The sequence below is a fragment of the Rickettsia senegalensis genome (assembly GCF_056135685.1).
On the sequence record NZ_JBVYTQ010000001.1, the window covers coordinates 57,672 to 115,342 of the forward strand.

Below are 57,671 nucleotides of genomic sequence, written 5' to 3' on the forward strand. Positions count from 1 at the left end.
AAACGATTCAACCCTTGACCTTTGATGATAGCCGCTATTAATTTTCCATGCTTTTAAACCTTCATCAAAATTTTTATATTCTCTAATTCCTTTTATTACTTTATCTCTGTAAGCTAAATGTTCTTTCTCTACCTTGCTTTTATTCTTTAATTCATCTTGTGACTTAGATGTTCGTGCTGGGGGCATTAAATCTTGTACTCCCCAATCATATATTATCTTTCTAAACTCCTGCGTATCATAAGCTCCATCTGCTATAACGGTTTTAGCTTTGCCTGTTATCTCTTTGCTCATATCACCAACAACTTCACAGTCGTTTGTGTTACTATCCGTATAGGCTACAGATAGTACTTCCATACTATCTAAATCGACTGCTACATGTATCTTCTTCCACTGTTCTCTCTTACGATATAATCCATCCTTACCGTTATAATCCATCCTTACCGTATTTCCTTTGATGCCACCCACTGGTGCTATATACATTTACTCCGGTACTATCAAATACTATCTCTTTCCCTGAACCTTTCTCTTGTACTCCAATATTTTTTACTCGTAACTTTAGCTTACTAGCGATTCTTGATGCATGGGCATAATCCGGTATTCTTAAATCCTTACCCGCAAATATTTTGCTAAACATTCCTTCTGCAAATCCGCTTGTTGCTCGCCATGGCAATCTTAATAACAGCTTAATTGTTAGCAAATATTCATACATCTTGCTATTATATCTTCTCGCTCCTCCTTGCCTCTGTTCCCCTCCATAATATAACTCTTTTAAATATTCTTCACAAAATGTGAAAATTATTGTTCCTCTTTTCTTTAAACTTCTGTTATATTCTTTCCAGTTGCAAACTTTTTGTAGCTTTGACATACACACCTGTGGTTAAGTTTTTTGTCAGTTTACTACTTTTCTTAGTTCGCAGCTACTTTTTTTATATCTACGCAACAAGGTCTTGCGAGGAGCCATAGGCTGCGTGGCAATCTCATGAGATAATAACAAACTCCTGAGATTGCTTCGTCGAATTACTACGTAATTCTTCTCGCAATGACGATTTTTTAATACACCCTCTTAGCCGGTGGAATTGCACTTATCTCATCGGTTAAAGTGGTTAGCGTTACAGGTTTATAATCAAGAACTACTTTACCTGCTTCATCGATAGAGCTAAGAGTATGTTTCATCCAATCTCCATCATTACGATCAGGATAATCTTCCCTAGCATGAGCTCCTCTACTTTCTTTTCTTGCAGCTGCCGAATATACCGTTACCAAAGCCTGATCAAGTAGATTATCTAGCTCTAGGCCTTCCACTAAATCACTATTCCAAATTAAAGATTTATCGTTAATTTTTATATCTTTATAGCCGTTTCTTATTTCGCTAATCATTCCTGCTCCTTCATCTAGTACTTCTTGAGTTCTAAATACCGAAGCGTGGCTTTGCATAGTTCTTTGCATTTTAAGCCTTAAATCTGCAACTAAAATATTACCGTTAGCGTGACGGACTTTATCAAATCTATTTATAATTTTTTCAAGACTTGCCTCTTTTATAGGCTTATGAGGACTCGCTGGACTAATAAGTTCAGCTGCTTTTAAAGCACTACTTCTACCGAATACTACTAAATCAAGCAAAGAATTTGACCCCAACCTGTTAGCTCCGTGTACCGATACGCAAGCAGCTTCACCGATTGCCATAAGTCCCTTTACTACGCTATTATGATTCGTACCGTCTTTGATTATGACTTGACCGTGGTAATTAGTCGGTATCCCGCCCATATTATAATGAACTGTAGGAAGTACCGGTATCGGCTCTTTAGTGACATCAACACCGGCAAAAATTTTAGCCGTCTCAGAGATACCGGGCAAACGACTATGTAAAATTTCAGGCAATAAATGATTTAAATGCAGGAATACATGATCTTTATACTCGCCGACTCCTCGCCCCTCTCTGATTTCTATGGTCATTGCTCTTGAAACTACGTCTCTTGACGCTAAATCCTTTGCAGCAGGAGCATAACGCTCCATAAAACGCTCACCGTTTGCGTTGACGAGATATCCACCTTCACCTCTTGCTCCCTCGGTAATAAGACAACCTGCCGAATATATGCCTGTCGGATGGAACTGTACGAACTCCATATCTTGCAGCGGCAAACCGGCTCTAATCGCCATACCACCTCCATCACCTGTACAAGTATGAGCGGAAGTTGCTGAAAAATAAGCACGCCCGTATCCACCCGTTGCAAGCACTACATTATGAGCTCTAAAACAATGCAGACTACCATCATCTAAGTTCCACGCAACTACGCCCCTACATTCGCCGTCTTCCATTAATAAATCAATAGCAAAATACTCCACAAAAAACTGCACTTTATGCTTTAGCGACTGCTGATATAACGTATGAAGTATAGCATGCCCCGTACGATCTGCCGCAGCACAGGTACGCTGAGCTGCTTTTCCTTTGCCGTACTCCGTCGTCATACCGCCGAAAGGACGCTGATAAATCTTCCCCTCTTCGGTTCTTGAAAAAGGTACACCGTAATGCTCAAGTTCTAAAATCGCATCGGGAGCGTTCTTACACATATACTCGATGGCATCCTGATCACCTAACCAATCAGAACCTTTTACCGTATCATACATATGCCAACGCCAATCATCTGTACCCATATTTCCAAGTGCTGCACTGATTCCTCCCTGAGCAGCTACAGTATGACTACGGGTTGGAAACAGCTTAGTTATACATGCGGTATTTAGCCCTTCTTTAGCCATACCGAATGCAGAACGAAGACCGGCCCCGCCCGCACCTACAACTACTACGTCAAATTTATGATGAATGATATTATACGCTTTGGTCATTAAATTAATTTTTTACTATTTATTTCATTCGATATTAGTTGCTACAAACGTTGCTTATGTCATTCCTACGAAGGTAGGAATCCATAATAAAGCGAGATAAATCGAGCTTTTTAAAAAAGCTTTACAGTACTGGATTCCCGCTTATGCGGGAATGACATCGAAAACACACAGGATCATCCCCTATAAAACATCGCTACTACAAAAGCTACAATAGTCGCAATGCAAAATAATTGCACTATTATAATCAATATATTACGTAATTTGTGACAACTTACATAATCCTCAATCACTACACGCATACCAAGCATTGCATGATACAACGAAATAGCCACCGTAATTAACAATGCTACTACGTTAAATGGCTTTTTAAGCTCCCACATAATAATATTTATGTCATTATTTTTGTTAGTTAGCGTGAGATATATTAACCATATAGAACATAAAGCTAATATAATCCCCGTTACTCTTTGCAATAACCAATGATGAGAACCGCTTTTAGCAGAACCGCTATTTTTTGCTTTTACAATTTTTGCTTTAAAATCATATACCATGAATTTTCTCTAAACATATTAAGCTGTCATACGTCTTTTTCGTCATTGCGAGGAGCGAAGCGACGTGACAATCTCGTCAAATATCCTGAGATTGCTTCGTCAATTACTTACGTAATTTCCTCGCAATGACGTTTTTAATTACTACACCCACAACAACATAGTTAATAATATAGAACATACAACCACACACCAACCAGTGATATTAACTGCTTTTATAGAAAAGCCGTAACCAATATCCCAAAATAAATGCCTGATGCCGTTACATAAATGATAAAACCAAGCGTAGCTAGCGGCTACTAAGCATATTTTTATAATGCAGCAATTAGCAAGTTGTAAATAATTATTGTCATATTTGCTAAGAATCAACCACCACGCCAAAATCGATACTGCAAAAAATAGAGCTACGCCGGTCATACGATGCAAAATCGACAATGTAGAACTTATTTGCGGCTTATATATGCTTAAATGCGGCGAAGTCGGGCGCTTATTATAAATTTCTTGTTTGGTTTTAGTCATAATATTAATAATAAAAAACTTATATCACGTCATTGCGAGAAAAAATTGAAAATTTTGACGAAGCAATCTCAGGAGTTTGTTATTATTTCATGAGATTGCCACGTCGCTTCGCTCCTCGCAATGACGACTGGGAGTCTACGCAAGCAAGCCTTTCTCGCAAGGCGTTGTTGCGTGGAGATTAAAAAAAGTCAATATAGCGCTTAGAGTATAAAAATAATTAAATTTTATATAATTCTAAAAGCTATATTGAGCTTTCCCAAGGGCAATCATTTCATTTAATATATTTATCTTAGTAATTACTTCGTTTTTTCTTCCTTTCTCTGTTTTTTGTTGTTGTAGAAGTCAAGATTTAATCTTACAGACATTATAAAAATTATATCTGAATGTCTGATAAGTTATGACTGTCAGATGAGTATTCAAGATATAAGATTTCGTTATTCTTTTCAACAGCTAACTTTTTACTATCCATAAAAGTCTGCATAGGTGTTTTTCCATAGCAATATTTACCGGAATGCGGTCTTTCATTATTATAATATTCTAGCCAAATATCAAGATCTAGTTGTAGATCATCAAGATCAGTATAGATCTTTTTACGCATAGCAGTATCAAAGAATTCTTGTTTCATAGTTTTATTAAAACGTTCACACATACCATTTGTTTGAGGAGAATATGCTTTAGTAGTAGTATGCTCAATACCCTCAATGCTTAAGAACAATTCAAAAGCATGATGTTCTATATTACCTTTATACTCACCACCTCTATCAGTTAAAATACGAAGTACTGGTATTTGCTGACTCTCATACCATGGTAACACTCTATCATTAAGCATGTCAGCAGCGGTAAGTGCTGTTTTATCAGTATATAGTTTAGCCTCTGCAACCCGAGTGTAACTATCAATAAACACTTGAGAATATACCTTGCCTATGCCTTTAAAATTACCTACATAATATGTGTCTTGGCATCCTAGATAACCTGGATGCTGTGTATCAATCTCACCATGAGCTTCTTTCTCGCTACGCCGTTTCTCTAATACTTGTAACTGAGCTTCGGTAAGAACAATACCATCCTGAGCCATTTTGGCTTCTAATGCTTTAAGTCTTTTATTGATATTATTTAAATCATTACGTAGCCAAATAGATCTAACTCCTCCAGGTGATACAAGAATACCAGTCTTTTTAAGCTCATTTGATACTCGCAGCTGACCATAAGCGGGGTATTCTATTGCCATATCTAATACTGCTCTCTCTACGGCAGGATCAACTCTATTCGCTATAATTGGCTTCTTCCGACTAATCTCATATAATGCTTCTTCTCCTCCTGTTTCATATAACTCTTTAAACCTATAATAACTGTCTCTACTGTAACCCATAGCTTTATATGCTGACGATATACTACCAAGACTCCTAGCTAATTCTAGTAATCCTATTTTTGGCTTTATTATTTTTTGATTTAGATTCATCTCTAATCCTCCATTTAATATTATCTTAATTTTACTAAATGTAAGATTAAATCTCAACTATTACAATTAATTTTCCATGCTTTTAAACCTTCATCAAAATTTTTATATTCTCTAATTCCTTTTATTACTTTATCTCTGTAAGCTAAATGTTCTTTCTCTACCTTGCTTTTATTCTTTAATTCATCTTGTGACTTAGATGTTCGTGCTGGGGGCATTAAATCTTGTACTCCCCAATCATATATTATCTTTCTAAACTCCTGCGTATCATAAGCTCCATCTGCTATAACGGTTTTAGCTTTGCCTGTTATCTCTTTGCTCATATCACCAACAACTTCACAGTCGTTTGTGTTACTATCCGTATAGGCTACAGATAGTACTTCCATACTATCTAAATCGACTGCTACATGTATCTTCTTCCACTGTTCTCTCTTACGATATAATCCATCCTTACCGTTATAATCCATCCTTACCGTATTTCCTTTGATGCCACCCACTGGTGCTATATACATTTACTCCGGTACTATCAAATACTATCTCTTTCCCTGAACCTTTCTCTTGTACTCCAATATTTTTTACTCGTAACTTTAGCTTACTAGCGATTCTTGATGCATGGGCATAATCCGGTATTCTTAAATCCTTACCCGCAAATATTTTGCTAAACATTCCTTCTGCAAATCCGCTTGTTGCTCGCCATGGCAATCTTAATAACAGCTTAATTGTTAGCAAATATTCATACATCTTGCTATTATATCTTCTCGCTCCTCCTTGCCTCTGTTCCCCTCCATAATATAACTCTTTTAAATATTCTTCACAAAATGTGAAAATTATTGTTCCTCTTTTCTTTAAACTTCTGTTATATTCTTTCCAGTTGCAAACTTTTTGTAGCTTTGACATACACACTTGTGGTTAAGTTTTTTGTCAATTTACTACTTTTCTTAGTTCGCAGCTACTTTTTTTATATCTACGCAACAAGGTCTTGCGGGAATGACGGTTTTGGTATCTATGCAACAAGGTCTTGCGGGAATGACGATTAGGTATCCACAACCTCTATCTCTGTAACCAATGCCCTTCTGCGGGTGATAAGTCATCCGCAACTGCTCTCCTATCATCAAAGACAAAACACTCACCTTGCCATAAATTATTTTTATTTTGTGTATCTTCTAAATATTGCAGTATCCCGCCTTTTAGATGATATACCTCTTCATAGCCTATACTTTTAAGTAAGCTGGTGGATTTTTCACACCTAATACCGCCTGTACAAACCATAGCAATTTTTTTACCTTTGAGCAATTCTTGATTCTGCTGAACCCAAGCGGGAAACTGCTTAAATGTTTTGGTATTAGGATTAATTGCCGATTTAAATGTACCGACCTCTACTTCATAATCATTTCGAGTATCTATTACTATAACATTTTGTTTGGTGATAAATTCATCCCAATCTTTCGGCTCTATATATTCGCCTTTAAATAGATCAACATTCAAATCAGGGGCATTCATCGCTACAATCTCTTTCTTAAATCTAACTTTCAGCTTATGAAAAGGATGAACATCGCTATAATTTATTTTAACGTTAACATCTTTGGGATAGGTTAGTTTTATTAGTTCTTCAAGTACAAGATTTACATTTTCATATGAGCCCGAAAAAGAACCGTTAAAACCTTCGTTAGCTAATAAAATAGTGCCTCTGACATATTTTTTTTTACCGATAAGCAAAAGTTTCGGTATCAAATTAGCCGGTTCTTCTATATTAACAAAACTGTATGCACTTAAAATTGCTATTTTTTCATTCATAATTATTTAGGTATTATTATTGTATGGCTTGACTTTTTAACGTCATTGCGAAGCCACAACGTGGCTGAAGCAATCTCAAGACTTTTTTACTAGATTGCTTCGTCAATGCTTCGTATTTCCTCGCAATGACGATAATCACTCTATATAACTTGCAACGGCACAAATACACTTGTATCGCCCCTATCAATCAAAAGCAAAATATTTTGCTTATCTGATTTTTTAGCATTTTCATATAATTCTTCTAGCTTATTTATATCATCTATGCTTTCCTGATTAATATTGGTTATCAGATCACCAATTTTGAAGCTACTTTCTTCTTCATCAATATTGGTTATAACTATTCCAGCTTTATCGCTCGGAATATTATATTGTTGTCTTAATTCTTCAGTCAAATTACTAAAAGTAATATTATTTTTAGTAATAGATAAATCACTTTCTTCTTTGTTTGTTATTTCTTCTTTATTGGTCTCTTCTGTAGAATCTTTGGTAACTTCTTCATTATCTGAAGTAATTTTAATAGGTAATTCAAGCTCTTTTTTATCGCGAAGTATTTTTACTTTTACTTCCTGATCCATAGGAGCATCTGCAATAATTACACGCAATTTTTTAGTATTTTTAACCGGTATATCTGCAAACTCTATTATTATATCACCTGTTTTAATTCCTGCTTTATCACCTGGGCCATCTTCTTGTACTTTAGCTACTAACACCCCCCTAGTATCTTTAAGCCCTAACCCTTCAGAAATTTCCTCGGTTAAATCTTGTATTGTTACTCCAAGGCGTCCTCTACTTACTTTTCCATCTTTCTTAAGACGTTCGATTATGGGCTTTGCAGTATTTGACGGTATTGCAAAACCAATACCTATATTAGTACCGAGCGGTGAAAAAATTGCCGTATTTACGCCTATTACTTTCTGATCCAAATTAAACATAGGACCGCCGGAATTACCGTTATTAATTGCAGCATCCGTTTGAATAAAATTATCGACTATATTATCCGTATCTATATCAATATCCCGCCCTTTAGAGGAAATAATACCGCTTGTCACCGTACCGCCTAGATTACCGAATGGATTACCGATTGCAATAACCCAGTCTCCTACTCTTGCATCATTTGAATCTCCAAACTCAACAAACGGCAATGGTTCCTCACTGTCTATTTTTAAGAGCGCTAAATCAGTTTTAGTATCGCTACCTATTAATTTAGCCGATAATTCGGTATTGTCTGCAAGTTTTATATTAATTTTATCAACATTTGCAATTACATGATAGTTTGTCACTATTAAACCGTTAGGCTCAATAATAAACCCTGAGCCAAGCGGAATGCTTTTAGGAGTTTGATCGATTTCTTCCAAATGCAGCGGTATATTTAGCTTTTCTAAAAAATCATTAATGAAGTCTAAAGGCTTTTTTTCTTGCAGCGGATCTTTCTCAGCATTTTCCGACTTACTATTAACATATTCTATTGTTGAAATATTAACGACTGCAGGAATTAACGGCTCAACTATATCAGCAAAGCTATAACGGGCAGCTTCACTTACTTTTAAAGGAGCAGAATTTATTGCCATAAATTCATTCTCATCTTGCTTCGCTACTTTTAAAGACTTACTATTTTCTTTTGCCAAAACAACGTTACTTGATATTAAAACTATTAAAATAAGAACTATTTTCAGATTAACCATATGCTCCAAGTAAATAATAAAGTAGATAAACGAGTTATTTAGTATAGTACCGGATAATTTTTAAGAAGCCCTCGATGTCATCCCCCGCGTAGGAGGGGACCCAGGCTAAAAAATCTTTAATTTTAAAGATTTTTTATTATATAATTTTGTTAAGTAAAGTTTACTTAACTGGGTTCCCGCCTACGCGGGAATGACATAGAATGAAAAATGTCCGGTACTATGGTTATTTATTTAAATTAAGGTATTTTAAAACTTCCGCATCCGGTGAAATCACAAAATTAGTATCTTCTTTCTTTAAAGAATTTTTATATACTAAAAGTGATCTATAAAATTTATAAAATTCCGGATCGACGGAATAAGCGGAATTATATATTTTTGCCGCTTTTTCATCGCCGTCACCTTTGATAATTTGTGCATCTCGATAAGCTTTAGCAAGTATTATTTTACTTTCTTTATCTGCTTTTGAACGAATACGCACACTTTCTTCTTGCCCTTCTGCCCTAATTTGGGTCGCTTCTTTTTCACGTGCCGTTTGCATACGGCGATAAATAGCTGCACTATTTTCTTTCGGTAAGTCTGCTCTTAAAATTCTAACATCTACAACGTCAATACCAAAACTTTTGGCTTCGCCGTCCACTTGATTTAAAATATTTAACATTACGTTACTACGCTCCTGACTTAAAAGGCTACTTAGCGAAATTTTACCTATCACCTTACGCATAGATGATTCAAGGTTACGGGTCAGCCTAATTTTCACGCCTTGATAATCATGTACCGTTTTATAAAACATTACCGGATTATTAATTTGGAATTTGGCATAAGCATCAACAATAACTCGCTTACCGTCAGCAGCCGTTAATTCTTTTGCCTCAACCTCAACATCTAAAAGACGTTTATCAAAAAATTCAACGTTTTGAATAAACGGGATTTTAATATTTAGTCCTGGATTTTCTATAGTTCTAACTGCTTCACCAAACTGAAATACCACGGCAGATTGGCGTTGATCAACTGAAAATAAGGAGCTAGAAATCAGTATCAGCCCGAAAATAATTGTAAAAATTATATAATAAATCTTTTGTTGCATTTAATTTAATATTCCTTGTTGTTTAGATGACATTCGATAAAATAAAAAGTAGGACTCTTGGTAGACGAAGATCAACTTCAAAAAGAGCAATGGGTTCACAAGGCGAGGATCGCAGCTCTTGTAGAACGACGTAGCTAATTTTTGAAGTTCATCGAGTATACCTACTTAATAGCCATGTGCGGCAGTAGCGCACTATTAATAATAGTTTTATTTGAACCGCCTAATATCTCTTCGACTACTTCTAAATATAACCTATCTCTAGTTACTTGCCTACCTATAGTATATTGTTTATAAATAGCATTAAATCTTTGGCTATCACCTTCTGCTTTTGATATAACTTCTTCTCTATAACCTTCTGCTTCTTGTATAATCTTTGCGGCCGCTCCTCTAGCTTCCGGCAAAACCTTATTATTATAGGCTTGAGCTTGATTTATTTCTTTCTCTTTATCTGCTTTTGAAGTTTGCACGTCTCTATAAGCGTCTATTACTTCGGCAGGCGGTTCGGCTTTTAATAATTGTACTTTCTCAATCATAACACCGGCATTATAACTATCCAGTATCTTTTGTGCTAATTTTTCTATTTTGTAAGTAATTTCTTGCTTTTGATCAGATAATACCCAAGAAATAGGAGTATTGCCTATTACTTCTCTAACAGCACTTTCTACTGTTGCTTTTACTGTTTCTTCAGGTCTTTGTACGTTAAAAATAAAATTTTCAAGGTTATTAATATGCCACATTACGTCACAATTTAAAGCAACGATATTTTCATCACCGGTAAGCATTATACTTTCACCGGCGATATTTTTAGTATTATCGCCACCGCTACGTGCCGAGCTATTTGTACGATAACCAATCTCAATTCGCCGTGATTGTTTAACTTTCTCAACTATTATCTTTTCAAAAGGGGCAGGCAAATGATAATTAAGCCCGGGGTAGCCCTTACGCACAAAACGCCCAAATCTTATTACCGCTGCTTCTTCACCTTCTTTTATTTCATAAATACCCGAAGCAAGCCATAAAGCAATCACTGCGACAACAGCTAAAATTATTGTTTTGCTATTAAAATTAAACTGGAATTGAAATTTATCAAAATTAAATTGATTTTTACGCGGTCTTGTGAATATGTTATCTTCTTTATCAGAATCAAAATCTTTCCATGGGGATTTTTTTAAAATCGAGCTATATTTTTTACTAAGCATTTGCTTTTTTATATTATTTTAAAGATTATGTGATTATATATATTATAGCATATAACGTCAAGTTACGAACTTAAACAGCCTTAAAAAGGAAATTTAATTATGGCGCATTTACACCAAAAGCAAATTATCGATAAACTTCAGCATATTATATTTAAAGACGGTACTTTTTTAAATAAAGTTATATCGGATATTATAATTAAGGGGAATAATGTAGGTTTTTCTATAGATATATCAGGTAAAGACAAGTTAGAAGCCGAAGAAATCAGACTTAAGGCAATTAACAAACTTAACGAAATTTCGGAAATAAATAAAATAACAATTGTTTTTACCGAAAGTAAACCTATGGAGAAAAAAACTCAAAAGCCAAAGCATTTTGTAGAAAACGTAAAAAAAATTATCTTAGTAGCGTCAGGTAAAGGCGGAGTCGGAAAATCTACAATATCGACTCTTATTGCTCAGCAATTGAGTCTAGAAAATTACCGAGTTGGGATAGTAGATGCCGATATTTACGGTCCGTCAATTCCGCATATATTCGGCATTAACGAAGTGCCGAAAACAATAGAAGGACGAATAATACCTATAATAGACAAAAATATCCAAGTTATTTCTATAGGCTTTTTTGTTAAAGATCATTCGGCAATTATTTGGCGTGGTCCTATGGCGAGTAAGACCATTTATCAATTATTATCAGTAACAAAATGGGATAATTTAGATTATCTAATTATTGATATGCCGCCGGGAACTGGTGATATTCATTTAAGTATGCTAGAGAATTATCATTTAGACGGCGTGATAATAGTAACTATACCGCAAAAAATATCGGAGATAGATGTAGTGCGTTCCATAGATTTATATCAAAAACTAAATTTACCTATTTTGGGAATAATTGAGAATATGAGCTATATGTTTGAAAGTAATAGCGGCGGATATTTATCGCAAAAATATAATATACCCTTAATCGCTCAAATTCCGATTATGCCAGAGATAGCCAATGCTTGCGATAAATCACTACCTCTAACAGATTTATTAACATTACCTTTAAAAGAATATTTATAATGAAAATATACGTATTGGCTGATAATAGAACAGGTAACACAAATCAGGCTATTGCACTTGCTGAAAAATTAACGCAAGAATACATTATAATTAAACTGCAGTATAATTGCTTAGCTAAGCTACCGAATTTTTTACTAAAATATTATCCTATTCATATAAAAAGTGAGCTATTGCAAGATATTATGGCAAAACCTTTACCTGATATGATAATTACCGCCGGCAGAAGAACAGCAGTTTTAGCATTTTATTTAAAAAATAAATTTGAAAGTATAAAGTTAATACAAATAATGCAGCCCTCTTTACCTTATGATGCGTTTGATGCCGTTATTCTGCCTTATCATGATTGCCGTCGCTTGTCATCCCGTGGCTTGTCCACGGGATCCAGTAATAAAAAATGCAAAAAGCTCGGTTTATCTTGCTTTACACTGGATCCTGTGGACAAGCCACGGGATGACACCGAGCAGAAAAACATCATTCCCGTCAACGGAGCTATCAACAACGTAACCGAAAAGTTCGCTGCAGCGAACTTAGAGCTACAAAAGCATTATCCTGACCTTAAACAATTTATTGCCGTGATAATCGGTGGGAATAATAAAAAATTTAATTTCAACGAAAATGAAGCAAATTTATTTTCTTCATTATTAAATAAAATATATACTAATCAACAAATATCGTTTTTCATTAGTTTCAGTAGACGTACACCGCAAGCCGTAAAATCAATTATTAAAAATAATATGCCGGCTTCTACAATTACTTATGACCCGAATGAAGGCACAGACTATACCGTAGAAACTTCAAAAGTTGAAAGTCAAATAAGCGGCGAGCCTGCGAAGCGTATAATAATACGTGAGCACAGGCGAGTCCCGAAATTTGACGTACCAAATCTTGAAGTATCAAAGGTATATAATCCATATATAGCTATGCTTGCCAATGCAGAATATATAATCTCTACAGCCGACTCGATTTCAATGTGCAGCGAAGCAGCTTCAAGCGGTAAACCTCTTTATATATTCTGCCCACCAAACTTTAATTCTTCAAAGCATAAGATTTTTATCAAGCAATTAGTAGAACAAAAAATAGCAAGAATTTTTGATGAGTCAGTAACGATGCTGGAGGAATATAGCTACAAACCCTTAAATGAAGCAGAAAGAGTAGCTAAAATTATTAAATCTTTATTAAAAAATATATGTCAAAATAAACCTTAAACTTGAAAAATTTCGTAAAGCTTTTATGACGCTTGAAGATATCTATTTAAAACCGACAACAGAAGATAGAGCTTATATTGATGCAACGATTAGAAGATTTGAGTTTACTTTTGAGCTTGCTTGGAAATTTCTAAAAGAATATTTTGCTCAAAGGGGCATAACTCTCAACTATCCTAAAGAAGTCTTTAAAGAAGCTTACGCAGCAGGTATTATAAACGATGAAGAGTTATGGATTCAGATGCTTCTTGACCGTAATATGACCTCACATACCTATGATGAAAAACTTGCTAATGAGATTCATAGCCGAATTAAAAATTATGTTCCTGAACTTAAGAAGTTACTAAATATACATAAAGTAAATAAAGAGTTGGTAGACGAAGATCAACTTCAAAAAGAGCAAGGAGTTCACAAGGCGAGGAACGATAGCTGTTACTTAATACGTGAGTACCGCAGCTCTTGTAGAACGACGACGCCAATTTTTGAAGTTCTATCTACGTATACAAAGACTTTATAATGCCTTGCAGTGTGTGAACTTCAGGGGAAGAGAGGCTATTGATACGTGTAAATATATTAGTGATATTTTGCTGCATAGCAGGTTTTTTGTCGGGAGCTTTAAAGAATCCGGTTTTATCAAGTTTACTGAATAAATTTGTTAAAAAATGTTCCATTTCTTCTTTAGTAGCTAATTTTTGAATGTTATGAATATCTTCTCTAGGCGTAGAATTACGAAACAATTCATAGCATATTACAATAACAGCTTGAGCAATATTTAATGAGCTAAATTCGGTTGTATTAATAGTGATAATCTTATTGGCAAGTGAGATTTCTTCATTACTCAGCCCGTTATTTTCCCTCCCGAACATTATTCCGACTTTTGCAGAATTTGGATAATCTAAAGGCAAATTTTGTGAAAATACATAATCTTTATTCATAGCCCTTTTAATGCAGGTAGTAGCATATAAATATTCGAGGTCTTTAATACAATCTTCAAGACTATCATAAATTTTTGCATTATCTATAATATTAACCGCTCCGACTGCATTACTACGCGCCACCTCATTTGGCCAGCCGTCTCTTGGAGCTACAATTCTAAGCTCAATTAAGCCGAAATTCTTCATTGCTCTTGCAGTAGCACCGATATTCTCGCCCATTTGAGGAGCAACTAATATTATAACAGGATTCATTTAACCCTCATAACATGACAAGTATAGGCAATCGCTACGGCATCGGCTTCATCGGAATTAGTAATTAAGGAAGTACCGGGCAGTAACAGCTTGATCATATGCAAAATTTGGTCTTTTTCTGCATGACCATAGCCGGTTACAGTTTTTTTTACCGTATTTGGTTTAAATTCCCGCATGTCCAAATTATACCTACCGAACAGCGACATTGTCGCACCTCTAGCATAGCCGAGCTTTAACGAAGTCACGCTATTAGTATTAACAAATGTTTCTTCAATCGCTGCCATATTCGGTTGATATTCTAATATTACTTTTTCTAACGTGCTATTGATGTAGGCAAGTCTATTATGTATTTCATCTTTGCTATTGGTTTTAATAATACCGCTAGCTAAATATTTCAATTTTGTTGACTGTCGTGCAACTATTGCCCATCCAAGACTCCCAAGTGCCGGATCAATCCCAAGTACTATCATGATTATTATTTTATTTTTCTAAAATCGTCATTGCGAGAAGAATTACAAAGTAATTCGACGAAGCAATCTCAGGAATTTTATACTACTTCATAAGATTGCCGCGTCGATGCTACGCATCTCCTCGCAATGACGTTTAAATTGATTATATCTTCATATACTGGTAAAATTCCTGATTATTCTCCCACAGTTCACGCACCTTAATAAATAAAAATAAATGAACAGGGAAGCCAAAAAACCGCTCCATTTGCATTCGGGATTTTGCCCCTATCTCTTTGATTTTAGAGCCGTTTTTACCGAGTATTATAGTTTTATAGCTCTCTCTTGAAACTACTACAACTTGATTAATCTTTACGGATTTGTCTTTAAGCTCTTCCCATTTTTCGGTTTGTACAGTTAGTTTATATGGGAGTTCTTGCTGCAAATTAAAAAATAACTGCTCTCTTGTGATTTCTGCCGCAATAAAACGCATCGGTAAATCCGTTATGTCGTCTTCCGCATAAAGCCACGGAGAAATTTTTGCCTTACTTGTTATATATTCAAGTACTCCATCAATATTTTTGCCCGATAACGCAGAGATAGGAAAAACTAAACCATCAGGATGATTTCCTGTTAAAAAAGCTTTAATGTCATTTAGATATTTTGATTCGACGTCTATTTTGTTCAATAAAAATACCGGAACAATATTAAGTGAGCGAAGCTTATCTAAAATATTATGCGTTACATCATCAAACGGTTTTAGACTATCGATAATCAACAGCACTAAATCCGCACTATACAAACTAGACCACGCACATCTTACCATCGCTTTTTCGAGCGTCCCTTTCGGCTCAAATATACCGGGCGTGTCGTATAAAATTACTTGCGTGTCCTTTAAAGTAATAATACCGGTAATAATCGATCTGGTTGTTTGAACTTTTGGGGTAACTATTGAAAGCTTCTCCCCGATTATTCTATTTAATAAAGTCGACTTCCCACTATTTGGTCGTCCTATTATACAAACTGAAATTGTTTTTTGAACTTGCTTAATCATTTTTAAGTCTATGCAATAAGCTTCGTGCTGCGTTTTTCTCTGCTTCTTTTATAGAATGCCCCGTGCCTGTTTGTTCATAATCTTTTACTTTCACAAGCACCGTAAAAGTTGATGAATGGGCTGCCCCTTCTCTTTTTATCAGACGGTATATAGGTAGGTGATGGCTACTCGCTTGAGCCCATTCTTGTAAAGCAGTTTTTGGATCATAATCCGTTAAATTCTGAATTTTTATAAATTCTGCCCATAATTTCCTGATAATATTGCGAGTTGTTTCAATATTACTATCAAGATATATAGCTGCAATTAAAGCTTCTGTAGCATTTTCTATATTATTAGGATTATCCCGCCCCCCTGCTACTTCTTCCCCATGAGTCATAATTATATAATCTTTTAAAGTGAGCTTGGTCCCAACCACACATATTGTTTCTTTACAAACTAAATATGATCTAATTTTAGCTAAATTTCCCTCATTATAATTTGCAAAATTCTTAAATAAAATTTCCGTGATTACTAAATTTAATACAGCATCACCTAGAAACTCTAAACGTTCATAATCTTTATCATCCTTATATTCGTAATGCTGCCTTAAAGACGGATGACTCAACGCCTCTATTAAAAGCTCTTTATTTTTGAAACTATAGCCTAGTAATTTTTCTAACTCCTCAAATGCTACCATTACTCATCCGTGTTATAAAGATTTTTAAAAATTCTATTAACCCTGACAGATTCAATCCATGGCTTTAACTTTAGTACTAGATTAATAACTCCTATATCATTATCCCACCAAGTTATTTTTGTTGAGAACCAAATAAATTGTGCTTTAGCAATAAAATTTTCAAACGGTACAAATCCAAGATTTACTCTACTATCATTTGACTGATCTCTATTATCCCCTAAAAAGAAATATTTTCCTTCAGGTACATAAAAAACATCCGTATTACCGTATCTATCATTATATATAACGTCGAAAATAGGAGCAAGCTTATAAGAAAAATACGTTCTACCGTTTGGCAGCGTTTCTTTAAACTTCAAATATTTTATTCCTTCTTCGCTAATATAAGTTCCAACTTCCGTGCGTTCTATTTTTTTATCATTGATATATATCACATCATCAATTAATTGTACCTTATCACCCGGTAGCCCTATCAAACGTTTTATATATCTAAGGCTCATATTATTAGGCGGACGAAAAACTATAATATCACCACGTTCCGGTTCGCGTGCAAATATTCGTCCTTTAAAAAGATTTATGAAATCAAAGAAAGATAAAGAATAATTACTATAACCGTAACTATATTTCGTAGAAAATATATAGTCATTCTCAAGTATGGTTGCTTTCATAGAACCGGTCGGAACGGTAAATGGCTCCATAATAAGTATTCTAATAAGTAAAGCTATACATATTACAAAAGCAAAAGACCCCCACTCTTGCTTAGCTGTTTTATTAGTGTTTGATTTTGTATTATCTGTTTGCATAATTTATTTCTTTTTTATGAGTGGATGTCATTCCTGCGGAAGCAGAAATCTAGTAAAATATATAATTATTGTACTAACATTAAAATTGGTTATTTTGTGGATTCCTGCTTCCGCAGGAATGACATCTTGAACGTTCATATAGCACTGGACCACCCCTTTATCCTTTCCTCAATCTCGCTTCTAAAATGGCGTATCAGCCCTTGGATCGGCCAAGCTGCCGCATCACCTAAGGCACAAATAGTATGCCCCTCTATTTCTTTTGTAACGTTAAGGAGTTCGTCTATCTCGGATTTTTGGGCATTACCTTTAACTAGCCGCATCATAACTCGCCACATCCAGCCCGTACCTTCACGGCAAGGAGTGCATTGCCCACATGATTCGTGCATATAAAATTTACTAAGCCTTGCTATTGCATAAATAATGTCAGTAGATTTATCCATAACTATAATACCACCTGTACCAAGTCCGGAACCTGCGGTTCTTAAACTATCAAAATCCATATCCACTTCACATAGTGACTTAGGAAGTAAAGGCACCGAAGAACCACCCGGAATTATAGCTTTAAGATTATCCCAACCATCTCGAACACCGCCGGCATATTTCTCAATCAATTCTTTTAACGAAATTCCCATTGCCTCTTCAACATTGCAAGGCTTATTAACATGCCCCGATATGCAAAAAATCTTAGTACCGGTATTGTTAGGCTTACCGATAGAAGCAAACCAATTAGCCCCTCGTCTTAAAATGGTCGGCACTACTGCAATAGACTCAACATTATTTATAGTAGTCGGGCAGCCATATAGCCCAAATCCGGCAGGAAAAGGCGGCTTTAAGCGAGGCATGCCTTTTTTACCCTCTAAGCTTTCAAGTAATGCAGTTTCCTCACCGCAAATATAAGCCCCTGCCCCACGATGTAAATAAATATTACAATCGAAGCTAGACCCACAAGCATTCTTTCCTATTAACCCGTCTTTATAAGCTTCATCTAAGGCACGCTGAATATTAGAAGCTTCATTATAAAACTCACCTCTAATATAGATGTAGCAATCATTCGCTCCTATAGCAAAGCTTGCAAGCAAGCAACCTTCTATTAATTTGTGCGGCTCAGACCTTAATATATCACGGTCCTTACAAGTACCAGGCTCAGACTCGTCGGCATTTACTACTAAATAGCAAGGCTTCTCTGAATTTTTGGGCATAAACGACCATTTCATACCGGTAGAAAATCCCGCTCCTCCTCGCCCTCTAAGCCCTGATTGCTTGACCTCTTCAATAATGAAGTCTCTACCTTTATCAAGCAACGCTTTAGTATTATCCCAATCTCCTCGCTTCTTGCTAGATTTCAAATCATGGCTTTGCTGCCCATGTAGGTTAGTAAAAATTTTGTCTTCTTCTTTTAGCATAAACTATTCTCGTTATGGCTTAAAAACGTCATTGCGAGGAAAGGCGAAGCCTTGACGTGGCAATCTCGTCAAATATTCCTGAGATTGCTTCGTCGAAATTTTCAATTTTTCCTCGCAATAACGATTCATTACCTTTCTATTACTTTCTTATTAAACTTCCTATTAGCAAACATTGTAAGTATTGGGGCGGAGATAAAAATTGATGAATAAGTACCGGCTATTATCCCAAAAAATACAAGAACGCTAAAACTACGGATTGCCTCACCACCAAAAAGAATAAGGACTAAGTTGGCAAGTAGCGTAGTAATTACTGTTAAAATAGTTCTTGATAAAGTCTCATTGATACTTAAATTTATAATTTCCGTGATATTTTTTTTATGATATTTACGTAAATTTTCTCTAATCCTATCATATATTACTACCGAATCATTAACGGAATAACCTATAATAGTTAACACTGCGGCAATAGTGCTTAAGTTAAAATCAAGCTTAGTCATACTCATAAAACCAAGGGCGAGTATTACGTCATGCACTAAGGCGATAAGTATACCAAGACCAAAATACCACTCAAAACGCACCCAAATATAAACCATAATAGCTAAGAAAGAGAATAGCATCGCCATAGCCCCCGCTTCTATTAGCTGCCTACCGACTTGCGGACCGACAAGATCTACCTTACGATATTCAAACTTATACGGAAAATTACTTTGCAAAGATGCTTTAATTAACTCAATATTTTTCATGAGGTTTTCTTCGCTACTACTACCGAATCTAATCGATAGATCACGTTCACTACCAAAATTTTGTAGCACCACCTCACCTATTCCAAGCTCGCCTAGAACCTCCCGCATTTTTGGCAAATCAGGAGCTTGATCAAGCCTTACTTCAATAACTATACCGCCGGCAAAATCAATACCGAAATTAAATTTATATATACCGATCCAAATAAAGCTAATGAGTGATAAAATAATTGAGAAACTGTAACTGACTTTTTTAAAATTCATAAAATCAAAATCGATTTTATTAGGTAAAAGTCTTAAAGGATAAATTTGCATTATTAATATTTCGTTGAATAAAAGTTATATACTGCTTGTATCTCAAGAACCCTCATTTTATTTTGAGAGGTGAACACCCGCGGCCTATACTTAATAGGCGAGAATGCGAATCCTTGATAAAATGAAAGAACAATTCTTGAAAGATAAGCAGTATATTTGTATTATATAGTAAATTCAAAAAGGTTAAACGATTTTTTATGTCAGAAGTAGTAGTAAAAGAACAATTAGAGCAATATATAAGCAAAATAGAAAGATTAGAACAAGAAAAAGCTGATTTATCTCAAGAAGTAAAAGATATTTTCCAAGATGCTTCTTCACATGGATTTGATGTTAAAGCTATGAAATCTATATTGAAACTAAAGAAATTGGATAAAGATAAACTTGCCGAGCAGGATGCTATGCTTGAGCTTTATAGAGATACTTTAGGAATTTAGTAGGTTTGCTTGCGTGGCTCGACTTTTTCGTCATTGAGAGGAAATTATAAAATAATTGACGAAGCAATCTCAGGAGTTTTATACTACTTCATGAGATTGCCACGCTCCTTTTAGTCGCTTAGCTCATGACGTATTGAGTAAGTGAAAAATCGGTAGACGAAGGTCAATTTCAAAAAGAGCAAGGAGTTCACAAGACGAGGAACGGAGCGTATACTTAATACGTGAGTACCACAGAACTTGTAGAACTACGTAGCCAATTTTTGAAATTGACCTGTAGAAGTCAAGATTTAATCTTACAGACATTATAAAAATTATATCTGAATGTCTGATAAGTTATGACTGTCAGATGAGTATTCAAGATATAAGATTTCGTTATTCTTTTCAACAGCTAACTTTTTACTATCCATAAAAGTCTGCATAGGTGTTTTTCCATAGCAATATTTACCGGAATGCGGTCTTTCATTATTATAATATTCTAGCCAAATATCAAGATCTAGTTGTAGATCATCAAGATCAGTATAGATCTTTTTACGCATAGCAGTATCAAAGAATTCTTGTTTCATAGTTTTATTAAAACGTTCACACATACCATTTGTTTGAGGAGAATATGCTTTAGTAGTAGTATGCTCAATACCCTCAATGCTTAAGAACAATTCAAAAGCATGATGTTCTATATTACCTTTATACTCACCACCTCTATCAGTTAAAATACGAAGTACTGGTATTTGCTGACTCTCATACCATGGTAACACTCTATCATTAAGCATGTCAGCAGCGGTAAGTGCTGTTTTATCAGTATATAGTTTAGCCTCTGCAACCCGAGTGTAACTATCAATAAACACTTGAGAATATACCTTGCCTATGCCTTTAAAATTACCTACATAATATGTGTCTTGGCATCCTAGATAACCTGGATGCTGTGTATCAATCTCACCATGAGCTTCTTTCTCGCTACGCCGTTTCTCTAATACTTGTAACTGAGCTTCGGTAAGAACAATACCATCCTGAGCCATTTTGGCTTCTAATGCTTTAAGTCTTTTATTGATATTATTTAAATCATTACGTAGCCAAATAGATCTAACTCCTCCAGGTGATACAAGAATACCAGTCTTTTTAAGCTCATTTGATACTCGCAGCTGACCATAAGCGGGGTATTCTATTGCCATATCTAATACTGCTCTCTCTACGGCAGGATCAACTCTATTCGCTATAATTGGCTTCTTCCGACTAATCTCATATAATGCTTCTTCTCCTCCTGTTTCATATAACTCTTTAAACCTATAATAACTGTCTCTACTGTAACCCATAGCTTTATATGCTGACGATATACTACCAAGACTCCTAGCTAATTCTAGTAATCCTATTTTTGGCTTTATTATTTTTTGATTTAGATTCATCTCTAATCCTCCATTTAATATTATCTTAATTTTACTAAATGTAAGATTAAATCTCAACTATTACAATTGACCGAGTATACTTAAGCTTTTGCTGTTTTGGTTTTAGCAATAGGAATATGTCTCTCTTTAATTCTAGCCGACTTACCGCTTCTTTGTCTTAAATAGTAGAGTTTAGCACGACGAACTGCCCCGTATTTTACTACATCAATAGAGTGTACTATCGGCGAGTAAGTCATAAAGCGTCTTTCGACACCTTCACCATGGCTAATTTTACGTACTAAGAAAGATGAAGTAATACCGCGATTTCTTTTTGCGATAACTACACCTTCATAAGCTTGAAATCTTTCCGTTAATTTTTCCTTACCGTCTTTCTCAATCGATCTATCAATAATTTTAACAGTTACCTTAACTGTATCACCGGCTTCAAAATCAGGAATTTTTTTATTTGCAGTAAGCTTTGAAATATTTTCCTGTTCAAAGTGGTCAATAATATTCATTTTTTAACTCCTTAACTCTATAAATCTTTAAGTAACTCCGGACGGCGTAATTTAGTAATCATACGTGATTGCTCTTTTTTCCACTCATTAATTAGCCTGTGGTTACCGGATAATAAAACACTCGGTACAGCACGATCACGCCAAATTTCAGGTCTTGTATATAGACCGCATTCAAGCCCGCCCTTAAATTCCCCGTCTTCTTCAAAAGACTCGGAAGATAAGGTATTTTGGTTCATTAAAACACCTGGCAGTAGTCTAATTAAGCAATCGAGAATGGTAAGGGTAGGTATCTCTCCGCCGGATAAAATGTAGTCGCCTACACTAGTTTCTTTAACATTATACTCTTCAATTACACGTTCGTCAATCCCTTCGTAACGTCCACATAAGAATATAAGGTTTTTATTTTTTAACATCTCCTTAGCAAAGCTTTGAGTAAAGATTCTACCGCGAGGTGAAGGATAGTAAATTTCAGCATTAGGATTTAAAGCAAGGGCATGATCTATACTACTGCCTAAAACATCAGGACGCATTATAAGCCCGTCACCACCGCCGTAAGCTTCATCATCGACATTTTTATGCTTAGTTAGACCGAAATCCCGAATATTAATAACATAATATGACCAAATATTTTTTTTCAGAGCCTGCCCTGCTAAAGAATGTCCTAGAGTCCCAGGGAACATTTCAGGAAAAACGGTTAAGATTGTAGCGTGAAGTATAGACATACGTTTATGCAGAAGTCAAGATTTAATCTTACAGACATTATAAAAATTATATCTGAATGTCTGATAAGTTATGACTGTCAGATGAGTATTCAAGATATAAGATTTCGTTATTCTTTTCAACAGCTAACTTTTTACTATCCATAAAAGTCTGCATAGGTGTTTTTCCATAGCAATATTTACCGGAATGCGGTCTTTCATTATTATAATATTCTAGCCAAATATCAAGATCTAGTTGTAGATCATCAAGATCAGTATAGATCTTTTTACGCATAGCAGTATCAAAGAATTCTTGTTTCATAGTTTTATTAAAACGTTCACACATACCATTTGTTTGAGGAGAATATGCTTTAGTAGTAGTATGCTCAATACCCTCAATGCTTAAGAACAATTCAAAAGCATGATGTTCTATATTACCTTTATACTCACCACCTCTATCAGTTAAAATACGAAGTACTGGTATTTGCTGACTCTCATACCATGGTAACACTCTATCATTAAGCATGTCAGCAGCGGTAAGTGCTGTTTTATCAGTATATAGTTTAGCCTCTGCAACCCGAGTGTAACTATCAATAAACACTTGAGAATATACCTTGCCTATGCCTTTAAAATTACCTACATAATATGTGTCTTGGCATCCTAGATAACCTGGATGCTGTGTATCAATCTCACCATGAGCTTCTTTCTCGCTACGCCGTTTCTCTAATACTTGTAACTGAGCTTCGGTAAGAACAATACCATCCTGAGCCATTTTGGCTTCTAATGCTTTAAGTCTTTTATTGATATTATTTAAATCATTACGTAGCCAAATAGATCTAACTCCTCCAGGTGATACAAGAATACCAGTCTTTTTAAGCTCATTTGATACTCGCAGCTGACCATAAGCGGGGTATTCTATTGCCATATCTAATACTGCTCTCTCTACGGCAGGATCAACTCTATTCGCTATAATTGGCTTCTTCCGACTAATCTCATATAATGCTTCTTCTCCTCCTGTTTCATATAACTCTTTAAACCTATAATAACTGTCTCTACTGTAACCCATAGCTTTATATGCTGACGATATACTACCAAGACTCCTAGCTAATTCTAGTAATCCTATTTTTGGCTTTATTATTTTTTGATTTAGATTCATCTCTAATCCTCCATTTAATATTATCTTAATTTTACTAAATGTAAGATTAAATCTCAACTATTACAAAATACCCCACCCACCTGTTCTATAATCTTCTTTTCTTTGTTTTTTAGCAGCAGCTGTTGCACCACTCCTAAATGCTTCAGCTTTTTGTTTATTCGTTTTATGAGCTTGATCACTTTGAAATTTTTGAAATTCTGCTTTCTTAGCAGCTTCTATATAGCGATTTTTGATTTTCTCTAAGCGTCTCATAGCATCTTTATCTAAACTAATACCTGCTTCTTTTGCTTGCTGCTCTATTTTTAATGCTGTCTTATAACTTACTTCTGCATAAAATTCACTCTAGAATCTTTCTTCATTGCATCATTATATGGATTTATCTTATTATTTTTGGTCATGCCTCCATATTGCAGTTATGCCTATTAAAAAGCTATACGTTCAATAAGAGTACCAATAACCTTATCATGAATATCCAATGACTTGGAAAAGCAGATTGTCTTACGTGCAAGCCTCTTGGGTCATGCCTCCATATTGCAGTTATGCCTATTAAAAAGCTATACGTTCAATAAGAGTACCAATAACCTTATCATGAATATCCAATGACTTGGAAAAGCAGATTGTCTTACGTGCAAGCCTCTTGGGTCATGCCTCCATATTGCAGTTATGCCTATTAAAAAGCTATACGTTCAATAAGAGTACCAATAACCTTATCATGAATATCCAATGACTTGGAAAAGCAGATTGTCTTACGTGCAAGCCTCTTGCATCTCGTTCTAAGGTTCAAGTTACTTCGTTCTATCCGTTGAGTGTATTTTTTACTGATAATATGCTTTTTAGGGTCTAATAACCTAGCATAACTCCCCCATCCATCTGTATAGTAAAAAGTCACCTTGAAATTCTCTAGTTTTTTCAGTAATGATTCTAATGTGCTATCACATCTTGTACCAAACGTATAAGCAACTACTTTTAACGAAATCTTATCCAAGGCATACCAAAGCCATCGTTGTATGGATTTATTCTGTACATAAGACCATTGTTCATCTATCTCAGGAGCAATAATTACTTCTGTTGTACTGATAGAATGATTTATTGTTTTTTAATACTAGATTTTTTTAAAACACGGATAACTGTATTGATACCCACTTTTAATACTCTTACTGTATCTCTAACTCCAGAGCCGTTGATTGACATTTCTACTATTTGCTCCTTAACTCCAGGCTTAGATGCATTATTAATATACTCCAATTGAAAATATCGATTACACCGCTTGCATTGATATCTCTGTTGTTTTGAAATTGAATATCCTGACTTTATTACTTCTTCTGTGTTGTTACAATATCTACACTTAACATCTATTTTTGCCATAACTCCTTAACTATAATTCTCTCTTATTACTGTTTGAGGATTATAGACTATTTACTCTAAACTGCAATACGGAGGCACGACCTTATTTTTAATATCCTTTATTTGTTTTTCTGCTTTCTTTTTATCAAAATCTTCCGGCATAACTTCCCTCAAAATTTAAGTTAAAAATATATCTATAGTTGCATATATTTTATTTCAAAAAAAGTTAATAAAGAAAAATAGAGATAGAAGTAATTAAAAATTAACCAATTTGTGTTATAAAAACTTCATTACTTCTTCAGCGATGATTAGCTCTTCGTTTGTCGGCACAGCAAAAACTTTAACCTTACTATCAGATGTACTTATTAGATGTTCTTTTTCTTGGTTTTTTGCATCATCTATTTTAATGCCTAGCCATATAAGTTTTTTGGTAATCATTTTACGTATTACAGCGGAATTCTGTCCAACACCGGCAGTAAAAATTAGACAATCAAGCCCCTCAAGGGCAGCAGTTAACTTACCTATTTCAAGTACAATGCGATACACGAATAAATCTATAGCAAATTTAGCATCAGGTGAGTTACTGGCAAGCAAGGTACGCATATCAGAGCTTTCACCGGACATACCGAGTAATCCTGATTTCTTATATAGTAACTCAGTTACTTCTTTCGTAGTCATTTTCTCATGGTCGATAAGATATAACACTACTCCAGGATCAAGGTTGCCTGTCCTTGTACTCATCATAACACCATCGAGTACGCTAAAGCCCATGGAACTTGTTAGACTAAGACCATTTTTAATAGCACATAGACTACTACCGCTTCCTAAGTGAGCTATAATAGTCTTTGTAGGTAAATCTTCCTTCGTCATTTCTTTAAAATGGCTGCTAACATATTTATATGATAACCCATGAAAACCGTAACGAATTATCCCTTTATCATAATATTTTTTCGGTAAACCGAAAGCTTTTGTAATAGGCGGATTAGTAAAATGAAACGACGTATCAAAACATGCTATATGTAAGATTTCTTTATATTTTTGAAGAAATAAATCCAGTACCTGCAAATTATATGGTTGATGTAAAGGGCTTAGGGGTATTAATACTGTCAAATCTTCGCTAACTTTTTCATTAACAATAACCGGTTTATTAAAATTTTTCCCGCCATGGACAATACGGTGACCGGTTGCAATTAAATTGAGATTCTCTTGTTTTTTCCACCAATCTTCAAAAAGATCAATCATCATTTCAATAGCATCATCTTTAATGTCGGTAGCAGATTCCTGTTTTTTATTTATATGAAATAATATTTTATTGTCATTCTTCTCTAAAAAAATATTATAAATTTTATCCTTAACTTTTTTATTCTGAATTTCAAAAATAGAAATTTTTAAACTAGATGAGCCGGCATTAGCTATTAAAATAACATCTTTCATATTATTTACCTGCTTGGATATGTAGCTTTGCCTTAGTGTGATTATAGATAAATGAAGCAAGTACACAGGAAATAACACGCATATCCATAGGATCGGCTCTACTTGTTAAAATAATAGGCACACGGGCTCCAAGAACGATACCCGCCATAACCGCTTGACCCAAATATTTTAGCTGCTTTGCAAGCATATTGCCTGATTCAAGATCAGGTACTACTAATATATCGGCATTCCCTGAAACCGAAGAACTAATGCCTTTTGCTTCTGCAGCAAATAAAGATATAGCATTATCAAACGCAAGCGGTCCATCAACTATAGCATTCGTAATTTGCCCTCGATCTGTCATTTTTGATAAAGCGGCGGCGTCAAGGGTTGTAGGGATTGCGGAGGTTACCGTCTCAACTGCTGACAATACCGCAACTCTAACCTGCTTGTCTTCTTTGATCATATGCATTAAATCAATAGCATTCTGCACTATATCACGCTTATCTTCTAAAGTAGGACGGATATTAATAGCAGCATCAGTAATAATAAAAGGCTTTGGGAACGTTGCAACTGCCATTAAAAAAGCATGGCTTATACGGCGTTCGGTACGTAGTCCATTCTCCTTATGAACTACTGCAGACATAAGCTCATCAGTATGAAGAGACCCTTTCATAATAGCCGCAACTTCTCTTTTCTTTGCAAGCTCTACGGCTTTTTTTGCTGCCTCGTGGCTATGCTCAACGTTAATTACTTGATAATCCTCAAGATCGACATTATTAACTTTTGCTACTGATTCAATTTTATGTTGCGGACCAATCAAGACTGGTTTTATTACATTAAATTGTGCTGCTCTAACTGCACCGAGTAATGATTCTTTATCGATTGGATGAACTACTGCAGTTTTAACAGGCTTAAAGCCGTCGGCTCTAAGTAATAGATCGATGAAATGCTTTGCTGCTTCATCAAAGTCAGGATCGTTGATTTCTTTTGGCGGAGTATAAGTAGTGCCTAATTTCTTAGCTAGAATTGCATCTAAAAAAGTCTCGTTTATTATATGTTGTTTCTTCATAAACCCCTTAATAAATTAATCACTAACTTAATTAGATAATATATAAGTTAATTAATAAAGGAGAAACTAGTTATTGTTTTTAGTGGAAATTTCTTAAGTGCCATTAACGCAACAGTGTATATCGATGTCATCCCGTGGTGGCTTGCCTACGTGGATCAAAAAATATCTTTAATGTCATTCCCGCAGAAGCGGGAATCTAGAAAAAAGGGAAATGTCATCCCGTGGCTTGACCACGGGATCCAGTCAAAAATACTAAAATTATTAGTATTTTTTTATTGTTTTTGTGGATCCCGTGGTCAAGCCATGGGGTGACAGTGAAAAGTACTGGATTCCTGCTTTCGCAGGAATTACATAAGAACTATATGTGTAATAGTTGAGATTTAATCTTACATTTAGTAAAATTAAGATAATATTAAATGGAGGATTAGAGATGAATCTAAATCAAAAAATAATAAAGCCAAAAATAGGATTACTAGAATTAGCTAGGAGTCTTGGTAGTATATCGTCAGCATGTAAAGCTATGGGCTACAGTAGAGACAGTTATTATAGGTTTAAAGAGTTATATGAAACAGGAGGAGAAGAAGCATTATATGAGATTAGTCGGAAGAAGCCAATTATAGCGAATAGAGTTGATCCTGCCGTAGAGAGAGCAGTATTAGATATGGCAATAGAATACCCTGCTTATGGTCAGCTGCGAGTATCAAATGAGCTTAAAAAGACTGGTATTCTTGTATCACCTGGAGGAGTTAGATCTATTTGGCTACGTAATGATTTAAATAATATCAATAAAAGACTTAAAGCATTAGAAGCCAAAATGGCTCAGGATGGTATTGTTCTTACCGAAGCTCAGTTACAAGTATTAGAGAAACGGCGTAGCGAGAAAGAAGCTCATGGTGAGATTGATACACAGCATCCAGGTTATCTAGGATGCCAAGACACATATTATGTAGGTAATTTTAAAGGCATAGGCAAGGTATATTCTCAAGTGTTTATTGATAGTTACACTCGGGTTGCAGAGGCTAAACTATATACTGATAAAACAGCACTTACCGCTGCTGACATGCTTAATGATAGAGTGTTACCATGGTATGAGAGTCAGCAAATACCAGTACTTCGTATTTTAACTGATAGAGGTGGTGAGTATAAAGGTAATATAGAACATCATGCTTTTGAATTGTTCTTAAGCATTGAGGGTATTGAGCATACTACTACTAAAGCATATTCTCCTCAAACAAATGGTATGTGTGAACGTTTTAATAAAACTATGAAACAAGAATTCTTTGATACTGCTATGCGTAAAAAGATCTATACTGATCTTGATGATCTACAACTAGATCTTGATATTTGGCTAGAATATTATAATAATGAAAGACCGCATTCCGGTAAATATTGCTATGGAAAAACACCTATGCAGACTTTTATGGATAGTAAAAAGTTAGCTGTTGAAAAGAATAACGAAATCTTATATCTTGAATACTCATCTGACAGTCATAACTTATCAGACATTCAGATATAATTTTTATAATGTCTGTAAGATTAAATCTTGACTTCTACACTATATGTCAATCATTTAAATAATTTCCAATTTCGTTCTTGCGGTGGTGAATCCTCTCTTCCTTCAAGGAAAAAATCATCAGTGGGGTTTTCGCTTAGTTCTTTAAAGACTTCTTCCCAGTTTTTTTGTGATTTTAAGCTTTTCTCTGATGATAAATATTTAAGTTCTTCAGAACCATTTTTAGTTTTATCGTTTATAAACATTTTATTTTTACATATTCTATATACTACAATCACTTAAAAAACAACCTAGTAAATAGATGATTGGTAGACGAAGCTCAATTTGAAAAAGAGCAATGGGTCTGTAAGCCGAGGAGCGGAGCGTATACTAAATACGTGAGCATACAAGGACTTACAAAGACGGCGTAGCCAATTTTTCAAATTCAGCGAGTATACTATTTCATCCCTCTCAAATGATCTTCTAATTTTCTTAGTTTTCTGCCTTCATTTACTATTGGTCTCACATATTTTTCCATTTTGGCATGTTCCCTATATTTATTAATCTGATCGATCTGAGCATTGACTTCATCGGTAATAGCTTGCTTTCTATCCTCTATTTTATTTAATACTTCAGTACTATATTCATAATTTTTAACATCAGCATTAAAGTTATTAAGCTCTTCCGTAATCTTTGCGTCTACTTCAGGTCCCTGCTCAGTATCTTTGATCTTTTGTGCTATTAATGCCGGCATTTCCTCAATGTTGATATCATCTCTTTTGAAATGATCTTTAAGCTCTTTATAAGTTTGTTCTAAATTTCCTTCAGCTTTCTCGTGCATAATATCATAATGCCCTTGGCGACGAGTATATCGATCTCCTTCTATAAATTCTGCATGTTTTCTATGGGCGTTATCTATCATATCTCGCATCTGAGAATCAGTAGCTTGCTCACGCATAAATCTGTCGCCCATCATTACCGGTTCACCTTCCTCGAATAACCTACCACGCACCTCATGAATAAGCTTTCTTTGAGCTAATTCTTGATAATATTCTACATCACTCTGTCTACCTGCTTTTTCTAGTCTTGCTAGATATTCCGGTGATAATATATCTGCTTGAGCAGCTAACGTTTCTTTATTAATATGCATTTGGAGTTCTTCACGTTCCCGTGCTTTTTCATTATCTTTTAATTTTTCGCTATAAGTTCTAAGCCTTGGATCGTTATATTCAAAATCATGCCATTCGGCACTGGTTAGATTACCCTCATAAGCATCACGTAAATCTTGACCGACTATTGCAGTTAAAGCTCCTCTTTTTATTCCCGTATAACCGGCATAGAGTTTTTCACCTATACCTACACGCCTTTCTTCTTTTAATTTACGTTTTGTATCAATACGATGCTCCATCTCTTGCCAACTTCTAAGCGGTTTTATATTTTTACCGAACAGACCGACGCCTCGCCCTGACATTTCTTGGTGAGCATATTTATAAGCATCTTGATAATCTTTAGTAAAGTTCGCATCGCTAGCGAGTTCACGTAAGTTAGCATCTTTTAATGACTTATCAAGCTCTCTTTTTTGTTCTTCACTTAAAGCGGCGTAATCTTTCACTCCATATTTATTTGCAGCAATTTTATCTCGAAGCTGAGTAAATTTCATTTGCGATAGTTCTTTTGCTTTTAATTCATTCCCTTTAGGTAAATTCTTTAACAATTCTGAAATACCGTTTTCATAATCAGTAATAGCATTCATTTTTACATCTTTAGAATCTATACCGTATTTTCTCTTAACCTCATTTTGTACGGCTTTGTTTGCTGAAGAACCGAGAGCTTGCTTTTCAAGCCTTCCCATCATTATATCTTCAAATCCTTTAGCAAAGAACATACTAGTTTCTGCTAACTTCGCACTTACACGAGTAGTTATAGGTGCACTTACCGTCTTAGCTACATAACTTAGCGGTCTATTCATTTGCTTCGCTGCAGATTCATAAGATTGCTGATTAACTTTTTGTATGTCTGTTAAATTACCTGAAGTACCGGCAATAAATTGTGCAGTCGATATAGCAGTATCATTAAATTTACTTAGCAAATAAATAGACACGAAAATTAGTAATATCCCATCAAGTTGGACAAATTTCCCGTTTATAAAATTACTAATCCTTTTTGCATCTTTAACTAAATCTAAAAACGGTAATTCAATATAGCGTTCATCTATACACTCATACGCAGCACAATGCTTACATTTATCAGGGTCATTCTTACAAGAATCATCTACTATTATATGATCTTCGGGAACTAATATCTTTGCTTTGTGGAAATTATTTATGCCTCCTTTCATTGGTACAGGGAACCACCAATAAAATATTGAATTACCAAGGCTTGGATCTATATCCTCAAGAAAACTACCGAATATTTCATTTATCGGACCTAAATTAGGAAAATCATGTTTACATACCCCAAAACCAAGAGTTGAATATATTTCGGTTCTGATGATCATTGAAATAAAAGCGATACCGGCAAATAAAATTATAGGCTGTAATGCATATGATATTAATTGTCTTAACCAATTCTCAAATAACGAACGAGTTATATTAAACAACATGAAACAAATAAATATCGGTCCCATAATTATAATCATACCGATAGTTATAAGAGCGGTTAGATAGATAATAGTAGCTTTAAATATAAGAAAGAAAATAAAATATAGGGCTATTAAATATAGAATGATATATATAAAACCAAGCCAATCAACAAATAGTAAAGAAAATAATTTAGATAAAGTTTGAGGAGCAATAAGTAACCCCAGCAAACTTTGAGAACCAGGACCGGTAGCTGCAGCTTCATTAATTATTTGCAGTATTTGCTGAACTCCGTCAATAAAAAATACGAATAAATAATCATGAAAAAAAGCCCATGCTTTATCCGTACTTAATAATATTGAGACTATACTAACTTTTAATATTCTAATTATAAGTTCGACATGAGTAAGGTTTATATTACCTATTAAAAAGGAAAAACCCGTAAACATTATATATAGAGTTAAAATAGCCGAGATGCTCATCCTATAACCCGGCGTATCAATTATTTGTTGATAAGTTTTCTTTATAATCCCATCCTTACCAAATAATACTCCTTTTATCAAATCCGTTAAAAATTGTAGCGGATCGGGTCTAGTATCAGTAACTCCGGACTTGATTACTAATCTATATTGCCCGCTATTATCATCATAAAATTTATCTATAATCTTAAAATAAAGAGGAGATTGAGCATATTTTGACTTATCCTCACCTTTATATTGATAATTTATTCCCCCTGCTGGTAAGAATTGTCCTGTACTACTAATACTATAAAATTTATAGCCTGCACTCGAAGTAAGCTCACCTAAATGCTGAGTTATACCTTGCGGTTTACGCTGTGAGTCCGGTGAAATATTGGGATCGGTATTTTTAGCGGCAATAAGAAAATAAAGCCCGACACCGTCTGTCATTATGCATGGAGGATTACTAATCATTGCGTCATTTTGATTTGCGGGATTAGGAGTACACATATTAAGTCTAGCATTATCCCAAAAAGTACACGGTTGTAGCTTAACGCAAAAAGCAGCCAAAGTAGTTGTGTTATTTTTCTGACCATACCACGGACACCATGCAGATAACTGACCTGAAGTATTTTTATCACCAAGTATATAACTCCACGGTCTTACCATAACGGTTAAAGGATAACCATTTACTTTATAAGCACTATCACGCCATGGTACTACCTGATCACCTTCCTGTCTTGAAGTAATTTCTTCCGGATTATATCTAGAGGAGACATTGAATTTGATAAAACCAAAATCATCAGGGTCAATACAAGTATCGCCGGTACAACCGGAAAGCAGTAATAACGATGATATTAATAATGTAATAAAAATATTTTTGTTCATTTATTTTAAGTTATTTTTATATAGCGTCATTGCAAACGGCCGTAGGGAGCGCGGCAATCTCATGACACAGTACGAAATTCCTGAGATTGCTTCGTCAAATTACTTCGTAATTTTCCTCGCAATGACGGCGAAAATATTTACAATTATTCTTTCCTCTCTCCTTCCTCTTTCTTCGGTACGTCATTACGCTCGGCAAGGAATTTATTGGTATGCTCACCGCCTCCTTTCGGTTTTCTAGCTTTATAATTTTGATCAATTATCTTGTCTTTGAAAACTCTAGCCGGAGCCATTGCAGCCTTTTTAATCGGTTTTGTTACCGAACCTATATCCTGCATAACGGCTCCCACAGGATCAGAACGTTCTTGATAATTTCCTGATATTCGTGCCGGTGTAACATTTGTAAGCATTCCGACTACTATATTTACAAAAGTTACTAAACCATATGACATCAAGCAATATGAATAAAATAATAAAGCCGTAGTAAATAATACTAAGAAAGTATTAGCCTTGTTCGTTAGAATATTCGAGCTACTAATTTCCGGTACATCCGGAACATAAAAAGGTATTCCAGGTAAAAACGGTAATGTAAAAGAGAAATTAATCGGAATACCAAGATTTGTTAAATCAAGACCTATTTTTATTGGTATAAGAGTATCCCAGCAAGCTCTAACTACTACTTTTAAAAGCTGCTCAGATAAAACCTGGTCTATCAATAAAAAGAAGATCAATAGTACAGTTGGCTGCACTACATAGCTAAGCAATGTCGATATCCAATTATCAAATAAACTTTTAGTTTTTTCAAATAACATTAATATTATGAAAAACGGTGCTAATGAAATCATAACAGTTAGCCCTATGAATGCAATAACATAGCCTATTATAACTTCTAAAATAGCTCTAAAATAAGTAATAAGTGAATAAATGGTTATAATAGCGATAAATGCTAAACCATTATGTATTTGTAATAATTCGATAAATAGTAATCCCCATATCCTACCGTTAGTATATTTATCAAATATAGGATCAATAAAACCAAAAATATTAGCTCTAGAGCTTGTAGCACCTACTACGTTAGTTAAAAAGAAATCAATACCGTTAGTAAATGCGCTAAAGAAGTATGTATTAAAGAAGCCCCAACTTTCTTCTCTAATTAAAAAAGCTACTATAGCTATTTTGCATATACGTGTTATTACTTCTACGGCAGTTAATTTTAATGCTCCCGCAACGAACATTAGCCCAAATATAGTAACATAAAGGGTTAATGCAGCTTTAGCTATATTCTTCACTGCAGAATTTTTAACTAACTTAATATAAAAGTTTTGACTAAAAGTTCTAAATTGATCGGTAATAGGTTTAATAGCACCGTTATATATTATATCAGAAAACCAAGTTGTACCGGTATAATTAGCATAATTTACACTAACCACCCCTTGTATATTACTATTAGGGTTTACCACCCTTAACCATAAATATCCATCTTGCGGTGCATCAGCCGCAAAGTTGTAATCTACCGGCGTACCACGAACAGATGGATCAGGTAACGTACTATCAGATGTTATTAAATATTCTAAACTTATATTTTGCTGATCACCCGGACTAATTGAATTTGTCCCATTGCCTATTTCAACAATCATTGAATAACGACCGAAATATAAAAAATTAGCTGACCAATCATTCTTATTTATATAATCTACAAAATTAGCATAATTTGAAAAATTTCGGCTCCAATCACTCATTAAAACTGAATTACTAAACATGTTATTAACTTGCCAATCGCTAGTAAAATCCATAGTACCGCCGCTAGTGGCTTGATAATATATAAAGCTACTTTGAGTGCTGCCTGAATTTACAAAACTCTGATCTCGTTCCTTAATAACCTGCCCACCTACTTTAATTATCATCCCTCTACCTTGATCGTAATAACAAGCAGGGCTAGTATTTATACCGGCATTAGCAGGACAAGGATTAATTAAGCCCATGAAATTTTGTACCGCTCTCGTTATCATAGGTTTGCCGACTAATGCTTCGTTACTATTTATACTTTTATATTTTGTAGCTGAGCCAGTACCGCTACACCCGCTTGGTTTATCAGGATCTCTTGAAGCGTCTATAAGATCGCATACCTCCTTTGCAGATGAGTAAATGATTCTATTTTCAAAATTTCCAAGGTTACTTTGAGTATAAAGTGCAGAAGCAGCAAATATTGAACTATCAAGTTCCTGCGTTAAAATATTATCTAGAGTATTAGGGCTAAAAAAATTATCTTTACCAACTAAACTAATATTTACTACATCGCCGGCCTTAACCTCAATTCTCAAATTACCGTTAGAATAGTTAAAATATTTAACAGAATCAGACATTTTAGTAAATGAAAGTGCATCAAGGTCTTTATCAGGCGGTATAGCCTCAGGTGTTGTACCGTTATTGTCCGTAACAAAACGAGGAAATCCTAAAGCTTCAAATTGTAATTTAGAATAATTATAAGTTTTAATGAAAACTTGCGGCGTACTAAATCTTGGATCAATTCTATATAATACTAGATATTTTCTAGGTTCAGGAGTAATACCTGAAGTAGACCAGTTTATTTTTAACAATTTACCTTTCTCAACAGTATTACCTGTTGATTGCCAAGTTCCGGCTGTAGATAAACTAATACCTATATTACCCTCTTTAAAACTTGTAAATTCAGGCACTTCTAAACAACCGAATAAGCTTTTTAACCCACCAAAACTGGTTGACATCCATGAAAAAGCATCATCAGCTTTAGCTGGCATCGCCATAAACAAAACTAATAAAACTAAACTCTTAAGAATTTTCATAATTTTAAATTGTTATTCGGTCTTGTTGCATGGATCGATTTCCATCGTCATTGCGAACGACTGAAAAGAGCGTGGCAATCTCAGGAATCTTGCCTGAGATTGCTTCGTCGAAACTTACAGTTTCTTCCCGCAATGACGATTTGGTATCCATATAACACACCCCTCTATTTTGGTGTTTCAGGTTTAGGTGGCTCTTCATTTGTCTTTTCGTCCCCTTCTTTTGGCGTATTTTTCCTATTTTTCTCAGCCTGATCGAGCTTCTTATTGCGTTGTTTTAATCGCACTTCCGCTCTGCCGGTAATACCTTGTCTTGTTTTATCATCCATTCCTATTGGACTTAATGCTTTTTGCCCTGCATCATGAGACATTCTACCACCAATTTCAGTAGCCGAAGGTCCGGCAGCACTAGTTAATTTTGCTACCATACGCCCTGAAAATTCGACATAACCATACATACCATAAGCAATAATAACTAGAGCTACGATATTTTGCATATTTACTCCCATCATACCTGACATATAATCCATTCCCCAAGGTGCAAACCAATTAATACAGAAGATAGGTACATTCAGCAATGCAATAGGTAAAATAGTACCGATAAACGGAATTTTTATCGGTAAAGCACATTTCCAACAAACGCTATAACCTAAAACAAAATCTAGATAAATGGTAAATAGCTGGGTTAGCACTATAATACCTGCCATCATAACTACTGGTTCTATCATATAGCGGATGGTAAACCTCACCCAATTATCAAATAAATACCTAGTAAAATCAAATAATATGAAACTAATAAATAAAGGGGCTATACCGATTAATATACAAGTTGCTATAAATGCCATAATATAAACGGCAACAGCTCTAAGTGCCGTAATAATTACTATACCAACTGCAATAAAAGTAATTATAAAATATATAATACCGCTAAGTCCAAGAGAAAGAAGTGAAAGTAATTGAGCGATAAAGGTTTGACTAAACAATATTTTACTCATTACTGCATCTAAAAACATGAAAGGATTAGAAATAGTATTAGTAGAAGTAAACAAACTATATCCACTCATATTAGCAATAATTGTGTCTGAAAAATTGGTAATTGCATCAAAAAGATAGTTATTGAAAAATTCAAAAGTATTACCGTTCATAAGTCCGCTAACTACCCCGATTTTTGCTATTCTAGTTACTAGCTCTTTTTGGTTTATCTTAGCAAAACCAAGCAAGAACATTGCTCCGTAAGCCATCACATACAGAATTAAAATTGCTTTAATATAGGTAAAAAAGTTAGTACAAGATGAATTATCATTAGCTTTATAACATACCATATTTTTAAAAATAGAAGTAGCAGCTCCTTGTACTTTAGTTTTAAATAACTCAAGTAACGGATTCATTACTTTAATAGTAAAACTTTCTACTTTTAAGGATGTTGAGAAATGTACTTTATAGCTACCTTCACTATCTTTATAGTCCCTTAAATTATTATTAGGATTATTTAGAATTTTCATCCATATATAACCCGCCTCATTTGCGTTAAAGTTATATTTACCTTCACTATCAACGTTAATTCCTTGAGGTGAATAGGTTTTACCGCTAATATTCGGGTTTTCCGAAGGCTTTACTATTATGTATTGCACTCGCCCCCGATCATTAAAAGTATCGCTAAAACTATTACCGTTTTCTCTATAACATTTAGTCTGTTTAATATTTAGAACATATCCTCCCGTATTCTTACTAGCATCTTGTGAGGCGGGAGACCAAAGCCTATATTGTAAATAGCTTTTTTCAGTATTGCTATTAAAAGGTATATTATATATAACTTTATATAAATATTTACCGTCTTTATCTTTATAGTCAGCCGGTTGATCTGTATCTGCAACAAATTTAGCAAATTCTAGCTTAGAAGGCAGAGCTTGACTTACAGAGCCCGCATCATTCATTTGATATATTAATCCGGTTGGTCCTTTGCCTCCTTTACCATCCGCCGTATACCAAAAATATTTATAATTTGAAAGCTCCGGTGTTGAAACAGTTCCCCCAATACATTGATCCTTAATCCATATTCCACTGCAACGTCCTTTGATAAAATCTAGATTTTTAGGACTACGATCTCTAACAGCATCAGGACATTGACCATTTGGAAGAGTCTTAGAGTTATTAGAACACTCTAAATTAAAGAGGTCAAAAAATAAATTGTTGATATTATCACTCCACGCTTTTGTAACACTACCATCATCTTTATAAGCTTCTGGCATAGAAGCAGGAATATTAACCCATGCTCCACATGAATCGCATATCCATTCCCCACAACATATTTTTCCAAAGGTACATGGACACCCAAGACCGCACCCCCCCAAAAAACTCGTATCACAGTAATGATGATAATTACATTTCCAATAATTGTCTCTCCATGCACAATCATTAACATATTCACCGTGATAAACAGAATATTTTCCACAAATCGGATCGTAAGAAGTTTTGCCTTGGGAACAATCTTTCGTAACCTTATCATCTTTAAAAACATCTTCAACTGTCGCATCTGTATTGGCAAAATTAGGAGATACAGAAACTAAAACTCTATCATTAGCATATAATTCGGCAATATTACGCCATTCATTATTTTTTGCATCCATTATTAGAGAGAGAGGCGGATTATTTGCATCGGTAATACGAGGAATCGGAATCATATTACCTTTATCGTCTAAATTAGATTTACCAGGTCTTGTACTTTCAGTAAATTGTACATTATCTTTTGGTACATAAGCTAAACACAAACTAACCTGACCGACCACTTGTAAATTCACCGGTTGATTGTTCTCTACTAGCACCTGAGTATTTAACCATTCACCGTAACGATTAGGATCAGGAATAAGCTGAGTCGTGCCGTCGGGCAACATCTTAGAAGTGTTTACATAATTAGCATTAGCATTAAGGGTTATAGTACCGGTTATTGAATCTGAACCTCCTTTACCGTCCGGGGCATATCTCATGTAGCAGCCGCCACCGACTTTTACTGCTCCTATCATACCAAGTGCTGCAAAAATAAAGCAAACTAGCGTTGCTACTATAGCGAGTACTCCTAAAACTTTTAATAAGTTACTCTGCATATTCTATTATTTACCTCCACCCGTCAATAAGGCGTCTTTAGCACTACTACCTCCTTCTGTAGCAAGTGCATCATCTCCTTTCTGTCCTTCTTGGCGATTACCTCCAACATTCGGCTTATCTCCTACCGGCGGCTTACCTTGTGAAGCCATGGCTGCATCCTTAAGGAAAGCTGCTCCTTTCTTTACTAAATCAACGATTTTAGTTGGACTTGCCGTTACTGCATCCATATTAGGACCGTTAGTTAAATCAGAAGCAAATCGCCCTATAGATTTAGAGAAATAATAAAAAATAACCGAAAATACTAATACGCACAAAAGTTCCGCTAAAATAGATACAACATCTCTAACAATTGATTTTATTGGGAAAAGTATCAATAAATGCTCTTCCCAACCTTCACCTGCATAATATTGTAACATTTTATATCCAAAACTTTCCTGACATTTATCTGCTCCGCCGTTAGGAAGCCTTAATTCAAAAGTACTAAATCTAATATCCCCTTTTTCATAATCATATCTAAGAAATTCGCAATTTTTAAATATTGCAGCATCATACATAGTTATTAATAAAGCTATAAAACCTGCTACTACTGCCGGCTGCAATGCACATGAAATACATACTTTTAACCACCCGTCAAAATAAGCTTTTGTACGAGTAAATAGAGCCATAGGAATGAATATAGGAGAAATATATGTCATAACGTAAATAGTAATCATGCAAACTAAATAATGCGTAATAAAATATAAAAGTATAGATAAAAATATTACAGAAAATACTAGACCTGCTGCAAGTATAATAACGTTTCCAGCCATAAAGAATCCAAACATAACGGCAAAAAATCTAAGTGCTCCTGCTTTACTTAAATCTTTCGGTCTGTCTTTTTTGCCGTCAGGATCAAAATTAGGTATAGGTGTATTATTACCGCCGGGACCATTACCGACCGAATTCCCTAAAACTCCATTCTTATCTATATTATAAAGTAAATCCAAGCCAAGATAATAACCTATACGGCAATCAATCGCGTCCCATAAGCCGTAAAATTTATAACCGTCCTTATACTTTGAATTATCAAATTGACATAATCCTCTAGAACCTGCTGCATTAAAGATCATCTGCGCAAAGTCCGGTGCTGCTCCCGTCAAAAGAGGTAATCCATATTTTAACATACCGTTTTCTTTTGTCGGCTGACCGCCGCTAAAATCTAAAGGTCCAAGGCCGATAGAAAAATAAGCAACAAATAAGAACTTTATTACAAAAAGAGCTATTTTTTCAGTACTTGCATATTCTTTATTTAGAGCCATATTAAAAGCAAAAAACATAGTATAAAGAATTAATGCCGCACCTATAATCCTCTTTAAATAACCTTGAAACGTAGAAAAAGCTGCAAGATTAGTTATTCTAGAATTTTGATCTTGAGAGCTACAACCATTTCCGGCAAAAAATATTTTATTAAGCGTTTCGCTCAAACACTGAACTGCAAGACCGGAAAAATTAATTAACGATTGACTATAATTTGCTCCCGTATAGCAACTTTTTCCTATATTACAATTTTCATCATCAGACGGAGTAGGCGGCGGAGTAGCACTTAAAGATTTACATGCTACCGGCATCGGTCCTCTTGACGTAGGCATAACTAAACATAGATCATTATCCCATTTTTTAACCGTTAAAACGATATTCTTTAATATAGGATTTGCTCCAAGATCAGGATTATTATCAGTACTTAAATCACTAATTTTCTTAGAGTCCCCTTCATTTAAATTATATATGGTGCAAGGGCTACTACTACCTTCTATATTTTTAAAACAAAACGTTATACTAGACGCAGCTGAGTTACAATTACCTCTCGGATCTTTCATATCAATATTACGAATTATATAGCCATATGCCGTGTCCGTTTCTAAATACCCATCTGAAGTAGTCGGTAAACTAGAACATGATTCTCCAAAACCGGCAAAGCTAGCTAAGCTTACAGACGCTATACAAACTATAATAAATATCTTTAAGGTTTTAAGAGTTTTCATTAGAACCATTATCTTTTTTTTCTGTTACTACGCCGCTTTTTACTAACTCATCCCATGTTTTTTCAGCATTTGCACGTCGTTCTGATACTTCTTCTCCTTCTTGTTCTCTTACTCTTCCTCCTCCGCTTGCTACTAGTTCATTCCATGCTGTTTCTACTTTTACACGTTTATCCCGAATCTCTGCATTTTCCCGTATCTGCTTCACTCCTGACGGATTTTCATGTTCCTTTAAGTTAAAACTATAATCAATTACTCCTGAACCCCTACTTGTACTGTCAACTTTTTCTTGCGGTGACGTAGTAGTATTATTTTCTTTTCTGTCGTTTTCTATATTTTTATTTTCTTCTACCTTTGCTTTTTCTGGCTTATTAAGTTCATCAGCTAATTTATCAAATTTATTAGTTACACTATTATCTCTTTCTCTTATTTCAGTTACTACACCGCTATCGACTAATTCATTCCATTTCTTTTCTGCATTCGCACGTCGCTCCGATGTTTCTTCACCTTGCTGATCTCTTATTCTTCCTCCGCCGCTTGCTACTAATTCGTTCCATGCTTTCTCTACTTCTGCACGTTTATCCCGAATCTCTGCATTTTCCCGTATTTGCTTTACTCCTGCTGGATTTTCATGTTCCTTTAAGTTAAAACTATAATCAATTACTCCTGTACCTTTACTTGTGCTGTCAACTTTTTCTTGTGGAGCTGCATTATCAACTTTTTCCTGTGGAGGCGGAGTATTATCAATCTCTTTTTTACTTTCTTGATTATTATCTCTTATAATTTTTCCAACACTTTCAGTTTCAATATTACTTTGCGGTGCAGGTGTAGAAATAGAAGTTCTAATGCTAGCAGGTGGTGGTGAAACAGCTTCTGGAGGAGCAGGAGGAGGAGTAACAACATCTGATCTTGCTTCACTACTTACTGTTTTTGGACTAGAAGTTGCTACAGAAGACGAAGCTGTCGGTGTTGTTACCGTAGGTACCGACGTACCTCCGCTTGCAGCAATATTATCATTTGTTCCTCCGCCTCCGCTTGCAGCAATATTATCACTTACTCCTCCCCCTTGACCAGCTTTTAAATCACCAACTCCTCCTCTACTTGCTATCTGATCGACCCCCTTAGTTGCCGCACCCGCAGCAGCAAGGGCTGCCATACCTGCCTTAAATATTGCTTGTGGTTTTATAGCAACATTATTAAGGGCTACTCCTTCCGTCATATCTGCAGCAAATTCAGCTAGCTGGCTACTAAAATTATACATCAAATACAATGTAAAACATGCCGTAACTAACGCAAGTAAAATATTTTTAATTTTCTCAAAAAGCACTTTTGGAGACATGAAGAACATTCCGGGTTCCAAAACTACTCCCGATAAAAACTGGAATTTAGCAAGAAATTTATCGGTAGGGGTATCCCCCGGTTTACTATCGACGATTTCACTTACACTATCTTTTGCAAAATTAAATGCTGTGGTAATAGGGTTATTTAACATATAACCTAAACTATTTTGACAACTTTCTACGGCATCTTTATCAGGATATTGTGACGTATCATCCCAATCATTATTAATGTAAAATATTAAAACATCCCTCTTAGAAGTAATGCCACCTTGAATTTTGTCTTCTATACTATTGTGAATTAACTTGCTCTTATATTGACATTTACCGTAGAAACCATAATCATATACCGAAAACATCGTAATCATAAAAGTAACGACCACCATAGGCTGTAGCAAGAACGAAATCATCAGCTTAACCCAGCTGTCAAAATAATTTCTTGTATATGTGAATAAAAACATAGGTACAAAAAGAGGAGCTAAAATACCGAGTATTACTATAGATATCATACACATAATCGTTGCATTAACCATAAAGGCAGCAACCGAAATCACAAGTAACGGATAAGAAAGAGCGAGTGACACTAACATCATATTACCGGATATTATCGCCGGAATTAGCAAATAAATATATGGTGGAGCACTAAAACTAAAGAAATCAAAATTTAAAAAATCATGGCTTCGATAAGCATTTTCGACAAGCAACGTAGATAATATATCAAGCCCTAAATAATGAGCTACCCTACAATCTAACGCATCCCATAATGCAATATAAGAAACGGTACCGTCATAAGAAAGATTGTTAAATTTACATAAACCGGACGGAGCAGCATTCATAACCCAACTTGCTAAACCGTTTATACCGTCAAGTAAGAAAGGAAACGCCCACTGAATCATACCGTCTAGTCGGTCATACGGAGAGCCATTACCAGGGGTTATATTAATTCCTATTGAAAAATAAGTTACGAATATCATTTTCAATATAAAATTTATATACTCACTTTTTGGCGGTATTTCACCTGCAAGTAATAGTTTAAAGCCAAAAAACATAACATATAAAGTTAGAAAAGCCGTAACTATTTTATACATTCCTACTTGGAACTGAAATAATGCACTATCTTGCCTTGAAGCCAAATTAACCACTTGTTCTACATTATCAAAACTACAAACATCTTTACTAATTAGTAATCTAGCAATCATTTGCCTCATACATTCTATAAGAGGAGAAGTCATGACTACTGCAGTTTTTGAAGCATTATAAGCTTTTTGATAACATCCGTCGCCTGCTGCACTACAGGAAACTAAAGCTAAAGGATCGGTAGGCGTTTCCTTAGGATCTTCAATAAAATCCTTATCTGCTACATCCATAAAACTATTATACATGGATTTCGGAAACGGTTCTTTCATATATTTACAGCCGACAGGAACGTCTCCTGTGAATCCTTTTGTTGAAACACATATTCTATCTTTATCTTGAATAACTTTCCAATATATTGCAGGGATTCCGAAATCAAATGCAAAACCGTCTTCGCCGGGCTTACCACTATATGACATATGATATTCCTTTTTTTTATTTTCCCATGCTTTCTTTATATCATCCCAAGGGTCGCTCCCTGTGAAGACGGCTTTAGCAATAGCAAGTGCCGATTCAGCAACAGATTTTGCCCGAGATGCCATTAATAGGCCATTATGACATAAAGCAAAGCGTAATTCTGGATTTTTAGGATCAATTCTGTTTTCACGGGTACATTGACCTCCGGGGAAATTTCCAAAATTACTATCGTTAAATAAATCGCTGTCGTTTATTTTAAGCTTTAAAAGCGTATTCATGTATAAAACGGGAGAGACAAGGTTCATTACCGCAAAAGAAAAGAACGGAGCAGCAATACATGTATGAGAAAATTCAGTACGCAGCAAATCCCCTACGCCTTGGGTTTCGCAAGTTAAGCTACTCAAAATATCCACAATGCTATCAAGAGTATCTTTGGCATGGGTTTTAGTAACTAGCCCTAAATTTAGGGCAAAGCTTAATACTAATGTTATAAGTATACTACGAGGAAATAATTTCATGACTAGTTACTTGTTGCCTCGTATGGAATGGTTTTAACGTCATTGCGAGGAAAATTACGTAGTAATTGGCGAAGCAATCTCGTGCCAAAGTCCTGAGATTGCCACGCTCCTTTCAGTCGCTCGCAATGACGATAGCTCAGAACCAATGCTCTACATAATCCATTAAATCTATAATGTTTTAACTGCTTCATAAAATATAGGTAACCACTTATCCGGATCATTGCCGTATTTCTCTCTAATTTGATCGAGCAATATTACAGTCTCAACTCTGCCGGATAAAACACTAATTATATTATTCATACCGTCTAAGTTAACTTTAGCAACTACGGCATCTATTCCTTGTTTTATTAAAAAATAACGTGTAGTAGGGTCGGTAGTTTTAATTAAAATATATTCTCGCTGACTTAACATAAATGCACTACGATAAATATCCGTAGCTTTCAAATTAGGTAAAAAAATCTGCGTAGCTGTTTGTTGAATCAACGTATCACTAATTCTACTTTTTGCGGCATCTTCAACACTCTGCGTAGCAAATATAACAAAAGTATTTAATTTTCTCAACACTTTTAACCAATCTTTGATCTTAGGTGCAAATACCGGATTATCGATTAAAGCCCATGCTTCATCAAGTACTATCATAGTTTTCTGTCCATCTAAAGAGATATTAATGCGATGGAAGATATATAACAATACCGGTGCAAGGCTTACAGGGTCTTTAAGTAATTCAGTCATATCAAAACCGAATACCCTTGCTTTTTGTAAATCAATATTATCTACTTCATTGTCAAATATCTTAGCATGTGAACCTTTACCAACCCACATTGCAATCCTACTCGCCAAACTATTTGGTGTATCAATACCAAGAAATGCTATAACATTACTAAGCCGTCTGTCTTTTTTCTCTAATCTAAAATTACCGCTTACTGCTTGAGATAAGATTTTATTATCTTGTGCAGTTAAACTTTCACCGTTAGAAGTTACAAGTACACGAAGCCACTCCAAAATAAATGTTCTATTCTCACTAGTATCTTCAAGCTGCAAGGGATTAAAATTACATTTTAATCCCGGATCAATTACCGTATAAACTCCGTTTAAAGCACGTATAAATATTTCTGCTCCTCGATCTTTATCAAAAAAGTACATACGAGGTTTGAATTTTTGTGCTTCCGCACATAAGAAATTCATAAGAACTGTTTTACCGGCACCGGTTGGACCGATAATTAGAGTATGTCCAACATCCCTTACATGGAAATTAAAATAAAACGGCGTACCTGAAGTAGTATCAAGTACTGTGACATATTCTCCCCAATGGTTATCTCTAATTTTACCGAGCGGATAATTATGTTGGGAGGCAAAGCTAGCCATATTAAGAGTATTTATAGTGGATTTACGTACTATATAATCCATATTTCCCGGCAACTGTCCCCAATAGCTAGGTTCCATGTTAACTTTTTCTCTAACCGGCTGAATTCCCGAATTAGAAAGCTCAACTGCTGCCATTGATAATATATCTTCCAAAGCTTTAATATTATTCGCGGAACATAAAAGCGATAAATGATGCTCACCGAAACCGATATCACCGCTAGTGGCTATATCAAGGGCCGTATTAATTTCAGCAATTTGCGAAGTAGCTTTATCACCGGATTGTATCATTCTATTTTGCTGTAATTGCATTTTACTGATCGCTACGGTTCTATTAGCAAAGACAAAGCTTTGAGTCATGACAAATTCAAAAGGCATTTGCAGAAATCCGTCAAAAATTCCTGCCGAAGTATTAGGTCCGTATTCAAGTATACTGATCATTCCGGCATATTTTTTGCCAAGCGGACTTCTTGCTTCAATAGTACGAGAATCAAAAAATAAGCGATGGGTCGGTAAATATTCGTCAATAGTACCACGCGGTAATGCTATAGGACCAGGTGAATCGCCGCAATTGATTAAGGATGAAAGGAATTCTAAAATTTCACAATAACTACCTGACTGCGTTTGACGAACTCCGAGTAATCTTGCTCCGTAACTTCTAAATGTATTAACCACTCTAGTTGACATTTCTTGAAGATTTTCTTTCATCTCTTTCATGTCATTTGCCCAAGCAGTTTTATTAGATTTTTGTCTAAGCTTCTTTAGAAAATACTCAACTATAGCAGCACCGCCGGTATCAGGCTTATATAAAATACTAACATATAATTCGTTAAAAAATGACCTAGCACCCGCATGTTTCTTACGCCATTCCGCACCTAAATAAGTAATAAAATCATTAGGAACTTTTACGGTAGGATCATAAGTAAATTCCGTATCGTCAAATATTACTGCTTTACGTCTTCTAATAGTATGGAAATACATAACGATATTTCCCGAAGCCATATTTTTAAGTAAGGCATTTCTGATATTTTTTTTAATGTCTAAATCTTCATCATCAGCAGTTTCAAAAGAAAATCCGTTTATTTTAATAACTTGTAATAAAGAATTATCTTTTGTTAAAATAGTATTACTATCCCAATGACATTTATAAGGAATAAAATGCGAAGTTGGTCTTTCTTGTTTAGACCTTAATTCTTTAGCTGCTCTAGTTCTAAATAACTTCATTACCTCACCTGATTTAACTATTTTGATTTATTTTGTCATTGCGAGAAGAGGCAAAGCCTCGACACGGCAATCTCAGAAATTTTATACTGTCAGCCTACGGCTACTCTCAAGGCATTGTTGCGTAGACCGGTAAAACCTACTGCGTCACCTAGTTCACTTGACCACATGGTCCATAAAAACAATAAAATACTAATAATTTTAGTATTTTTAACTGGATCCTGTGGTCAAGCCACGGGATGACACAGAGGTAAAACTGATCTACGCAACAACGCCTGCTCGCAATGACGGCTTAGCATCCACGCGGGAATGACATAAAACTCAAATACTATACGAATTTGCTCCGTAGTAAAATTTATTAGGACATTGGCTAGTTCTTGACATTTTATTTAAATATAGCTCTATGAATCTCGGTTCTTTAAAACATATAATATAAGCTACCAAATGCAAAGCAGCTGCAATGAATAAAATCATAATGCCGTTATTCCAAATAAATACTATCATCGTCATTATCATATTTAATGCAGCAAACTTAATACTTACTCCAAATATCATCGGCGGTCTAGTTAACCCTACAAATAAAAGATCGGATGCTAATGCTCCTGCCATAAAAAACCTCTATTAATTTATATTAATATCAAACATAGTTGACAATATTGAATTCGGTACTTCACTATTCACAAAATGTACGTAACCGTTATTATTTTCAAGTGCATTAACTGTTATCTTAATTAATTCTTCTTCGATGAAATTATTACTATCATCTAACATCGATTTCAATAAGTTAATATCTCGTATTTTTATATTATACGGAAATGTCTCTGATACCTGTAATATCTCATATGGCAATATTAAATGTTCTGCACTTAATGCAGAAGTAATTGTTGCTACCGTTAAGTTAACATTTAATAAATGTGTTTTGTCCTGATCATCATTAGCAAATGGTGCTATCACTGGTATAATATTATTATCTTCAAAATTTAATAAAATTTCCGGATTAATCATAATAGGTTCACTTAAAAAAACCAATATTTATAACATCATGATTTACAATTTTTCGGTGAGATAATTTTGACTTTTTTGCTTGCAGTAAATTAGCATCCTTACCTGAAATACCAACTGCATAACAACCTATACTACTTAACTTTGTTACTATAAGCTTGTTAACGTAACTAGATAAAATTTCCATAATAATAGGATTATTTAGAGAACTATAGTCGCTTATTTTACTAATTTTCTGACTAAAATTTTCATCTATTTGTGATATTAAAGATGAACTTCGTAAATCAATATGATCATGTACTATATATATTTTAGCACCGCACATCTCAAGCAATCTAACAGATTCAATAAAAGCCGTAAATAATTTATCGTCAATAATAATAGCAGCAGGTAATTTTAGAACTATTGCTTGATTCTTCAACTCACTACTACACTTTATTATATTCTTAATTATAGCAATGTTATTTAATGAAGAAATACTATCTACCTCTTTACCTTTGAGGTTTGCTGCATTTTGCCAAACTAGCTTTAAGTTCTCTTGCACCTTCTTTACTCCTACTACTTACATACATAACATTACATATGTAGTTTAAAGTTGCAAGAAAATTCTGCGCTTCATCGTTAAGGTTTTTACGATCCGTAACTTTATCGGATTTTGTGAAAATAATTTGAAATTCTCTTTTATTTGCAAGTAATAGCTCTGCTACTTTTTTATCGTTTTCTTTTATACCTCTTCTTGAATCAATCAATAAGTTAACTAACCTTAAATTATAACTATTTCGTAAATAATAGCTAATTAACACTTCCCACTGTTCTTTGACTGATATAGGAACATTAGCAAAACCATAACCGGGAAGGTCAACTATAATAAGTTTATCTGCAAGGTTAAAAAAATTGATTTGCCTAGTACGTCCAGGAGTATTAGAAACTTTAGCAAGATTTTTATTATTACATATCGTATTTATTAGGCTTGATTTGCCGACATTTGACTTACCGACAAAAGCAATTTCCGGTAATGAAAAATTGGGGATTTGATTTATATTCATAGCACCGGCTACAAATTTAGCTTGGTGACGAAAAAGCTTACTGACATCAGATGATTTTGTAGATACTATTTTCTGAGTAGTCATAATTTGCTTTTGTATTTGGTGTAATTAGGTATTGCTCGAGTGAATACCGAGTCGTCATTGCGAGGAAATTAGATAGTAATTGTACGTACGCAATCCAGTAAAAAATTCTGATTTACAGAATTTTTTTTTATTATTTTTCTGGGTTGTCACGCAAGTACTACGACTGCTCGCAAAGAACTGTTGCGTGGATACCGATGTCATTCCTGCGGAAGCAGGAATCCAGAAAATAGTATAAATACAGCAAATTTTTTGAAATTATAAGCTCGATTTATCTCGCTTTATGCTGGATTACCGCCTGAGCGGGAATGACATAAAGAGCATTTACCGGTCCACGCAGTCAATGCTTTCTCGTAAAGACAGGAAAACCAAACCATGCAACAACAATGATTTAGGAATGACATCAGCAGATTTCAATAACATTACAAGTGAGTTGAAAAATATGGTAGCGGGGGCTGGATTTGAACCAACGACCTTCAGGTTATGAGCCTGACGAGCTACCGAGCTGCTCCACCCCGCAATAATTGAGAATTGACGATTTACCTGTGTTATATTGTGATTTAGTCCAATACTATGCGAATATTGCTAGTGTCATTCTTGCATAGATACCGAGTAATCATTGCGAGCATCCGTAGGCTGCACGGCAATCTCATGAAATAATAATAAAATCCTGAGGTTGCGTGTGTACAATTGCTATGCAATTTCCGTAGCTCAAACGACCTTCAGTATCCACAAACAAAGCTTAACTAGCTTCTTTCTTACCACCGAAGGAAAGACCTGAGAATCTTTTATTGAAATCACTAACGTTTTTGTTCGATTGATTTACTACATTTCCGGAATCTTTATTCCATGCCGGATGCTTTCTAAAATCAACATCCATTAAAATTTCACCTGTAGGATGAGTAGACATTGTTTCAAAAACGTCACTTCCTACTTTAATCGAAAGTTTTCTATATTCTGGATGTATACCGTTTTTCATAATGATTTTGCCGTTTTAGTCTGAATTATTTTTTTCTTAATAGCTCTAGCCGTACTTGATAAAACATTATCATTAGCTTTTAGAATATACGCATCAAACCCACCGGCTTTTTCCACTGAACTAATACATCTAGCATTAACTGATAATCTATATCCTTCAGCTGTTATATCGCTTGTAAACTTAACTGACCTTAAATTAGGCCCAAAACGTCTTCTAGTTTTACGCTGGGAATGTGATACATTATTGCCGTATAAAACACCCACACCTGTGAGCTCGCACTTACGTGACATAAGCTAAATACCTTAAAACTTATAAAATATATAAAAAATATAAAGTAATACTCCACTAGTGTCAAGAGCTAATTACGGTCCGTTTAGTGAAGAAATAAAGATAGGTACGATGTATTTATATGTGAAATAGGCACAAGCTAAACCTAACATAGTACCGATAACGATTATACGGAATTTTGCAGGACTAAAAATTAAAATAACTATTCCAAGAATAATTACTATTTTTATTATATCATCTGTCGTATAAGAGCTAGAGTTTATAGCATAAACATTTAGGTTTATACCTAGAAATATTATTATACATAATAAGTTCTTAAACATTTTATACCTCTATAGGACCGGTAGTTAATCCATTTATAAATTGTTTTAAATAAGGATTATCACTATTACGCATTTCATCTTTACTACCGTACCATTTAATTTTTCCTTGATAAATCATAGCGACTTCTTTAGCTATTTTTTCGGCACTAACCATATCATGAGTTATAGTAATCGTAGTTGCCCCTAACTCTTCTTGGATTTTTATAATTAATTCGTTGATAACATTTGCCATTATAGGATCAAGCCCTGTGGTCGGTTCATCAAGAAATAAAATCGACGGTGTACTACAAATAGCCCTAGCGAGGGCTACTCTTTTTTGCATTCCTCCCGATAATTCGGAAGGGTAAAGATCGAGTATTCTAGGGGACAAACCGACGGAATTAAGCTTTGCACCGGCAAGGTCGTTTTTTTCTTTCTTAGATAATTTTTTAGTCTCGAAAGTAATATTATCACGTATATTCAAGGAGTCAAATAATGCTCCACCTTGAAATAAAAAGCCTATACCGTCCATAATCTCAAATTTTTGTTTACTTGAGATATCTTGGATTTCTACATTATCAATAAAAATTTTACCTTTATCAGGTTTAATCAGTCCTACTATATTTTTAATTAGAACCGATTTGCCACTACCGGAACCGCCTAAAATAACTAATGAACTGCCCTTTTTTACATCCAAATCTATTCCGTCTAACACCTTATGATTAGCAAATGATTTATATAATGACCGAATTTTAATTTTAAATTCTTCCTTTGTACTCATATTTATACTTTAAAAAATAATTCGGTTATTGAATAATTGCTGATTAAGATAAGGATAGAAGAATTTACTACTGCCGAGGTAGTAGCTCTTCCCACTCCCTTAGCCCCTTTACCTGAATAATAGCCGCTATAGCAACTTATTATAGAAATAATAAACCCAAAAACTCCCGCTTTAACAAGACCGGAAATTACGTCAATAGGTTCTAAATACTGAAAAGTACTGGTTAAATAAGCCGTGCTATTAAAATCAAGCTTATACACACCAACCAAATAACCGCCCATAACACCAATTATATCACCGATTAAAACAAGACAAGGCATTGTAATAATAGCTGCTATTACTCTTGGAAAAACTAAATATTTAATAGGATCGGTAGATAAAGTATATAAAGCATCTACCTGCTCCGTTACTCTCATTGTCGCTATTTCGGCGGCGATTGATGCCCCGACTCTTCCCGCTACCATTAGTCCGGCTAAGACAGGTCCAAGCTCTCTAGTCAGCGATAATACTACTACCGTTGCAATGGAACTTTCAGCCGAGAAACGAGAAAAGCCTGTATAGCTCTGTAATGCAAGTACCGCACCTGAGAAAAAAGTCGTCATCGCAACAACCGGAAGCGAGTGAAACCCGATAAATAATAATTGTCTGATGATTAAACTCAAATATAAAGGTGGTCTTATGATACTGCTGACGGCAGCAAAGCTAAATAGAGAAAAACTACCTACACTTTGTGCAAACTTTATAGTACGTTTACCGACCGAATTAGCTATATTTAATAACATTTATGTATATTTTTTTGTTTATATGTTATGTGGACACATAATCGTCATTGCGAGAAGAAACTGTAAGTTTCGACGAAGCAATCTCAGGATATTTGACGAGATTGCCATGTCGCCTCGCTCCTCGCAATGACGATTACTTATAAATCCGTTTATACCTACTACCGAGACTAGCCAACACCTCATACCCTATAGTACCTATAATACTTGCTATTTTATCGGGCGTGCAATAATTTCCGATAATTTCCGCTTCCTGCCCTAGAAAAATATCAAGCGGTGGTAGATCGGTAACATCGATATTTATCAAATCCATAGATATTCGCCCTACTATAGGAACGCTACGACCATTAATAAATACTTCGCCTTGATTGCTAAAATTACGACTAAACCCATCGGCATAACCAAGCGGTAACGTTGCAATAACACTATCACGCTCAGTTGTAAAAGTCATATTATAACCGATATGGCTATCTAGTGTCAAATTCTGTAAATGAATTATAGGGGCTTTTAAGGTTACGGGATTTTGTAGACCTCTCGAATAACCTCCTTCTAAAGGTAATTTGTACGTCGATCCGGTACTCGAATCCTCATGTACGTTTATGTACGCTGCGGTTCTGCGTTCCGTGTCTCCTTCAAACTCCTCTTTATAAGATAGGTTATTCGAGAGGTCTATTACAGGATTAAGCCCATATAAGGCAGCACCTGGTCTTGCTAAATCAAAATGATAATCTTGTCCTAAAAATATGCCGCCAGAATTAGCAAGGCTTGCTTTGACGTTTGGGAAATATTGTAAATAAGTTTTAAATCTGCTTAATTGCTCTAGATTATAAGGATTATCTATTTCTTCGGATACAGCTAGATGGCTTATAATATATTGTAAATCTAGCCCTTTTAATAAATCACGATTATTAATTAACTGCTCTATTTCATTATGAGTTAATCCAAGGCGATTAATCCCCGTATTGAAATGTAAATAACAAGGCAATAATCGGTTTTTCAAATTACTAAATTTTTGCCAAATTTCTATTTGTTTTAAGTTATTTAGAACAGGGATTAAATTATATTCTATAAGCTCTAAAGCATCATGTTCAAAAACTCCATTGAGAACTAAAATATTAACATCATTATCTAGTGCTTTGGGCGTTGTTGCATGGATACTAGAGCCGTCATTGCGAGGAGCGAAGCATTGTTGCAATCCAGAAAAATAATTAAAAAAATTCTGACTTACAGAATTTTTTACTGGATTGCTTCGTCGAATTACTGCGTAATTCTTCTCGCAATGACGGCAAGCCGATTCATGCCACGAAGCTAGAGCTTTGCGTAAATTAACTCCCTCCTCGCTTGTGGCCACAAAAAAATGCCTACAATTTTCCTCTATTAAAGCTTTAGAAATTTGCACTGCTCCAAGACCGTAACCGTTAGCTTTAACGGCAGCACCGACTAATGAGGTTTTACAAATATCTTGTAATAAAAGATAATTATTTTTTATTACAGATAGATTTATTTCTAGAGTACATAAACTCATAATATATTTCTTGACTCTTTAACGATAATTGGCATTACCGGTATTATATGAAATTTTGGAGGTAAGTCACCTACTTCTATAGTATCAGTAACAAAAATCTTATCTACCACCGAATTTTCAATTTTAACTTTAGAACCGGCAGCAAGCACAGCATGAGTTATAAAAGCACTAACCGATAAAGCCGAATGTTCTTTTAAAAATCTTGCTTCTTTTATGATTGTTTCGCCACTATCTATAATATCATCAATTAATATGCAATTTTTGCCCTCTGCACTACCTATTATTGATATCATCCCGCAATTATTATTTATATCCTTTCTTTGTTTATATAAGCTGAATCTATATTTAATAAATTACTAATTTTTAACTCGATTGATACTTCCTTTATCAGGCGCAACTATAACGAAATTGCTATAAGTTCTTAAAAACGGGATATATAAATTTATAGGTTCAAGATTAGAAATAGGAATATTAAAAAATTTCTCTATTTTATCGGAATGTAAATCAATAGTAATTACATGGTTTACTTCGAGCTTCTCTAAAAAATCAGCTATTAACTTAGCAGGAATTATATTTTGAGAATTTATATTATCTTGCCTTGCATAACCGAAATAAGGCATTACTAAAATTATTCGATTTGCTACCGCTTTTTTTGCTGCATCTACTAGCAAGAACAGCTCAATTAAGCGATCATTAACGGGCTTTGGTGTGGATTGTACTATGATTACATCTTCATTATGAAACGATTCTTGAATTTCTACTTTTATTTCGGAATCATTGAAATAGGTAATTCTCGGCTCAATATATTTAATATTTAATGCTATAGCTAACGAGATGTGAGTAACTTATTACTACTGCCTGCTAAGATCTTCATGTGAGTGATTTATGTTGTTTGACGCTATTAGCAAACGGACTGTGTTGCGTAGACACCTAATCGTCATGAGCTACGCAGCCGTAGGCTGCACGGCAATCTCATAAAGTAATACTCCTGAGATCGCTTCGTCAAAACTTACAGTTTTTCCTCGCAATGACGATTTGGGAAATGACAGCAACTTTAAGAACGACTTTCTAATTTTTGTATTAGTGCCTCAAAGCCTTGATTTTTTAAAGTATCAGTAAACTCGTCTTGTTGAGCCCCAATAAGACTTACACCTTCCGTAATTATATCAGAAACTTTAAAAACATCTTTTCCGCTCCCTTTCATTTCACGTACAAGATATTCTACTTTAATGGGGTCTTGCTCTTTATTACTAACGATATTCATAGCAACCATAAAATCGGTCGAGCTTAAAGGACGAACTCCTACTATTTTAGGCTGTTCACCTTTATAATCTTTTATTAAATCAGTATAAGATTTAGTAACATATTTAGAGTAAACTTTGATGAATTCCTGAATCTGCCCACCTGATAAAGTTTTTATCCCGTTTCTGCCTAATGTATATTTAGCCATCCAATCAAAATCTAGGTTCTGAGACATTAACTCACGTGCTTTAGCAATTTTTACTTGCTCAGATAGCTTACTATCGTTTAATATACTAGAAGCTTCATTTACTAAATTAGTAACGTAATCATTCAAACCAGCAGGCACTTTCTCGCTAGAATAAGCGGAAAACGTCATAACTAATAAAAATAAACCTGTAATAATTTTTTGCATATAATCCTCGTTAATTTAATTAATTCTTGGGTTTAGGACATTTAAAATTTTCAGGATATTGAACCGATGCTTCACGAGCACGATGTAATGCTGATCTAATAGCCACATAAGGATCGGTAGAATTCTTCATCACATAATCACTAAACGGTAATACAACATATCGATCGTTTATTTTACTAACTGCTATTACTCCTAAGTCAAAATCATTATGAGTGTAGTACATTAATGGATTAAGAGCATAATTAGTAATTACCGAATCCGTCATATCTCTTGCGTTAGTACTACCGATTATCGGCAATACTAAATAAGGACCTGGGGCAACTCCATAATGTGCGAGGGTACTGCCGAAAGTTTGACGTTCAGACGACAAACCTACTTTACCTGCTACGTCAAATAAACCTCCTATGCCAAGCGTCGTGTTAATGAGAAACCGCCAAACGCTTTTCATAGTTTTATCGTAATTTAACTGAAGCCCGTAATTTATCGCTGTAAGCGGTGTATCAACATTACTGACGAAACTATTAACACGTGCTTTTACGTAATCATTCGTGATATTCTTATAACCTATTGCTAAAGGACGCAATATTATATAATCTAGTACAGAATTAAATGCAAACACTTTACGGTTAAATTTTTCGTATGGATCGTAAACTTCCAAGCAACCGTTTTTATTTCTTCCACCATTATAGTTATATATGTCATTATCAACATATTCAAGATCAGCTCTTGCGAATAGTGAGCATAGTATAATAGATAGTATAATTAAAATTCTCATTGATTTATGTTATTTTCTTACAAACAATAATACTATATTTATTGTTTTCCGCTAGTATTATTTCTTCCGCAGTTAATATAGTAAAATTATTTTTTTGTAAAATATTATTTATTTCATTCAAGTTAAACATAAATTCTTTGCGTTTTACTGAGAATTGCGTCTTCGTGGCGTTCGGTAAACAAAGAGCAAAATGCCCTTGTTCACTAAGAGATGAGTATATTAAATTAAAATATTCTATTAAATTGTTAGTAAACGATAATCCGCAAAAGCTAAAAATAACATCAAATTTATTAGAGTTTTGTTTTAAAAATTCATCGATAGTAAAATTATATATTTGATCGTAAATTTTAGTGTTCGGGTAATATGTCTCTTGTAAATCATTCATTAAAGTAGAAATTTCTACACCGGTTAAAGTAAAATTTTCCGGAAAACGTTTTTGTATTTCATAACCTACCAGCCCTATATTACTTCCAAGTTCCAAAATAGAATAATTATCCGGTACATCAGATATCTGCTTGAGTGTATCATTAACAAACCTATACGGGAGATGGATATTTTTATCGTTATTAAAAATAGTAGGATAATATTGTGCAGTTAAATCACGATATTTTCCCCAAATTTCTCCCGGTATTTCAGTAATATCCTTATAATTTTTTAAAAAATTTATAAATATAGCTTTATATTTTTCATTAGTTTTTTCTAAATATTCTATAGCTTGTCCGTAATTATTTTTTAAAAAATAAACCCATCCGATGTGATAATATACTTTAGAATCATTAGAATTAAAAAATTTATCTACTAGTTTAAACCTAAGCAAGGCATCATTTAAATTACCTCTATATAAATGATCAAGTCCAAGCTGATAATTAGTTTCGGCTAAATGAGAGAATTTATATTTACAATCACTTATATAATCTTTAAATTCTAAAATTTTATTCTTAATAAAATGTGGTATATTTATTATAGTTAAGCAATAATGTTTGATTTTGTCTTTTATTTTACTGAGCATAGCTTAATTACTAAATTAATATTACTTACTATAATAAAGCATATCTTGATAAATTTTTAAATAAAATAATTTTATTGCGATTAAAATTGCTGTAT

51 protein-coding genes, 1 tRNA gene and 6 pseudogenes (1 of these 58 only partly in view) are annotated in these 57,671 nt (G+C 34.6%); 5 read left to right on the forward strand and 53 right to left on the reverse strand.

Annotation, left to right across the window (positions count from 1 at the left end; all coding sequences use genetic code 11):
- The 12 genes from AC0ODJ_RS00245 to hflK form a co-directional block, all read right to left on the reverse strand.
- Nucleotides 1-435, reverse strand: the 5' portion of a protein-coding gene (locus tag AC0ODJ_RS00245) for a transposase (protein WP_474464397.1). It extends 135 nt beyond the left edge of the window; 435 of the gene's 570 nt are visible here — the first part of the coding sequence; its start codon is at nt 433-435; the stop codon falls past the left edge of the window.
- Nucleotides 425-865: a transposase gene (locus tag AC0ODJ_RS00250; protein ID WP_121843865.1), complete on the reverse strand. Its 441-nt coding sequence runs from the start codon at nt 863-865 to the stop codon at nt 425-427. The genes AC0ODJ_RS00245 and AC0ODJ_RS00250 overlap by 11 nt, the downstream gene beginning before the upstream one ends.
- A gap of 185 nt (nt 866-1,050) precedes the next feature.
- Entirely contained in the window at nt 1,051-2,841 is a 1,791-nt protein-coding gene (gene sdhA, locus AC0ODJ_RS00255) for a succinate dehydrogenase flavoprotein subunit (protein WP_474464404.1), read from the reverse strand.
- A 173-nt stretch (nt 2,842-3,014) separates the two neighbouring features.
- A complete protein-coding gene (gene sdhD, locus AC0ODJ_RS00260) occupies nt 3,015-3,392 on the reverse strand; it encodes a succinate dehydrogenase, hydrophobic membrane anchor protein (RefSeq protein WP_474464411.1) in 378 nt (125 codons plus the stop codon).
- Between the two features lie 141 nt (nt 3,393-3,533).
- The gene (gene sdhC, locus AC0ODJ_RS00265; RefSeq protein WP_218459860.1) at nt 3,534-3,908 is read right to left on the reverse strand and encodes a succinate dehydrogenase, cytochrome b556 subunit; all 375 of its coding nucleotides are present in this window, start codon (nt 3,906-3,908) and stop codon (nt 3,534-3,536) included.
- A 373-nt stretch (nt 3,909-4,281) separates the two neighbouring features.
- Nucleotides 4,282-5,367, reverse strand: coding sequence for an IS481 family transposase (locus AC0ODJ_RS00270; protein WP_121834048.1), 1,086 nt, complete (start codon nt 5,365-5,367; stop codon nt 4,282-4,284).
- Between the two features lie 53 nt (nt 5,368-5,420).
- Complete coding sequence (locus AC0ODJ_RS00275; RefSeq protein WP_474464418.1) at nt 5,421-5,831, reverse strand: transposase; 411 nt, start codon at nt 5,829-5,831, stop codon at nt 5,421-5,423.
- Nucleotides 5,821-6,261 carry a transposase gene (locus AC0ODJ_RS00280; protein WP_121843865.1) on the reverse strand — a complete coding sequence of 147 codons (441 nt, stop codon included), beginning with the start codon at nt 6,259-6,261 and terminating at the stop codon, nt 5,821-5,823. Before AC0ODJ_RS00280 ends, AC0ODJ_RS00275 begins: the two co-directional genes overlap by 11 nt.
- 153 nt (nt 6,262-6,414) lie before the next feature.
- Nucleotides 6,415-7,158, reverse strand: a complete 744-nt coding sequence (gene trhO / locus AC0ODJ_RS00285; protein WP_218459988.1) for an oxygen-dependent tRNA uridine(34) hydroxylase TrhO — start codon at nt 7,156-7,158, stop codon at nt 6,415-6,417.
- A 140-nt stretch (nt 7,159-7,298) separates the two neighbouring features.
- The gene (locus tag AC0ODJ_RS00290; protein WP_218459984.1) at nt 7,299-8,840 is read right to left on the reverse strand and encodes a Do family serine endopeptidase; all 1,542 of its coding nucleotides are present in this window, start codon (nt 8,838-8,840) and stop codon (nt 7,299-7,301) included.
- 223 nt (nt 8,841-9,063) lie between these two features.
- Nucleotides 9,064-9,924 carry a protease modulator HflC gene (hflC, locus tag AC0ODJ_RS00295; protein WP_218459983.1) on the reverse strand — a complete coding sequence of 287 codons (861 nt, stop codon included), beginning with the start codon at nt 9,922-9,924 and terminating at the stop codon, nt 9,064-9,066.
- A gap of 161 nt (nt 9,925-10,085) precedes the next feature.
- Nucleotides 10,086-11,123, reverse strand: a complete 1,038-nt coding sequence (hflK, locus tag AC0ODJ_RS00300) for an FtsH protease activity modulator HflK (RefSeq protein ID WP_474464427.1) — start codon at nt 11,121-11,123, stop codon at nt 10,086-10,088.
- Nucleotides 11,124-11,222: 99 nt separating this feature from the next.
- Here hflK and AC0ODJ_RS00305 point away from each other — a divergent pair, with 99 nt between their 5' ends.
- From AC0ODJ_RS00305 to AC0ODJ_RS00315, 3 genes are read left to right on the forward strand one after another with little or no spacing between them, the layout of a single operon-like run.
- Nucleotides 11,223-12,179 (forward strand): Mrp/NBP35 family ATP-binding protein, encoded by a 957-nt coding sequence (locus AC0ODJ_RS00305; protein ID WP_218459979.1) that lies wholly within the window; start codon nt 11,223-11,225, stop codon nt 12,177-12,179.
- Nucleotides 12,179-13,384 (forward strand): mitochondrial fission ELM1 family protein, encoded by a 1,206-nt coding sequence (locus AC0ODJ_RS00310; protein WP_474464433.1) that lies wholly within the window; start codon nt 12,179-12,181, stop codon nt 13,382-13,384. The genes AC0ODJ_RS00305 and AC0ODJ_RS00310 overlap by 1 nt, the downstream gene beginning before the upstream one ends.
- A 25-nt stretch (nt 13,385-13,409) precedes the next feature.
- Complete coding sequence (locus tag AC0ODJ_RS00315; protein ID WP_256621172.1) at nt 13,410-13,898, forward strand: HI0074 family nucleotidyltransferase substrate-binding subunit; 489 nt, start codon at nt 13,410-13,412, stop codon at nt 13,896-13,898.
- On the opposite strand, the gene AC0ODJ_RS00320 is transcribed toward AC0ODJ_RS00315, so the two are convergent.
- The 8 genes and pseudogenes from AC0ODJ_RS00320 to secF all read right to left on the reverse strand — a co-directional run bounded on the left by AC0ODJ_RS00320 (nt 13,876) and on the right by secF (nt 20,002).
- Nucleotides 13,876-14,568: an RNA methyltransferase gene (locus tag AC0ODJ_RS00320; protein WP_218459977.1), complete on the reverse strand. Its 693-nt coding sequence runs from the start codon at nt 14,566-14,568 to the stop codon at nt 13,876-13,878. The genes AC0ODJ_RS00315 and AC0ODJ_RS00320 overlap by 23 nt on opposite strands.
- Nucleotides 14,565-15,038, reverse strand: coding sequence for a crossover junction endodeoxyribonuclease RuvC (ruvC, locus tag AC0ODJ_RS00325; protein WP_218459976.1), 474 nt, complete (start codon nt 15,036-15,038; stop codon nt 14,565-14,567). Before ruvC ends, AC0ODJ_RS00320 begins: the two co-directional genes overlap by 4 nt.
- A 142-nt stretch (nt 15,039-15,180) precedes the next feature.
- Nucleotides 15,181-16,068, reverse strand: a complete 888-nt coding sequence (era, locus tag AC0ODJ_RS00330; RefSeq protein WP_218459975.1) for a GTPase Era — start codon at nt 16,066-16,068, stop codon at nt 15,181-15,183.
- A complete protein-coding gene (gene rnc, locus AC0ODJ_RS00335) occupies nt 16,061-16,744 on the reverse strand; it encodes a ribonuclease III (RefSeq protein WP_218459973.1) in 684 nt (227 codons plus the stop codon). Before rnc ends, era begins: the two co-directional genes overlap by 8 nt.
- Nucleotides 16,744-17,544 (reverse strand): signal peptidase I, encoded by an 801-nt coding sequence (lepB, locus tag AC0ODJ_RS00340; protein ID WP_218459972.1) that lies wholly within the window; start codon nt 17,542-17,544, stop codon nt 16,744-16,746. The genes rnc and lepB overlap by 1 nt, the downstream gene beginning before the upstream one ends.
- 134 nt (nt 17,545-17,678) lie before the next feature.
- Nucleotides 17,679-18,947, reverse strand: a complete 1,269-nt coding sequence (gene nuoF / locus AC0ODJ_RS00345; protein ID WP_474464454.1) for an NADH-quinone oxidoreductase subunit NuoF — start codon at nt 18,945-18,947, stop codon at nt 17,679-17,681.
- A 24-nt stretch (nt 18,948-18,971) separates the two neighbouring features.
- Nucleotides 18,972-19,073 (reverse strand): annotated as a pseudogene (locus AC0ODJ_RS00350) (DNA-binding protein); the annotation flags it as partial.
- 2 nt (nt 19,074-19,075) lie between these two features.
- Nucleotides 19,076-20,002 (reverse strand): protein translocase subunit SecF, encoded by a 927-nt coding sequence (gene secF, locus AC0ODJ_RS00355; protein WP_474464459.1) that lies wholly within the window; start codon nt 20,000-20,002, stop codon nt 19,076-19,078.
- Nucleotides 20,003-20,199: 197 nt separating this feature from the next.
- Here secF and AC0ODJ_RS00360 point away from each other — a divergent pair, with 197 nt between their 5' ends.
- Entirely contained in the window at nt 20,200-20,436 is a 237-nt protein-coding gene (locus AC0ODJ_RS00360; protein WP_004996682.1) for a DUF2312 domain-containing protein, read from the forward strand.
- 311 nt (nt 20,437-20,747) lie between these two features.
- On the opposite strand, the gene AC0ODJ_RS00365 is transcribed toward AC0ODJ_RS00360, so the two are convergent.
- The 10 genes and pseudogenes from AC0ODJ_RS00365 to AC0ODJ_RS00410 all read right to left on the reverse strand — a co-directional run bounded on the left by AC0ODJ_RS00365 (nt 20,748) and on the right by AC0ODJ_RS00410 (nt 28,013).
- Entirely contained in the window at nt 20,748-21,833 is a 1,086-nt protein-coding gene (locus AC0ODJ_RS00365) for an IS481 family transposase (RefSeq protein WP_121834048.1), read from the reverse strand.
- Nucleotides 21,834-21,913: 80 nt separating this feature from the next.
- The gene (rplS, locus tag AC0ODJ_RS00370; RefSeq protein WP_474464470.1) at nt 21,914-22,330 is read right to left on the reverse strand and encodes a 50S ribosomal protein L19; all 417 of its coding nucleotides are present in this window, start codon (nt 22,328-22,330) and stop codon (nt 21,914-21,916) included.
- Nucleotides 22,331-22,347: 17 nt separating this feature from the next.
- Nucleotides 22,348-23,052 (reverse strand): tRNA (guanosine(37)-N1)-methyltransferase TrmD, encoded by a 705-nt coding sequence (trmD, locus tag AC0ODJ_RS00375; protein ID WP_218460475.1) that lies wholly within the window; start codon nt 23,050-23,052, stop codon nt 22,348-22,350.
- A 46-nt stretch (nt 23,053-23,098) separates the two neighbouring features.
- Nucleotides 23,099-24,184 (reverse strand): IS481 family transposase, encoded by a 1,086-nt coding sequence (locus tag AC0ODJ_RS00380; RefSeq protein ID WP_121834048.1) that lies wholly within the window; start codon nt 24,182-24,184, stop codon nt 23,099-23,101.
- Nucleotides 24,185-24,244: 60 nt separating this feature from the next.
- On the reverse strand, nt 24,245-24,436 hold the full coding sequence (locus AC0ODJ_RS00385) for a tRNA (guanine-N1)-methyltransferase (RefSeq protein ID WP_256621299.1): 192 nt from the start codon (nt 24,434-24,436) through the stop codon (nt 24,245-24,247).
- A 170-nt stretch (nt 24,437-24,606) separates the two neighbouring features.
- Nucleotides 24,607-24,687 (reverse strand): annotated as a pseudogene (locus AC0ODJ_RS00390) (IS1 family transposase); the annotation flags it as partial.
- 43 nt (nt 24,688-24,730) lie between these two features.
- Nucleotides 24,731-24,811, reverse strand: a pseudogene (locus tag AC0ODJ_RS00395) (IS1 family transposase); the annotation flags it as partial.
- A gap of 43 nt (nt 24,812-24,854) precedes the next feature.
- Nucleotides 24,855-25,549 (reverse strand): IS1 family transposase gene (locus tag AC0ODJ_RS00400; protein ID WP_474464353.1). Its coding sequence is split into 2 segments (ribosomal slippage): nt 24,855-25,276 and nt 25,276-25,549, totalling 696 coding nucleotides; the frame shifts between segments, so codons are not numbered across the junction.
- Nucleotides 25,550-25,804: 255 nt separating this feature from the next.
- Entirely contained in the window at nt 25,805-26,962 is a 1,158-nt protein-coding gene (locus AC0ODJ_RS00405) for an acetate/propionate family kinase (RefSeq protein ID WP_218460360.1), read from the reverse strand.
- A 1-nt stretch (nt 26,963) separates the two neighbouring features.
- Complete coding sequence (locus tag AC0ODJ_RS00410; protein WP_218460361.1) at nt 26,964-28,013, reverse strand: phosphate acetyltransferase; 1,050 nt, start codon at nt 28,011-28,013, stop codon at nt 26,964-26,966.
- A gap of 430 nt (nt 28,014-28,443) precedes the next feature.
- Between AC0ODJ_RS00410 and AC0ODJ_RS00415 the strand changes: the two genes are divergently transcribed.
- Nucleotides 28,444-29,529 (forward strand): IS481 family transposase, encoded by a 1,086-nt coding sequence (locus AC0ODJ_RS00415; RefSeq protein WP_127896995.1) that lies wholly within the window; start codon nt 28,444-28,446, stop codon nt 29,527-29,529.
- 50 nt (nt 29,530-29,579) lie between these two features.
- Here AC0ODJ_RS00415 and AC0ODJ_RS00420 read toward each other — a convergent pair whose 3' ends face one another.
- The 23 genes and pseudogenes from AC0ODJ_RS00420 to AC0ODJ_RS00530 all read right to left on the reverse strand — a co-directional run bounded on the left by AC0ODJ_RS00420 (nt 29,580) and on the right by AC0ODJ_RS00530 (nt 57,576).
- The gene (locus AC0ODJ_RS00420; protein WP_256621596.1) at nt 29,580-29,771 is read right to left on the reverse strand and encodes a hypothetical protein; all 192 of its coding nucleotides are present in this window, start codon (nt 29,769-29,771) and stop codon (nt 29,580-29,582) included.
- Nucleotides 29,772-29,962: 191 nt separating this feature from the next.
- Nucleotides 29,963-33,430, reverse strand: a complete 3,468-nt coding sequence (locus AC0ODJ_RS00425; RefSeq protein WP_218460977.1) for a type IV secretion system protein — start codon at nt 33,428-33,430, stop codon at nt 29,963-29,965.
- Between the two features lie 143 nt (nt 33,431-33,573).
- Nucleotides 33,574-36,249 (reverse strand): TrbL/VirB6 family protein, encoded by a 2,676-nt coding sequence (locus tag AC0ODJ_RS00430; RefSeq protein ID WP_474464489.1) that lies wholly within the window; start codon nt 36,247-36,249, stop codon nt 33,574-33,576.
- A gap of 164 nt (nt 36,250-36,413) precedes the next feature.
- Nucleotides 36,414-38,240, reverse strand: a pseudogene (locus AC0ODJ_RS00435) (TrbL/VirB6 family protein); the annotation flags it as partial.
- Nucleotides 38,241-38,315: 75 nt separating this feature from the next.
- A pseudogene (locus AC0ODJ_RS00440) lies at nt 38,316-39,347 on the reverse strand (type IV secretion system protein); the annotation flags it as partial.
- Nucleotides 39,348-39,353: 6 nt separating this feature from the next.
- Nucleotides 39,354-41,369 carry a TrbL/VirB6 family protein gene (locus AC0ODJ_RS00445; protein ID WP_218460980.1) on the reverse strand — a complete coding sequence of 672 codons (2,016 nt, stop codon included), beginning with the start codon at nt 41,367-41,369 and terminating at the stop codon, nt 39,354-39,356.
- Complete coding sequence (locus AC0ODJ_RS00450) at nt 41,356-44,772, reverse strand: TrbL/VirB6 family protein (RefSeq protein ID WP_474464494.1); 3,417 nt, start codon at nt 44,770-44,772, stop codon at nt 41,356-41,358. The genes AC0ODJ_RS00445 and AC0ODJ_RS00450 overlap by 14 nt, the downstream gene beginning before the upstream one ends.
- Nucleotides 44,773-44,940: 168 nt before the next feature.
- Nucleotides 44,941-47,358, reverse strand: a complete 2,418-nt coding sequence (locus AC0ODJ_RS00455; protein WP_218460982.1) for a VirB4 family type IV secretion/conjugal transfer ATPase — start codon at nt 47,356-47,358, stop codon at nt 44,941-44,943.
- A 318-nt stretch (nt 47,359-47,676) separates the two neighbouring features.
- Nucleotides 47,677-47,964: a type IV secretion system protein VirB3 gene (locus AC0ODJ_RS00460; RefSeq protein ID WP_218460983.1), complete on the reverse strand. Its 288-nt coding sequence runs from the start codon at nt 47,962-47,964 to the stop codon at nt 47,677-47,679.
- Between the two features lie 12 nt (nt 47,965-47,976).
- Nucleotides 47,977-48,901: pseudogene (locus AC0ODJ_RS00465) on the reverse strand (amino acid kinase family protein).
- On the reverse strand, nt 48,849-49,487 hold the full coding sequence (gene yihA, locus AC0ODJ_RS00470; protein ID WP_218460984.1) for a ribosome biogenesis GTP-binding protein YihA/YsxC: 639 nt from the start codon (nt 49,485-49,487) through the stop codon (nt 48,849-48,851). The pseudogene AC0ODJ_RS00465 and the gene yihA overlap by 53 nt, the downstream one beginning before the upstream one ends.
- A 440-nt stretch (nt 49,488-49,927) precedes the next feature.
- Nucleotides 49,928-50,004: transfer RNA gene (locus AC0ODJ_RS00475), tRNA-Met, on the reverse strand.
- A gap of 222 nt (nt 50,005-50,226) precedes the next feature.
- A complete protein-coding gene (gene rpmE, locus AC0ODJ_RS00480; RefSeq protein WP_218460985.1) occupies nt 50,227-50,463 on the reverse strand; it encodes a 50S ribosomal protein L31 in 237 nt (78 codons plus the stop codon).
- On the reverse strand, nt 50,460-50,753 hold the full coding sequence (rpmB, locus tag AC0ODJ_RS00485) for a 50S ribosomal protein L28 (protein WP_218460986.1): 294 nt from the start codon (nt 50,751-50,753) through the stop codon (nt 50,460-50,462). The genes rpmE and rpmB overlap by 4 nt, the downstream gene beginning before the upstream one ends.
- Before the next feature lie 72 nt (nt 50,754-50,825).
- A complete protein-coding gene (locus AC0ODJ_RS00490; protein ID WP_040256865.1) occupies nt 50,826-51,074 on the reverse strand; it encodes a DUF5510 family protein in 249 nt (82 codons plus the stop codon).
- Between the two features lies 1 nt (nt 51,075).
- Entirely contained in the window at nt 51,076-51,834 is a 759-nt protein-coding gene (locus AC0ODJ_RS00495) for an ABC transporter ATP-binding protein (RefSeq protein ID WP_218460987.1), read from the reverse strand.
- Nucleotides 51,835-51,836: 2 nt separating this feature from the next.
- Nucleotides 51,837-52,616: an MlaE family ABC transporter permease gene (locus AC0ODJ_RS00500; protein ID WP_218460988.1), complete on the reverse strand. Its 780-nt coding sequence runs from the start codon at nt 52,614-52,616 to the stop codon at nt 51,837-51,839.
- 133 nt (nt 52,617-52,749) lie between these two features.
- Nucleotides 52,750-54,138 carry an alanine racemase gene (locus tag AC0ODJ_RS00505; protein ID WP_218460989.1) on the reverse strand — a complete coding sequence of 463 codons (1,389 nt, stop codon included), beginning with the start codon at nt 54,136-54,138 and terminating at the stop codon, nt 52,750-52,752.
- Complete coding sequence (locus AC0ODJ_RS00510) at nt 54,135-54,431, reverse strand: phosphoribosyltransferase family protein (protein WP_218460990.1); 297 nt, start codon at nt 54,429-54,431, stop codon at nt 54,135-54,137. The genes AC0ODJ_RS00505 and AC0ODJ_RS00510 overlap by 4 nt, the downstream gene beginning before the upstream one ends.
- Before the next feature lie 63 nt (nt 54,432-54,494).
- Nucleotides 54,495-54,974 (reverse strand): ribose-phosphate diphosphokinase, encoded by a 480-nt coding sequence (gene prs / locus AC0ODJ_RS00515; RefSeq protein WP_218460998.1) that lies wholly within the window; start codon nt 54,972-54,974, stop codon nt 54,495-54,497.
- A gap of 218 nt (nt 54,975-55,192) precedes the next feature.
- Nucleotides 55,193-55,792 carry an MlaC/ttg2D family ABC transporter substrate-binding protein gene (locus AC0ODJ_RS00520; protein ID WP_218460991.1) on the reverse strand — a complete coding sequence of 200 codons (600 nt, stop codon included), beginning with the start codon at nt 55,790-55,792 and terminating at the stop codon, nt 55,193-55,195.
- Between the two features lie 19 nt (nt 55,793-55,811).
- Nucleotides 55,812-56,567, reverse strand: a complete 756-nt coding sequence (locus AC0ODJ_RS00525) for an MlaA family lipoprotein (protein ID WP_218460992.1) — start codon at nt 56,565-56,567, stop codon at nt 55,812-55,814.
- A gap of 4 nt (nt 56,568-56,571) precedes the next feature.
- Nucleotides 56,572-57,576 carry a class I SAM-dependent methyltransferase gene (locus AC0ODJ_RS00530; protein WP_218460993.1) on the reverse strand — a complete coding sequence of 335 codons (1,005 nt, stop codon included), beginning with the start codon at nt 57,574-57,576 and terminating at the stop codon, nt 56,572-56,574.
- Nucleotides 57,577-57,671: the final 95 nt, after the last annotated feature.

Coding starts and splice junctions, on each gene's coding strand:
- rpmB (WP_218460986.1), bottom strand. CDS start 50,753: ATGTCACGTAAGTGCGAGCTCACAGGTGTGGGTGTTTTATACGGCAAT.
- rplS (WP_474464470.1), bottom strand. CDS start 22,330: ATGAATATTATTGACCACTTTGAACAGGAAAATATTTCAAAGCTTACT.
- AC0ODJ_RS00305 (WP_218459979.1), top strand. CDS start 11,223: ATGGCGCATTTACACCAAAAGCAAATTATCGATAAACTTCAGCATATT.
- AC0ODJ_RS00365 (WP_121834048.1), bottom strand. CDS start 21,833: ATGAATCTAAATCAAAAAATAATAAAGCCAAAAATAGGATTACTAGAA.
- yihA (WP_218460984.1), bottom strand. CDS start 49,487: ATGACTACTCAGAAAATAGTATCTACAAAATCATCTGATGTCAGTAAG.
- AC0ODJ_RS00270 (WP_121834048.1), bottom strand. CDS start 5,367: ATGAATCTAAATCAAAAAATAATAAAGCCAAAAATAGGATTACTAGAA.
- lepB (WP_218459972.1), bottom strand. CDS start 17,544: ATGCAAACAGATAATACAAAATCAAACACTAATAAAACAGCTAAGCAA.
- AC0ODJ_RS00520 (WP_218460991.1), bottom strand. CDS start 55,792: ATGCAAAAAATTATTACAGGTTTATTTTTATTAGTTATGACGTTTTCC.
- ruvC (WP_218459976.1), bottom strand. CDS start 15,038: ATGATAGTACTTGGGATTGATCCGGCACTTGGGAGTCTTGGATGGGCA.
- era (WP_218459975.1), bottom strand. CDS start 16,068: ATGATTAAGCAAGTTCAAAAAACAATTTCAGTTTGTATAATAGGACGA.
- rnc (WP_218459973.1), bottom strand. CDS start 16,744: ATGGTAGCATTTGAGGAGTTAGAAAAATTACTAGGCTATAGTTTCAAA.
- trmD (WP_218460475.1), bottom strand. CDS start 23,052: ATGTCTATACTTCACGCTACAATCTTAACCGTTTTTCCTGAAATGTTC.
- rpmE (WP_218460985.1), bottom strand. CDS start 50,463: ATGAAAAACGGTATACATCCAGAATATAGAAAACTTTCGATTAAAGTA.
- AC0ODJ_RS00320 (WP_218459977.1), bottom strand. CDS start 14,568: ATGAATCCTGTTATAATATTAGTTGCTCCTCAAATGGGCGAGAATATC.
- AC0ODJ_RS00525 (WP_218460992.1), bottom strand. CDS start 56,567: ATGAGAATTTTAATTATACTATCTATTATACTATGCTCACTATTCGCA.
- AC0ODJ_RS00500 (WP_218460988.1), bottom strand. CDS start 52,616: ATGTTATTAAATATAGCTAATTCGGTCGGTAAACGTACTATAAAGTTT.
- AC0ODJ_RS00425 (WP_218460977.1), bottom strand. CDS start 33,430: ATGAACAAAAATATTTTTATTACATTATTAATATCATCGTTATTACTG.
- AC0ODJ_RS00495 (WP_218460987.1), bottom strand. CDS start 51,834: ATGAGTACAAAGGAAGAATTTAAAATTAAAATTCGGTCATTATATAAA.
- AC0ODJ_RS00385 (WP_256621299.1), bottom strand. CDS start 24,436: ATGAGACGCTTAGAGAAAATCAAAAATCGCTATATAGAAGCTGCTAAG.
- AC0ODJ_RS00275 (WP_474464418.1), bottom strand. CDS start 5,831: ATGGATTATAACGGTAAGGATGGATTATATCGTAAGAGAGAACAGTGG.
- AC0ODJ_RS00530 (WP_218460993.1), bottom strand. CDS start 57,576: ATGCTCAGTAAAATAAAAGACAAAATCAAACATTATTGCTTAACTATA.
- AC0ODJ_RS00410 (WP_218460361.1), bottom strand. CDS start 28,013: ATGAAGAAACAACATATAATAAACGAGACTTTTTTAGATGCAATTCTA.
- sdhA (WP_474464404.1), bottom strand. CDS start 2,841: ATGACCAAAGCGTATAATATCATTCATCATAAATTTGACGTAGTAGTT.
- hflK (WP_474464427.1), bottom strand. CDS start 11,123: ATGCTTAGTAAAAAATATAGCTCGATTTTAAAAAAATCCCCATGGAAA.
- AC0ODJ_RS00510 (WP_218460990.1), bottom strand. CDS start 54,431: ATGATATCAATAATAGGTAGTGCAGAGGGCAAAAATTGCATATTAATT.
- AC0ODJ_RS00430 (WP_474464489.1), bottom strand. CDS start 36,249: ATGAAAATTCTTAAGAGTTTAGTTTTATTAGTTTTGTTTATGGCGATG.
- AC0ODJ_RS00380 (WP_121834048.1), bottom strand. CDS start 24,184: ATGAATCTAAATCAAAAAATAATAAAGCCAAAAATAGGATTACTAGAA.
- AC0ODJ_RS00490 (WP_040256865.1), bottom strand. CDS start 51,074: ATGTTTAAGAACTTATTATGTATAATAATATTTCTAGGTATAAACCTA.
- hflC (WP_218459983.1), bottom strand. CDS start 9,924: ATGCAACAAAAGATTTATTATATAATTTTTACAATTATTTTCGGGCTG.
- AC0ODJ_RS00250 (WP_121843865.1), bottom strand. CDS start 865: ATGTCAAAGCTACAAAAAGTTTGCAACTGGAAAGAATATAACAGAAGT.
- AC0ODJ_RS00360 (WP_004996682.1), top strand. CDS start 20,200: ATGTCAGAAGTAGTAGTAAAAGAACAATTAGAGCAATATATAAGCAAA.
- AC0ODJ_RS00450 (WP_474464494.1), bottom strand. CDS start 44,772: ATGAAATTATTTCCTCGTAGTATACTTATAACATTAGTATTAAGCTTT.
- AC0ODJ_RS00310 (WP_474464433.1), top strand. CDS start 12,179: ATGAAAATATACGTATTGGCTGATAATAGAACAGGTAACACAAATCAG.
- AC0ODJ_RS00455 (WP_218460982.1), bottom strand. CDS start 47,358: ATGAAGTTATTTAGAACTAGAGCAGCTAAAGAATTAAGGTCTAAACAA.
- AC0ODJ_RS00405 (WP_218460360.1), bottom strand. CDS start 26,962: ATGAAAGATGTTATTTTAATAGCTAATGCCGGCTCATCTAGTTTAAAA.
- AC0ODJ_RS00280 (WP_121843865.1), bottom strand. CDS start 6,261: ATGTCAAAGCTACAAAAAGTTTGCAACTGGAAAGAATATAACAGAAGT.
- AC0ODJ_RS00460 (WP_218460983.1), bottom strand. CDS start 47,964: ATGGCAGGAGCATTAGCATCCGATCTTTTATTTGTAGGGTTAACTAGA.
- trhO (WP_218459988.1), bottom strand. CDS start 7,158: ATGAATGAAAAAATAGCAATTTTAAGTGCATACAGTTTTGTTAATATA.
- AC0ODJ_RS00315 (WP_256621172.1), top strand. CDS start 13,410: ATGACGCTTGAAGATATCTATTTAAAACCGACAACAGAAGATAGAGCT.
- AC0ODJ_RS00505 (WP_218460989.1), bottom strand. CDS start 54,138: ATGAGTTTATGTACTCTAGAAATAAATCTATCTGTAATAAAAAATAAT.
- AC0ODJ_RS00445 (WP_218460980.1), bottom strand. CDS start 41,369: ATGAAAACTCTTAAAACCTTAAAGATATTTATTATAGTTTGTATAGCG.
- secF (WP_474464459.1), bottom strand. CDS start 20,002: ATGCAAATTTATCCTTTAAGACTTTTACCTAATAAAATCGATTTTGAT.
- nuoF (WP_474464454.1), bottom strand. CDS start 18,947: ATGCTAAAAGAAGAAGACAAAATTTTTACTAACCTACATGGGCAGCAA.
- sdhD (WP_474464411.1), bottom strand. CDS start 3,392: ATGGTATATGATTTTAAAGCAAAAATTGTAAAAGCAAAAAATAGCGGT.
- sdhC (WP_218459860.1), bottom strand. CDS start 3,908: ATGACTAAAACCAAACAAGAAATTTATAATAAGCGCCCGACTTCGCCG.
- AC0ODJ_RS00420 (WP_256621596.1), bottom strand. CDS start 29,771: ATGTTTATAAACGATAAAACTAAAAATGGTTCTGAAGAACTTAAATAT.
- AC0ODJ_RS00415 (WP_127896995.1), top strand. CDS start 28,444: ATGAATCTAAATCAAAAAATAATAAAGCCAAAAATAGGATTACTAGAA.
- AC0ODJ_RS00290 (WP_218459984.1), bottom strand. CDS start 8,840: ATGGTTAATCTGAAAATAGTTCTTATTTTAATAGTTTTAATATCAAGT.